The organism is Bartonella queenslandensis AUST/NH15 (assembly GCF_000312585.1).
GTDB lineage: Bacteria > Pseudomonadota > Alphaproteobacteria > Rhizobiales > Rhizobiaceae > Bartonella > Bartonella queenslandensis_A.
The window spans coordinates 1-43817 of record NZ_HE997986.1 but is presented as its reverse complement, the minus strand read 5'-3'; the positions used below and the strand labels follow the sequence as shown (position 1 = coordinate 43817).

The 43817-nt window shown below is 38.6% G+C and carries 30 protein-coding genes, 1 tRNA gene and 1 pseudogene; 9 read left to right on the top strand and 23 right to left on the bottom strand.

What is annotated here, in order from left to right:
• Together purH and BN338_RS11030 are read left to right on the top strand one after the other, a co-directional pair.
• On the top strand, nucleotides 1-1389 hold a 1389-nt coding region (purH, locus tag BN338_RS02725; RefSeq protein WP_039758796.1), incomplete at its 5' end, for a bifunctional phosphoribosylaminoimidazolecarboxamide formyltransferase/IMP cyclohydrolase.
• Nucleotides 1390-1730: 341 nt separating this feature from the next.
• Complete coding sequence (locus BN338_RS11030) at nucleotides 1731-1895, top strand: DUF1127 domain-containing protein (RefSeq protein ID WP_083868427.1); 165 nt, start codon at nucleotides 1731-1733, stop codon at nucleotides 1893-1895.
• Nucleotides 1896-3856: 1961 nt separating this feature from the next.
• On the opposite strand, the gene BN338_RS02715 is transcribed toward BN338_RS11030, so the two are convergent.
• From BN338_RS02715 to htpX, 3 genes are all read right to left on the bottom strand, one after another.
• The gene (locus BN338_RS02715; protein WP_039758793.1) at nucleotides 3857-5581 is read right to left on the bottom strand and encodes a heparinase II/III family protein; all 1725 of its coding nucleotides are present in this window, start codon (nucleotides 5579-5581) and stop codon (nucleotides 3857-3859) included.
• 64 nt (nucleotides 5582-5645) lie between these two features.
• On the bottom strand, nucleotides 5646-7010 hold the full coding sequence (locus tag BN338_RS02710; RefSeq protein ID WP_039758791.1) for an RsmB/NOP family class I SAM-dependent RNA methyltransferase: 1365 nt from the start codon (nucleotides 7008-7010) through the stop codon (nucleotides 5646-5648).
• 60 nt (nucleotides 7011-7070) lie between these two features.
• Nucleotides 7071-8120 (bottom strand): zinc metalloprotease HtpX, encoded by a 1050-nt coding sequence (gene htpX, locus BN338_RS02705; RefSeq protein ID WP_039758789.1) that lies wholly within the window; start codon nucleotides 8118-8120, stop codon nucleotides 7071-7073.
• An 83-nt stretch (nucleotides 8121-8203) separates the two neighbouring features.
• Here htpX and BN338_RS02700 point away from each other — a divergent pair, with 83 nt between their 5' ends.
• Nucleotides 8204-8419: a DUF1674 domain-containing protein gene (locus BN338_RS02700; protein ID WP_039758788.1), complete on the top strand. Its 216-nt coding sequence runs from the start codon at nucleotides 8204-8206 to the stop codon at nucleotides 8417-8419.
• A 162-nt stretch (nucleotides 8420-8581) separates the two neighbouring features.
• Here BN338_RS02700 and rpsP read toward each other — a convergent pair whose 3' ends face one another.
• The 4 genes from rpsP to BN338_RS02680 form a co-directional block, all read right to left on the bottom strand.
• Nucleotides 8582-8956 (bottom strand): 30S ribosomal protein S16, encoded by a 375-nt coding sequence (gene rpsP / locus BN338_RS02695; protein WP_039758786.1) that lies wholly within the window; start codon nucleotides 8954-8956, stop codon nucleotides 8582-8584.
• A gap of 16 nt (nucleotides 8957-8972) precedes the next feature.
• Nucleotides 8973-9302 (bottom strand): chorismate mutase, encoded by a 330-nt coding sequence (locus BN338_RS02690; protein WP_039758845.1) that lies wholly within the window; start codon nucleotides 9300-9302, stop codon nucleotides 8973-8975.
• A gap of 24 nt (nucleotides 9303-9326) precedes the next feature.
• Nucleotides 9327-10889, bottom strand: coding sequence for a signal recognition particle protein (gene ffh / locus BN338_RS02685; protein WP_039758784.1), 1563 nt, complete (start codon nucleotides 10887-10889; stop codon nucleotides 9327-9329).
• Between the two features lie 250 nt (nucleotides 10890-11139).
• Nucleotides 11140-11796 carry a carbonic anhydrase gene (locus BN338_RS02680; RefSeq protein ID WP_039758783.1) on the bottom strand — a complete coding sequence of 219 codons (657 nt, stop codon included), beginning with the start codon at nucleotides 11794-11796 and terminating at the stop codon, nucleotides 11140-11142.
• A gap of 282 nt (nucleotides 11797-12078) precedes the next feature.
• On the opposite strand from BN338_RS02680, the gene BN338_RS02675 reads away from it, so the two are divergent.
• Entirely contained in the window at nucleotides 12079-16788 is a 4710-nt protein-coding gene (locus BN338_RS02675; RefSeq protein ID WP_039758781.1) for an NAD-glutamate dehydrogenase, read from the top strand.
• Nucleotides 16789-18129: 1341 nt separating this feature from the next.
• Here BN338_RS02675 and BN338_RS02660 read toward each other — a convergent pair.
• The 4 genes from BN338_RS02660 to BN338_RS02645 all read right to left on the bottom strand — a co-directional run bounded on the left by BN338_RS02660 (nucleotide 18130) and on the right by BN338_RS02645 (nucleotide 23254).
• Complete coding sequence (locus BN338_RS02660; protein WP_244427596.1) at nucleotides 18130-19104, bottom strand: DUF2125 domain-containing protein; 975 nt, start codon at nucleotides 19102-19104, stop codon at nucleotides 18130-18132.
• 481 nt (nucleotides 19105-19585) lie between these two features.
• Nucleotides 19586-20332, bottom strand: a complete 747-nt coding sequence (locus BN338_RS02655; RefSeq protein WP_039758778.1) for a glutamine amidotransferase — start codon at nucleotides 20330-20332, stop codon at nucleotides 19586-19588.
• 151 nt (nucleotides 20333-20483) lie between these two features.
• Nucleotides 20484-22043, bottom strand: coding sequence for a heme biosynthesis protein HemY (locus BN338_RS02650; RefSeq protein ID WP_039758776.1), 1560 nt, complete (start codon nucleotides 22041-22043; stop codon nucleotides 20484-20486).
• An 11-nt stretch (nucleotides 22044-22054) separates the two neighbouring features.
• Nucleotides 22055-23254 carry a COG4223 family protein gene (locus BN338_RS02645; RefSeq protein WP_039758774.1) on the bottom strand — a complete coding sequence of 400 codons (1200 nt, stop codon included), beginning with the start codon at nucleotides 23252-23254 and terminating at the stop codon, nucleotides 22055-22057.
• Between the two features lie 383 nt (nucleotides 23255-23637).
• Between BN338_RS02645 and tsaD the strand changes: the two genes are divergently transcribed.
• The 3 genes from tsaD (at nucleotide 23638) to BN338_RS02630 (ending at nucleotide 27379) form a co-directional block, all read left to right on the top strand.
• Nucleotides 23638-24732, top strand: coding sequence for a tRNA (adenosine(37)-N6)-threonylcarbamoyltransferase complex transferase subunit TsaD (gene tsaD / locus BN338_RS02640; protein ID WP_039758773.1), 1095 nt, complete (start codon nucleotides 23638-23640; stop codon nucleotides 24730-24732).
• Between the two features lie 674 nt (nucleotides 24733-25406).
• Nucleotides 25407-25841, top strand: coding sequence for an EVE domain-containing protein (locus tag BN338_RS02635; RefSeq protein ID WP_039758771.1), 435 nt, complete (start codon nucleotides 25407-25409; stop codon nucleotides 25839-25841).
• An 857-nt stretch (nucleotides 25842-26698) separates the two neighbouring features.
• The gene (locus BN338_RS02630; RefSeq protein WP_039758769.1) at nucleotides 26699-27379 is read left to right on the top strand and encodes a response regulator transcription factor; all 681 of its coding nucleotides are present in this window, start codon (nucleotides 26699-26701) and stop codon (nucleotides 27377-27379) included.
• A 752-nt stretch (nucleotides 27380-28131) separates the two neighbouring features.
• Here BN338_RS02630 and BN338_RS02625 read toward each other — a convergent pair.
• The 5 genes from BN338_RS02625 to argH form a co-directional block, all read right to left on the bottom strand.
• Nucleotides 28132-28902 (bottom strand): class I SAM-dependent methyltransferase, encoded by a 771-nt coding sequence (locus tag BN338_RS02625; RefSeq protein WP_039758768.1) that lies wholly within the window; start codon nucleotides 28900-28902, stop codon nucleotides 28132-28134.
• A 220-nt stretch (nucleotides 28903-29122) separates the two neighbouring features.
• Nucleotides 29123-31552: a TIGR02302 family protein gene (locus BN338_RS02620; RefSeq protein ID WP_039758842.1), complete on the bottom strand. Its 2430-nt coding sequence runs from the start codon at nucleotides 31550-31552 to the stop codon at nucleotides 29123-29125.
• A gap of 116 nt (nucleotides 31553-31668) precedes the next feature.
• Nucleotides 31669-32943 (bottom strand): diaminopimelate decarboxylase, encoded by a 1275-nt coding sequence (lysA, locus tag BN338_RS02615; protein WP_039758766.1) that lies wholly within the window; start codon nucleotides 32941-32943, stop codon nucleotides 31669-31671.
• 9 nt (nucleotides 32944-32952) lie between these two features.
• Nucleotides 32953-33132, bottom strand: a complete 180-nt coding sequence (locus BN338_RS02610; RefSeq protein ID WP_039758840.1) for a lipoprotein — start codon at nucleotides 33130-33132, stop codon at nucleotides 32953-32955.
• A gap of 52 nt (nucleotides 33133-33184) precedes the next feature.
• Nucleotides 33185-34585, bottom strand: coding sequence for an argininosuccinate lyase (argH, locus tag BN338_RS02605; protein ID WP_039758765.1), 1401 nt, complete (start codon nucleotides 34583-34585; stop codon nucleotides 33185-33187).
• Between the two features lie 33 nt (nucleotides 34586-34618).
• On the opposite strand from argH, the gene BN338_RS02600 reads away from it, so the two are divergent.
• A complete protein-coding gene (locus BN338_RS02600; RefSeq protein WP_039758763.1) occupies nucleotides 34619-35317 on the top strand; it encodes a TlpA family protein disulfide reductase in 699 nt (232 codons plus the stop codon).
• 1 nt (nucleotide 35318) lies between these two features.
• Here BN338_RS02600 and BN338_RS02595 read toward each other — a convergent pair.
• The 7 genes and pseudogenes from BN338_RS02595 to BN338_RS02565 all read right to left on the bottom strand — a co-directional run bounded on the left by BN338_RS02595 (nucleotide 35319) and on the right by BN338_RS02565 (nucleotide 43508).
• Nucleotides 35319-35831 (bottom strand): annotated as a pseudogene (locus BN338_RS02595) (YaiI/YqxD family protein).
• Nucleotides 35832-36683 (bottom strand): YihY/virulence factor BrkB family protein, encoded by an 852-nt coding sequence (locus BN338_RS02590; RefSeq protein WP_039758761.1) that lies wholly within the window; start codon nucleotides 36681-36683, stop codon nucleotides 35832-35834.
• Nucleotides 36684-37847: 1164 nt separating this feature from the next.
• Nucleotides 37848-38780, bottom strand: coding sequence for a prephenate/arogenate dehydrogenase family protein (locus tag BN338_RS02585; protein WP_039758760.1), 933 nt, complete (start codon nucleotides 38778-38780; stop codon nucleotides 37848-37850).
• A 959-nt stretch (nucleotides 38781-39739) separates the two neighbouring features.
• The gene (holA, locus tag BN338_RS02580) at nucleotides 39740-40780 is read right to left on the bottom strand and encodes a DNA polymerase III subunit delta (RefSeq protein WP_039758758.1); all 1041 of its coding nucleotides are present in this window, start codon (nucleotides 40778-40780) and stop codon (nucleotides 39740-39742) included.
• A 4-nt stretch (nucleotides 40781-40784) separates the two neighbouring features.
• Nucleotides 40785-41579: an ABC transporter ATP-binding protein gene (locus BN338_RS02575; protein WP_039758756.1), complete on the bottom strand. Its 795-nt coding sequence runs from the start codon at nucleotides 41577-41579 to the stop codon at nucleotides 40785-40787.
• The gene (locus BN338_RS02570) at nucleotides 41572-42468 is read right to left on the bottom strand and encodes an ABC transporter permease (protein WP_039758754.1); all 897 of its coding nucleotides are present in this window, start codon (nucleotides 42466-42468) and stop codon (nucleotides 41572-41574) included. Before BN338_RS02570 ends, BN338_RS02575 begins: the two co-directional genes overlap by 8 nt.
• Nucleotides 42469-42530: 62 nt before the next feature.
• A complete protein-coding gene (locus BN338_RS02565; RefSeq protein WP_039758753.1) occupies nucleotides 42531-43508 on the bottom strand; it encodes an ABC transporter substrate-binding protein in 978 nt (325 codons plus the stop codon).
• Nucleotides 43509-43694: 186 nt separating this feature from the next.
• On the opposite strand from BN338_RS02565, the gene BN338_RS02560 reads away from it, so the two are divergent.
• Nucleotides 43695-43769: transfer RNA gene (locus BN338_RS02560), tRNA-Gly, on the top strand.
• Nucleotides 43770-43817: the final 48 nt, after the last annotated feature.

The following is a 43817-nucleotide window of genomic DNA, read 5'->3' as shown; positions in this document are numbered from 1 at the left end:
GTAAAAACACTCCATCCTTTGATTCATGGTGCTTTGTTAGGGGTAAGAGAAAATCCTAGCCATAGGGAAGCTATGGAAAAGAACAGCATTCATGGAATTGATCTTTTGGTGGTGAACCTTTATCCTTTTGAAGAAACGATCCAATCGGGAGCTGATGGGCAAACAATTCTTGAAAATATTGATATCGGTGGGCCGGCGATGATTCGTGCTGCAGCAAAAAATTATGCTTATACCGGTGTTGTAACAGCGATAAATGACTATGATTCGATTCTAGCCGAATTAAAACAGAATAATGGATGTTTAAGTTTATCCATGCGTCACCAGTTAGCGATGCGTGCATATGCGCACACCGCAGCTTATGACACAGCAATAGCAGCGTGGTTTGCACAGGATTTAAAAATCGAAACACCATCATGGCAAAGTTTTTCTGGCCATCTTGAAAATGTTATGCGCTATGGAGAAAATCCCCATCAACAGGCAGCATTTTATCGCAATAATGAAAAACGTTTTGGCATCGCAACAGCAAAACTTTTACAAGGCAAAGCACTCTCTTATAACAATCTGAATGATACAGATGCAGCCTTTGAGCTTGTTGCAGAATTTGATCCGCAAAAAACCGCTGCTGTTGCTCTTATTAAACATGCCAATCCTTGTGGTGTTGCGGAAGGAGAAAATTTGAAAGAAGCTTATTTGAAAGCTCTTATGTGTGATAATGTATCGGCTTTTGGTGGAATTGTTGCTTTAAATCAAACCCTTGATGAAGAATGTGCGGAAGAGATTGTTAAAGTTTTTACGGAAGTAATTATTGCTCCTGATGCGACAATGGCGGCACGTGAAATTATTGCCAAGAAAAAAAATCTTCGTTTGCTCATTACAGGTGGTATCCCTGATCCACGTTGTGGAGGACTTCTTGCGAAAACACTTGCAGGAGGCATTTTAGTGCAATCACGTGATAATGTGGTGGTTGATGATCTTAAATTGCAAGTGGTGACAAAGCGCACACCAACTCAAGATGAAATGCGTGATCTTCAATTTGCTTTTCGTGTAGCAAAACACGTTAAATCAAATGCTATTGTTTATGCAAAAAATAGCGCAACAGTTGGAATTGGAGCTGGACAAATGAGCCGTATCGATTCAGCAAAAATTGCTGCAAGTAAAGCAGCAGAAAGTGCGCAAAGAGCAGGCTTAACAGAAACGCTTACAAAAGGATCAGTGGTTGCATCCGATGCATTTTTTCCTTTTGCAGATGGTTTATTAGCAGCAGCTGAAGCAGGAGCAACAGCAATTATTCAACCAGGAGGCTCCATGCGTGATGAAGAAGTGATCACTGCTGCTGATGCGCAGGGGTTAGCGATGGTTTTTACAGGAATACGACATTTCCGTCATTAATATAATTTGGGTGATTTCCTCTTCATATGAGATAACCGTTTCAAGGAATTTTTCATAAATCGTATGCCGATTGATAACCATTGAAATAGAAGCAGTTATTCAATCCAGAGAATCCGCGTGTCATGGAGAAGTGATCACCGCAGAAAATGCACATAATTTAGCCATTGTTTTAAGACTAAAATGCCAATAGCTTTAATGATTGTCCTTTTATAATAAGACAAATGTTAAAGGGAGTTTTATTATGTGTAGATGCATACCTGTTATGACATTATAGCGCAACTTTTTTTAGTGATATGTTCTATTCTTAAACTAAAGAGTGTAACAAAGTTTGAGTACAGGATATGAATATTCTACGTTCTTATAGTAATTGGCGCCGTTATCGTCGGACCGTTAATGCGTTGAGTCGTCTTTCGACGTATGAACTCAATAATCTTGGCATTTGTCGAGGTGATATTGATGCAGTTGCACGACGCTATTCGCGTACATCTTCTAAAAAAGTTGTTTGAAGAATATTTGAGGATTTGAAGAAACGCTTTGCTATAAAGAAACAAACAGTTTGAGGCTTTGTATTATCATTTCAGTGTTGGTATGATAATACAAAGGAGAAAGGGTTTTTCCCTAGACTTTTGTTGCAACGTTATTTAATGTTTTTTCTTGAATTCTCGATGTTTTTGTGATGAGCAATTTTTGATTTATCAAGCGTGTCCATTATTTTGCACCCATTATTTTGCACATTGGATCAGAGGCTCTACTGTATGGTTTCTCTTATTTAAATCTGTTTATATTAAATCAGCGAAAGCCATGTCTTCCGCGCGATAAGCGTGGAGTGCTTGCGTGAAATAGAAACTGTTAAAAAACTAAAAATGCTTATAATGAACCGTCTCAAACACCAAGAGCTATCGCAACATTGGAAGCTGAAAAAGTGTGTGATGAGTCGGAATTTTTGCTCTATACGCAGCAATAATGGGATCAAAATAAAGATTAAGCTAGTTTAATGCTTTCCTCTATCCGCTTTGATATGCGAGATAAGAGCAAGGATATTATAACTTCTAAAATGGAAAACAAACTATTTTAGCAAAAACATGAAGTTTCAAAGATAAAAAGCTACTCACATCTTTACCGTCATTTTTTCATTCGGTTTTACAACTTTCAAAAACATCTATATCTTTTTTAAAATGGGGTACACTACCTCACCTTTTTCTCTCTTCAATAAAATCATATCCCAAACGCAAGGAACATATTGATTTATAAAGATAGTTTACTATTTTGCATGTTGAATGAGAGTCCCAAATATCATACGATTCTCTCACTTCAAACCTGTTTATGTTGAATCAACCAAATTGACTTTCTTGCGCATCACAAGCGGGATGAGTGTGTAAATAAAAATGAGGAAAGCAAGGAGTAAATAGCTCTTATGAATCATCTCAAATGCCAAAGGCTGTCGCAACATTGGGAGCTGGTAAATAGTGCGATGGTACCGACTTGTTGATTTTTCATAAAAAAGAAGACCCAAAACTAAATCACCGGATGGTACACCTTCACATGCTTTTATTTTAAAGAAATATTTCTCAATGCTCATCATCCCCCTCTCATGGTAACACTCATGAAGAGAATCCTCTGAGCATTCTCTCCTTTACGCTTAATGAAGATCTCAACCAAAATGATATACCGCCCAATGTTGTAACAACCTTTGGCGCTTAAAAGTGTCCAGAAGAACTATTTTTATTTCTTTCTTCCTGCAATTTACACACCACCTCTCCCAATAGGGTACAAATATATGCATTGCTTTACCATAAATAAATTCCCAGTGAGAGAACCTTACCACTTTCCAAGTTTCATTTAAGTTTAAAATAATAAATAATATAAATCAATAGGTTAACTTCTTAAAAGTGCAAAATAAAGCATGATTCACATTATTCTTCTAGATACTTTTAAAAGCCATAAACTCAAATAAAAAGAGAAGGGAGGAGGTGAAATAATTCTACACCTATTGGCCGAGAATTTCACACTATACTTTATACAAACACCATTGTGAAATGAGGATAATAAAACATTGAGAAATGTTTTTTTAACAGAAGCATAAATTTACAAGAAAATATTTGATTGTCTTAAACCTGCAGCTCCCTCAGAGCGGAATAGTGATCACAATAGCGCACTCAAAAACTTTTTAAAGATAAGCCAACAGTCTAATCTTCTCTCCACGCCTTTAAAGAAATGAAGATTATCTGTACCGATCTATAAATAATGGTCTGTCAACACCCAATTTCGGCTAAAATCCCCTCATTATCTCACAAGATTTTATAGGCAAACTTTGCCTAAAAATATCCATCCCATAGTCTCACAAAAAATACTTAACGTATAAAAGTTTACATGGTTCTTCAATAAGATATTACCGCAATAAACGATGATATTTTAGAACACAAAGATAAAAATAAAACGCAATAGACTATAGCTTGGAATAATATTCTTATTTTTTATCAAACGCTTGACGGATAAAACGCCAGCGAACTTTTTCCTGAAATGCAGGGCGAAAATATAAAACGATCTGCTGTGTCCGTTGTGGACCTTCTAATGCCGCAAAATCAATCGAATCTTCAAGACAAATATCCGCATCAGGTGATATAAAGTACCATACTTGCTCGTCCTCTATGTGCCCGTCCTTTACCGCTAAACACACACGCTCACCATCATAGTTAACTTCGACTTGTGGATGCAGATGAAACCGAACCGCAACATGATCTTGTTCACTTTGCACCCTCTTATGTCTCTTTCCCCTCTTATTTGGCATAAAAAAGCGATCAAAACCTTCGATCATATCTCCGTTTGTCGCTAAAATAAGACCACGCTCATGAATAAGATTAAAGGGTCGCACATAACCATCATGGCTCGCAATAAAACCTGTTTTTCCTGAATCCTCTATACGGTGCACTTGAACATCCGTTGGTCCATCAAACAAAAAGGAAGCACCATTTTTCTTTTTTTTATAAAAAGTGCCCACCGAACAATCATTAAGTATAGCTGTTGAATGGGCCGCAGTAACACGCCCTAAATGTCGATAATCTTCCGCCCCATCAGGGTTAACACCGGTATTAATAATAAAACGGTGTCCTTGTGAGGACATTTCAAAAGATAAACACCCCGAACAAGCCTGCTGTGCTACAAAGTGTGGTGGAAATTTTCCTGTATCTGCAAGCACTGTTGTTTGATTGGCTTTTAAGCGCTGAAACCCTGAATAACGAGCATAACTAAAAGGATGCCCTCCTGTTTCATCAAGCTCCAAAAGTTTCAATAAGCGTTCCGATACGAGGGGACCAACCCCATTAAAATGCGCCAATGTTTGATCTTCATGGATAAAGAACCGTAAAGCTGGCAACATACGCTCAACAGAATCAATCAAAATACGTGGAGCCGTTTCATTGCTACGCATAAAAAGATAACGTAAAGATAATAAATCTGACAACAAATTAAATAAGATAATAGGACTACGGGAAATATGTCCACCATCAACCAAGATCTGACGCGAAAGCTCTTCTATAAGCGTAATTTGTATCTTTTTCTTCACAGCCGTAGAAACAGGCAAAGCAAGAGATGCAAACGTCAAAGCGACTGCTGCGTGTAAACGTTGATCATTGTGCCCCATACTGCAAATTGTTACGCGCAAATAACGAAATTGCAAACCAAGCGCACGTAAAAAGCATTTTTCAAACCGCTCACTTGCCCCTTCTAACAACATTTTTGAGTGACAAATCCACGAAATCAAACGCCGTGCTACAACAGGAGCACTCCAAGCAAGCCCCTTTACCTTCTTGCCAGCATGGTCAAGCCAATCTTCTAAAAGAGCGCGCGCATGCGCTGCGGCTAAATCACTTTCTGCTGCATCCATATGGCACAACCAATGAAAATCATGAAGAGCCGCCTCCCATTCCAGCGTTGGTGGAGACAATGAAAATGGTGACACAGCACCAGAATGAACAATATGACCAGCAAAAGCAAAACGACCATGATAAAATTCATGCGCCATCATGGGGTCAGCCACGTGCAAATCAATAGGATATGCTAAAATTTTATGAGGACGAAACCCTGAAAACCGCCAACGAAACAAGGGACCAACCCATAAACGCCGCATAACATGCTGTAGCGTATCGATACAGGCTGCCACTTTCACCTGAGGAGCTTTTACTGCAACCGCCAAAATTCCATCTCCATTTATGCTGAATCAGATACAATTTCGACCATTTTTGTAAATGAAACGTTAATTAAGCAATTTTTCGTAAGCGTGCAGCGAAAAAACCATCCATTCCTAAAAATGCAGCTTTCTGAGTATCAAAGTTTTTATGACAAAAATCCACCGGCGTCGTGCGCAACATCCCCTCAAAAAGCAAATGCTCCAATACTCCTATTTCCTCTGGATAAATAGGGTCCAAAACAATGTCATTGCGTGTCGATAAAATTTTCTCGATAAGATCTTCACCTTCTTCTCTTGCCAAAGAACAATTAGAAAAAACAATCCGTCCTCCCTCTTTGACCAAAGCAATTGCAGCAACAAGCAAATCATATTGTAATTCTGCTAATTTAACGACATCATCTCTCGATTTCGTCCATAAAATATCTGGATGACGACGGATCGTTCCTGTAGAAGAACAAGGAGTATCAAGAAGAATCGCATCAAACAGCTGTGTGGGATGAAAATTTCTCACATCTCCCTGCCAAATGTGAACGGAAAAATGAAGCCGTTCCATATTTTCTTTTAAACGCTTTACGCGATTAGCAGAAAGCTCAATTGCTGTCACCCCTGCCCCCTGCAAAGCCAATTGTGCTGTTTTTCCCCCAGGGCTCGCACAAAGATCAGCAACGCGTTTACCCCGAATTTCTCCTACTAAACAAGCAGGCAACGCTGCAGCAAAATCTTGAACCCACCAAGCCCCTTCACGATAGCCTGGTAAATCAGAAACAGAACACTCCAAACGATTCAATCGAACAGAACCATTAGGCAACACCACACCGCCAAGTCTCTCAGCCCATCTAATACTATCAGATTTCACTGTCAAATCGAGAGGGGGCTCCACACTTTGAATTTCTATAATCTGATGTGCTTTTTCTGTTCCATAAGCTGATACTAAAAGCTGGCTAAACCACGCTGGAACACCTTCAAGTGTCGGAACCTGTTGGCGTAAAGAGGCTGCCTCACGCGCAACATTGCGCAAAAGAGCATTCACCACCCCTGAAAAACGGCGCATACGCGGATCAAATTTTGCCACACGCACAGCTAAATCAATAGCTGCATGATCAGGAACATCAAGATAAAGAATTTGCGCTACACTGATATGCAAAAGATGCTGAAGTGAAAGCGCTTGCGAAGGCAAAGGGCGTACCAAAAAGCGTGAAAGAGCCGCCGTAATCTGTCCTCGATGACGCAATGACGTTGTCAAAATAGCCCGACACAATAAACGATCTCGTTGTGAAAGCTTTAAATATTGTGGGTGTCCGTGTTCATTATCCGTCAAACCAGAAAGAGGCGTATACTTATCAACCACCGCCCCTAAAAGGCGCACACACACCTGCCGAACAGCTAATCCTGGAACATCTTTTTCAGACACATGCCCCGCTTTTTTATGTTTCAAAACAACAACCTTTATATCACTGTTTTCTCAAGAAATTCCTCAGAAATCTCCTCGAAGGTTCTATGAACGAGATCTTTTTGAATTGTCATAACGAAGCCAAGAAGGACGTTTTGTCATACGCTGAAAAGTACTGTTTTCTTGCTCTCCTGATGCATAAGCCTGATCACTACGAAAATCTCCATAATTCATCTCATTATTGTTTTTTTTATTCATACTGCTTTCTTCATTCCATCCCCCATTTTCAGCAAGAGTCCTTTTCATCTCTTCTGCTTGCCGATAAAGAGCAGCAATACGATTTACCGTTGCGGGATGTGTCGAAAAAAGACTATCCGCTCCCTCACCACTCAAAGGATTGATAATAAATAGATGTGCTGTTGCTGGATTATGCTCTGCTTCTTCATTGTAAACGCCACGCCCCCCATCAGCAATTTTACGCAATGCCGAAGCTAACCATAAAGGATTACCGCATATTTCAGCCCCTCTCCGATCCGCAGCATATTCACGCGTACGGCTAATTGCCATTTGTACGAGCATTGCAGCAAAAGGTGCCACAAGCAGTGCAATAAATCCTCCAATTGCCCCTGCGCCATGAGAATCTTCTGAAGAGCTGCGCTGTCCCCCCATAAAAAAAGCAAAATTACCAAGCATTGAAATTGCCCCTGCAATTGTTGCTGTTAGAGTCATGGTTAAGGTATCACGATGCTCGATATGTGCGAGCTCATGTGCCATAACGCCAGCAATTTCCTCAGCACTTAACCGCTCCAACAACCCAGTACTCGCGGCAACAGCAGCATTTTGCGGATTACGTCCCGTTGCAAAAGCATTTGGCTGTGCATTATCAATGACATAAATTTTTGGTTGAGGAAGAGAAGCTTTTTTAGCTAAATCGCTTACAATCTTATAATAAACAGGCGAGGAATGCTGATCAACTTCACGCGCCCCGTACATGCGTAAAACAATTTTATCTGAATTCCAATAAGAAAAAAAGTTTAAACCACTTGCCATCAAAAGAGCAATGACCATACCACTGCCCCCTCCAACAAGATAACCAACCCCCATAAAGAGAGCCGTCATAAAAGCCAAAAGCATGGCTGTACGCATTATATTCATTACTCAAAAAACTCCATGATAAAAGTCTACCAATACTATATGATGGGGTTTTCTTTCTGCTTCTTCAATGGAATAGGTGTAAAATGAATAAAAAAGATGAAAAAATAAGCAAAAAAAATTTAACTGTCGTTAAACAGCCATCCCTTTCTCCCGCAGCACAACGCGCTCTCAAAGAAGCCGAAGAAAGACGAAAAGACGAAACAACAAAAGAACAACCGTTGGAAAACGGTGGACGCGGCGGAAAAGATCCATCCCGCTATGGAGACTGGGAAATTAAAGGCCGCGCCATTGATTTTTAAAGTCATACTTTTAAAGCCATAGATTTCTAAAATCGAACTTTAAAAACCAACATTTTTTAAATAAACGCCCCCTTAAAGAAGATCCGTTTTTGCCGATCAAAAACGGATAACATTTATTCTTCTCAAACTTTTAAAGAGGCGTTGATTAAACAATCACATTTCTTATTCTGAAGCAGCTTCTGTTTCAACCGCAGCTGCCGCATCCTCTGCCGCTTGCTTTGCTGCTGCTATACGTTCTTGTGCTTTTTTGCCCGGTTCACCTTTATGAGGATTATTGCGGGTTGGACGCTTTTTTAAGCCAGCTGCATCTAAAAACCGTAAAACGCGATCCGTTGGTTGAGCTCCTTGCCCAAGCCAATATTGGATACGTTCTTCATTAAGTTTTACCCTCGGTCCATCTTTAGGCAACATTGGATCCCATGCACCAACACGTTCAAGAAAACGCCCATCGCGCGGACTACGAACATCTGCAACGACGATATGATAGTAAGGACGTTTTTTTGAACCTCCACGGGACAAACGAATTTTCAATGCCATATTTTATCTCCTATTGTCAGCTCTGGCTTTCGTTTAAATTGACTTTTTTTATTTTTTGCTCTTCAGCAATAATTTCATGATGATGCACAACTTCTTTAATAATAAACTTTAAAAATCTTTCAGCAAAATCAGGATCAAGATGACTATCTATCGCCAATTGCCGTAAACGGGCTATCTGATGTTGCTCACGCAGAGGATCGACTTTAGGCAAATCATAACGCGCTTTTAACTGCCCAATCATTTTCGTACAACGAAAACGCTCTGCTAAAATATGAATCAAAGTTGCATCAAAATTATCAATAGATGCTCGTAAATGTGCCAATTCATTTAATACTGTTTCCTGCATCATATTCCTTTCCCTCTCTACATATTATTTTTTCTTAAGATGCTGAGGAAGTTTTCCCCTATCGGCAATACCATTGGAAAGACCAGGAAATGTAGGGTCACGTCCGGGAAGTCCAGGCAAGAGCTTCCCTCCATTATCATTTTTAATCTGCTTTTGAAGTGTTGAGAGTTGTTTCAAATCCAATCCCGATAAATCAGGCATAGCTGGAGAATCAGCACCTCCCATTCCTCCAAATCCCATTTTGGATCCAAGACCTCCTAACATTTTTCCCATCAAACTACTTTTGCCCTTACCCCCCATGGCTTTCATCATATCAGCCATTTGGCGATACATCTTCAAAAGTTTATTAATATCAGCCGCCGTTGTTCCAGACCCCTTAGCAATTCGTTGTTTGCGGCTATGTTTTAAAAGCTCTGGATTCATACGCTCTTGCGGTGTCATAGATGAAATAATAGCCAATTGACGATTAAACAAACGGTCATCAAGACCGGCTGCCGCAATCTGCTCTTTGACCTTGCCCAATCCTGGCAACATGCCCATAATGCCGCCCATTCCACCCAGTTTTTTCATTTTCTGCAACTGTTCTGCAAGATCATTTAGATCAAATTTGCCGCTCTGCATTTTTTTTGCAAAAGCAGCAGCTTTTTCATGATCCATTGCTTCAGCAGCTTTTTCAACCAAAGAAACAATATCCCCCATCCCGAGAATACGATCAGCAATACGACTGGGATGAAACTCTTCCAAGTCTTCTATTTTTTCACCGGTTCCGATTGCTTTAATCGGCTTGCCTGTAACAGCACGCATAGAAAGAGCAGCACCCCCACGCCCATCACTATCCATCCGTGTTAAAATAATCCCTGTAATCCCTACACGTTCATCAAAAGAACGAGCAAGATGAACGGCGTCTTGCCCCGTTAAACTATCAGCAACCAACATAATCTCATGAGGAAGAGAACATGCTTTAATTTCAGCCAATTCAAGCATCAAAGCTTCATCAATATGATTACGTCCTGCCGTATCAAGAAGAAGCACATCATAACCGCCCAATTTAGCAGCCTGCACAGCACGTGATGCAATATCAACGGGCAGTTGTCCGGCAATAATAGGCAGACTTGCAAGTTTCGCTTGTTCTCCCAATTGGCGCAATTGCTCTTGCGCAGCAGGACGACGTGTATCTAAAGACGCCATGAGAACTTTTTTATTGTGCTTATCAGTGAAACGTTTTGCAAGCTTTGCTGTTGTGGTTGTTTTTCCGGAACCTTGCAAACCAATCATCATGACAACAACTGGCGCTGGTGCATTCAAATCACTCAGAACGCTTTCATTTCCAAGAATACGAACCAATTCGTCATGAACAATTTTAACCACCATTTGGCCTGGTTTAATTGATTTAACAATTTCGGTTCCAACAGCTTTTTCCCGAACCCTATCGGTAAAAGCACGAACAACATCAAGGGCAACATCAGCTTCCAATAAAGCGCGACGAATTTCACGCAGCGCCTCTGCAACATCCTGGTCCGACAAAGCACCACGCCCTGTTAAATGAGACAGGATAGAACCAAGTCGCTCTTGCAAGGATTCAAACATCATTTACCTCATTGTTGCAAATAAAGTTGCATAACGAACAAACCAAAATAGCACCCGAGAACGCATCGCGCCGTCGAATGTTGACCTCTGAGATCTCTTCATACCCTTGCATTGGGGTCTCAGTCGGTGGCTCCAAGTTAATTTTGTCACTGAAAGCTTGCTCCTTCAAACAATAAAACCCCAGCTTTGTCAAGTTTTATCATAAAATGTCTTTTTATACGAAGAAATAAAAACAGCAAATACTACAATACTATCCTTCAAAACTTTCAACTTCAACACGCATAAAACAACCTGTTTCTTGTTCCACATTCCATAATTTCCCACTAGAGATATCAAACCAAACCCCATGCAATGTTAAAATACCTTGATCTTTTCGGAACTTTATCCACGGAAACGTCTCTAAATTTCTCAACGAATGGCGAATAGAAAGCTGCTCTAAAGCCGTCTGTTTTTCTGGCCAAGACAGTGATTTATTACTCAAAACGACTTCTGCTGCTGGTGCTAAAAGACTAATCCATTGGCCAATAAAATCATTTGAAGGTAAAGATTTACACGTCTCCTTAAGAGCAGTATGAATACCTCCACAATGAGCATGACCAAAAACAACAATATGTTTTACCTCAAGCAATTGCACAGCATATTCAAGAGCCGCTGATGTTGCATGATATTTGTTATCAGGAGAAAAAGGCGGAACCACATTTGCCACGTTGCGCAGGGTAAAAATTTCCCCAGGCTTAGCATCAAAAATCATTTCTGGGATCGCACGCGAATCACAGCAAGCAATAACTAAAACTTCAGGTTTTTGCCCCTCGATCGCCAATTGCTGATAATGTTCTGTTTTATATGAAAAATGATTATTTATAAAGTTTTTGTAACCACTTAAAAGTCTTTCTGGTAAACGGGTCATTCTCTCTTTACTTCTAATTCTTTCTTTACTTTCATTTCATATAATTAGAAAAGCAAACTATTAATATACAAAAATACTAAAAAGTCCCTTTCATTGGTGTAAAATATTTCTTTCAAAGTACAAATTATTACTAAAAAATAATAAAAACATTGTCATTCTTTTCAAATAAAGAGCTATTTTCTTTAGGAAGAAAATGTTACAGTGTAGGAAAATATAATGGTCTGCTCTTAACTATGAAAACAAAGCAAGAAAAGACCTGAAGAGCAAAAATGGAGAGCGAATGTGTTGCAACAAACAACAATAGAAACAAAAAACACACCAGATAAAATAGAAAAAATACTTTTTGCTCAAACTGATAAAGAAGATATTGTTTATTACGAAAATACAGAACTTCAAAAAGCCGCAGCCATCGCAGTAAAAGCTTTCCATCTTCATCAGGCAGGAAAAAATACCATCTGCTTTGAACAAGATTTGACCCGCAATAACAGACCTATAACTGTTGTCACGCTTGTCAATGATAACAAACCCTTCCTTCTCGATTCTATTTTAAATGTCTTCAATCAACATAAAAACCATATTTATTTGATTGCACACCCCATTCTTGATTGTTCTTCTGGAAAACGCATCAGTCTGATGCAAATTCACATCGAGTCTTTAAACAAACAACAGATACAAAAACTTGAAAATGAACTCACCTTAGTTCTTGAGCAGGTTAATGCTGCTGTACGAGACTGGAAACCGATGCTTGAAGAAGTTGAAAAGCACATTCATGCCTATCAAACAAGCTTTCCCTCATACTACAAACAAAAAGGCGAAAAGGCTATTGAATTTCTTCACTGGCTTACAGATGATAATTTCATCTTCCTTGGCATGCGCACTTACAACTTCATCAAAGATCAGAAACCTTTAAAATCCTTTACCGCGAGTAACATTGAACTTGGCATACTCGGGGATGCTTCTATTCATATTGTTGATAATGAAAGTATGAAAGAACCTCCTCAGGAAGTCTTATCCTTTATGGAAAGTGATAACCTATTTATTGTGACAAAAGCGAACAGCCGCTCCAAAGTTCACCGTTCTGTTTGGCTCGACTATATTGGTCTTAAAATCTTTGATAAAGAAGGCCAACTCTGCGGAGAATTACGCATTGTAGGGCTTTTTACCTCTTCAGCTTATACACGCTCTATTTTGCAAATTCCTTTCTTAAAAGAAAAAGCCCAAACCATCATTCAACGCCTTGGATACAATCGTTCTGACTATTCAGGAAAAGCACTCATCAGTGTTTTAGAAACCTATCCAAGAGATGAGATGTTTCGTACTGATATTGATACATTAACAGAAAATGCCAAACTTATCCTGCAACTAGATGAGCGTCCGCGTTTGCGGGTGCTTGTTCACACTGATTCTTTTGGGCGCTTTGTTTCTATCCTTGTCTACGTGCCACGTGACCAATACAGCAGCAGCCTCCGTGAAAAAGTTGGTGAACATTTTGTTGGGCTTTATAAAGGCGACTTTTTTGAATCCTATCCGCTATTTTTAGAAAGCACTCTTATCCGTGTTTATTATATTATTCATCGCAAAGTAAGCGAAACGGTTCCACTTCACGAGCGCGCCACACTTGAACAACATGTCCGTTCAATCGCACGAAGTTGGGAAGATAGTGTTCAATCCATCGCTCTTACCCACAAAACAACAGAGCCGCAAACCCGTCTAGCCAGTGAATTTCCCAATAGCTATCGTGATTTATTCTCAGCGGAAGATGCCATTAAAGATTCCAGACACATTCTAAGTCTTCATGATAAAAAACCCCTTTTTGTGACCTTTTATCACGCACACAACAAAGAAAAACAGAACATTTCTCTTCGGCTCTTTCACCGCCATGAGGCCCTTGCTCTTTCCAAACGTGTACCACTGCTTGAAAATATGGGGTTTCGCGTTATTGCGGAACAAACCCTTAAGTTACCAGATGGCAACGGACAATCCGTATATCTTCATGATATGCAACTAGAAAGTACTTTCCAACTCTGTATCGATTTTGAAAAAGAGGGTCAAAAGCTTGCCGAAACCTTTGAAGCCATTTGGGCACAAAATGCTGATAATGACGCTTTTAACGCCCTCACCCAAACTGCTGAGCTTGATTGGCATGAAATTGTTATTTTGCGCCATTACGGGCGTTATCTCCAACAAGCTGGAATTCCTTATTCGCAAGACCGCGTCGCCCAGACTTTAAATACTTATCCTGATATTACTAAAGAGCTTTATGCTTTATTCCATTTAAAATTTCATCAAAGTCATCCAGCAAAAGAACGAGAAAGAAACCAACAGATTATTCAAAAGCGCATTGAAGAAAAACTACAGAAAGTATCTGGTTTAGATGATGATCTTATCTTACGCCGTTATTGCAACCTTATCGATTCGAGTTTACGAACAAATGCCTTTACCCCTCTTAGCGATGGCAGTCCTCGGCGTATTTTAGCCACCAAATTAAATCCGCGCCAAATTGAAGGTTTGCCTGAACCACGACCTTATCGAGAAATTTTTGTTTATGGACCAGAAGTTGAAGGGGTCCATTTGCGTTTTGGACCTATCGCTCGTGGCGGAATTCGTTGGTCTGACCGCGCATTAGATTATCGTACCGAAGTGCTTAGCTTAGTCAAAGCCCAACAAGTTAAAAATGCGGTTATTGTTCCTGCCGGTGCAAAAGGTGGATTTTATCCCCATCGCCTTCCTCAAACAAATGACCGTGCTCTCATCATAGAAGCAGCACGACAGGCTTATACAGACTTTATCACGGCTTTACTCTCCATCACAGACAATCTGGTTAACGGTAAAATCAGTGCGCCCCACAATATCATCTGTCATGATGATCCTGACCCCTATTTTGTTGTCGCAGCAGACAAAGGGACAGCCACCTTTTCTGATACAGCCAACGCTATCAGCCAAGAAAAACGCTTTTGGCTCGATGATGCTTTTGCCTCTGGTGGCTCAGCAGGCTACGACCACAAAGAAATTGGTATTACAGCCAAAGGCGCATGGGAAGCCGTCAAAAGACATTTTCGAGAATCATTTAATCACGATATTCAAACAGCACCCTTCACCTGTATTGGTGTTGGTGATATGTCTGGTGATGTCTTTGGTAATGGAATGCTCCTTTCCAAACAAACAAAATTGATTGCTGCTTTTGATCACCGCGATATCTTTATTGATCCAAATCCAAACATAGAGGAAAGCTATGCAGAGCGCAGGCGTCTCTTCAAACTTCCTCGCTCGAGCTGGCAGGATTACGACCAAAGCAAATTATCAAAGGGTGGTGGTATCTTCTCACGAAAAGAGAAAACCATTACACTCTCACCTGAAGCAGCAAGAGCCATCGGTTTCGACAAACAAACAGGAACCCCCTTTGAAATTATCTCTGCTCTTCTCAAAGCCCCTGTTGATCTTTTATGGTTTGGTGGCATTGGTACTTATATCCGTGCGACAACAGAAAATGATGCCCAAGTAGGAGATCGTGCAAATGATGCAATACGCATTACCGGAGAACAGGTACGTGCAAAAATTATTGGCGAAGGTGCTAATCTTGGTGTTACACAACGTGGACGGATTGAATATGTCTCAAATGGTGGTCGCTGCAATACGGATGCCATTGACAATTCTGCCGGTGTGAATTGTTCAGATATTGAGGTCAATCTCAAAATTGTTCTTGCATCAGCACTTCGTGCTAAAACACTCACCCGCGAAGAACGCAATAAACTCTTAAAAGAAATGACTCCTCAAGTCGAACAACTCGTCCTGCGCAATAATTATCTACAACCCCTTGCCCTTTCTTTAGCAGAAAGCCAAGGCACGGCTGATTTACCCTATCAAATACGCTTCATGCATGATTTGGAACAAAGAAAGCTTCTAGATCGCAGAGTTGAAGTGCTCCCTGATGAGCAAGTTTTACGGCAAAGAACAACCCAAGGCAAAGGTCTTATCCGTCCAGAGCTTGCCGTTATTTTTGCCTATGCTAAATTAACGCTCAAAGAAGAAATTGCCAATAGCCCCATTGTTGATGATCACTATTTCAACGCAGCTTTGCTGAATTATTTTCCAACCCAAATTCAAGAAAATTTTGAGAAGGAAGTCATTAACCATCAATTGCGTCGTAATATTATTGCAACGCTGATTGCTAACGATATTGTCAATCGTGGTGGTCCTACTTTTGTTAATCAACTACGCGATGCAACAGAAAAAAAGGCTGAAAATATTATTCGCGTTTTCATTGCCATCCGTGATGGTTTTGAAATTCCTCAATTGTCTGATCAAATTGATAAACTTGATAACAAAATACCCGGTCTTGTCCAAAACAAATTCTACGCAGCAATAACCTCAATGCTTTTTGAAACAACCAATTGGGGTTTGCACAACATGGATCTCTCAAGTCCATTAGAAGAAATTGTAAAAACACTAAAACAAGCCCGTAGTGTTATTGAAAAAGAGCTTATGCATTCTCATGATAACGATATTAAGCAAAAAATTGAAGAAAAAGCACAACACTACAGTGAAGAAGGAGCACCAAAAGCATTAGCAAAACAATTAGCTCTCTTGGAAGCTGCTCCAACTATCTGTGATATTTCTTTAATTGCAAAACAAAGCAACAGCGATCTTATTAAAACCGCAGGAATCTATTTCTCATTTGCGCAAATCATTCGTATAAACCGAATTAACGAAGCGAGAAGAACAATTCCTATCCTTGATTACTATGATAGTATGGCTTTAAACCAAGCCAAAGAAAATGTTTCCAAAAGCTTACGGAAAATCGTTATGAAAATTCTCAAAAATTATGGAAAAAAAGAGGACCCTTTTGCCACTTGGAAAAAAACAAAAGAAGACGATATTCATAATATCACAAACCGCATTAGCGCTCTTATTGAAAATGATCTTAATATTTCTCGTTTTACTTTTGCAGCAGGATTGATTTCTCAACTTCAAAATATTGGCTTTCAAACTTAAAATGAGTATAAAATAACTCAGTTAAAAACTCCCATTCTATCCTACAACAGCAAACTAGCAAGGTACAGAGTGGGGGGCATTTTGAGATAAAGCACCCAAAATAAAAATCCTGCCCCTTATCACGATAGAATTTCTTGTAAACATTTTCAAAACGTCAACAAGATTGATTTATCAACGTAAAAGCATCAACTTTCAGATTTAAAAGCAGAACAAAACGGCTAAGCTTTTATCCCTGTTCTATCCATCAATGACCAATATCAATGTAATCTGACAATAGATTTTATACCAAGTGGAATTAGAAAGGAATATGTAATAATTTATTGTTTTGGTAACTATTTTTTACCATTCAATGCGCGTTTTGTAAAAATGGATTTTGAACATCTGAATATCGAAAAAATAGTAAAAAATGGCAAAAATCGAAATTTTGTAACAAAAAGGATAACGGGCTTTGAAAGCTCTTTAAAGACCTTTGAGAGCTCCTTATAAATCATTTAAAAATAAAATGAATTGGTACAGACCTTAAATAAAAATATATAAAATCTGCTGACAAGCTACAATCAACAAGGGAAGAACGGAGGCACTATCCCGCATTTTTAAACAGAGCATCAAAAATAAAAAATAATATTTGAAAACTATAGGATTGGCAGCAAATAAATGCTGTAAGGTGTCAAGAATCTCTGCAGATGAACCAAAAAACAAATTCAAATTTTTCTGTCAAATATCTTTCATTATAAAAACATAACGCATTGATTTACAATCATAACTTTATCATTTTGCATATTATAAGGAGAGTCATAGTATCCTAAGTTTCTCTCATTGCGATCTTGTTTATATTGAATCAATCAAAATCCCCTTACCCTTACATATTGTATTCTTTAATAGGGTCATGTCCTTCACGTAAAACAGAGCGCCATTAATTTGCACATTCACCGGATTGTTTTAAAGAAATATCTCTTAAGGCACCCAAGATCATTTCACGACAGCGCCCATGAATAATGAATAGTATAATGGTAAATCCACTGTGCCCCCCTATCTTTACGCTTGTGAGGAAGCAAGATGGCACCGTCATACACTTTGCCAGCCCGTGGATGTTGCGACAGACCTTGATACTTAAGACAATTCATAAGAGCCATTTTACTCCTTTCTTATACAAATTTTATCCACACGCTAATCCCGCTTATAACATGCAAGCGAATGATTTTGATTGCTTCAACATAAACAGATTCGAAATGAGAGAATCTTACGATATCCAAAAATCTCATTAAAATACAAAACAGTGAACACTTTCTATAAATCAATATCTTGCCATACAGACACGCTCTTGAAAATTTCTTCTCAAACTTAAAGTGGAGCAAGTCGACCAAGTTCTAAAAAACCCAGTTTTACCCATCCATGACTAATAGTTAAAGGAAGAACGGGGGCGCCATCTGCGTTTTTAGGAAGTGTACTCAAAATAAAAAATAATGCTTGAAAATTATCCGCTTCTTCAGGAAACAAGTGTTGCAAAGTCTCAAGAAACTTCATGTGCTGTATACAGACAAGTTCAAATGTTGCTGTCAAATATCCTTCATCATCAAAAGAAAAAGGTCCACTGATACGTACCCCACCACCTGTATGAAAAGCCAATTCACCATGCTTTAAGATGCCACTTTTTCCATAGAGATGCTGTCTCCAATTTTCTCCTCCTTTTTCAGATAGAAGAGAAACATCATTTAAAATCCATTTCAAATTGCCATCAATTTTTGGAACTTCAACAAAAGAAGATATAAAAATTGGAGAAACATCAAAGCCATCAAAAGTCATATTTCCTGAGAAATGATTCTTTTCACGTTTAAGATCAAGATGCAAGAATTCTGTCGTTATTTTTTGAGAGACATCTTTTGGCTCTAACTTCTGGACAGCCACATCAGGAATATCTTGCAAAGATGTCCGATCTTCAACATTTTGTTGTGTTGTCTTTTTATCCGCCGTTTTTGATCCCACGACTTCTTGAAGCTTTTGATCCTCAAGAGGAGAAAATTCAAGCCCTTCAGCTATAAGCTTCAATGTCTGACCTGTTTTCCAATAAGGTTCTGTTTCAATCACCAAATTGCGCCAACGAGATACTATGGAAGTTTTTCCAGAAAAAACAATTGATGCAGGAGAATTAACATTAAATTCGACCAAATGAGGCGCATAAATTGGTGCACCAGCCGTTAAACGCCCCGTCGATAAAGAAATCCCATATAAAGGCCAAGAAAATTGAAACTTGTCACAAACAATACCGATACGTAAAGGATAACCACTCTTGCGCACATCCTCACACACCGCCGTCATATTATCGGAAGATGCTTTTGCGGATATATCAGAAACATAGTTTTCTATTTTACGTGAAAAAAAAACCAGAAAGCACTATAAATAAGGATCAGAGCAAGGCAAAACAGCCCACAAAATAAATAGCGCAAAGAAAAACTTTTTTGTGATGATGGTATTTGAGAGGATTTAGACAACTTTAAAACTTTCTTTATCTTTTGATTTTCACCCCACCCTAAAAAGGATAAAGATTCTTAACATTCAACAATCTATCAACAATCCAGCTTTTTAATCTATCGGGTTTTATCCGCTGACCACTTCATGGAATTCATCGTCTCCCGCCCCAAAATACAAAATCTCGTAAACTCAAAAAGCAAGATTCTCTTAAAAAGACCTTTAACAAAAAACACCTTATATGTAAAGGCTTACATGATTTTTCTATCTTTAACCTTAAAAAAACCCACTATTTTACAACACAATAAAAATGTTAACAAACAGCGCATACTCACACAAGTGCGGTCGGTGTACAGAAGATCTGCCGTAATGCACCTTCAAACCATTGGCTTAAAGCTCGATCATAGATTAAACGCCCCTTTAAATGTGCACAAGCAGGTTGAGCACCTTTTTCGGTCAATTTATGTGCTGAACGCACCAATAAACGCCGCATCATAGCGCGTGTAAATTCAGCATGAAACTGTAAACCCCATGCATTGTTTCCATAACGGAAAGCCTGCGTAGGATATGTATCTCCTGTTGCCAAAAGCATTGCCTCTTTTGGTAAATCATAAATACCTTCATCATGAAAATGGTAGACCATTTCTGGCCAATTCATCAATTCCTTCCCTTGTGGGGTTACTTCTAGTGGATACCAGCCCACTTCAACAGTCCCATCACTTCTTGTACCAACGCGCGCACCTAAATTTCGCGCTAACATTTGCGCTCCCAGACAAATACCCAAAAAAGGCTTGTTTTCCTTTAGCGATAACGAAATCCAATCAATTTCCTCACCAATATAAGCTTCACTGTCATTCACACTCATCGGTCCCCCTAAAATAACAACACCAGCGTAATGTTCCAATGTGTCAGGGAGTTTTTGTCCAAAAATAGGATGATAAACATCAAGGACAAAACCATTTTGTTGTAAAAATTTTCCCAAACGACCAGTATAGTTAGACCGCCGATGAATAACGACTGCAATTCTTGGCTTGCTATTTTTTTGTTTTTTACCAAGACATCTCTGATGTAAAAACATTTTCTAACCAATCACCCCTGTAACAAAGCAAAACTTCGTTTTTTTAAAGCATAAGAGAATAATTTTATTGGACAAGATGAATAATAAATTTTTTTCTTCTACATTCATTGCTTCTTCTGAAAAAACACTCAAGTTATCCTATTGATGCAATTTAAAATAAACGAAATTTTTTTCTCGATAAAAACGTCCCTTCTTCTTCTGTTTTAACCCCCGGATCATCAACGTTTAAATGAATTTGGCTGAATGTTTTCTCATCTTGTTTTTTTATATCTTGTTTCTCCACCTGCATATTATACAAAAAAGAATCATCTAAAGGCGTTTTTTCAAAGCTCTTATCTACAACAGCATCACTTTTTCCCACAGCATCCTCTTTATCGTGACTTTTTGGCACAATATTGACTGCCTCTAATGTAAGAGAAGGTACATGGGGAGGCGCTTTCCATTCAAAACAACCCAAACGTCCACTGATTGGAGAAACAGCTGACCAAGAAGAAAAAATGGATCCCTCACACATCCATACTGGATCACGTTCAGCACGAAGTGCCAAGGAAAGCCATTGACGCACAGCGCCTTGATTGTTTCCCTGTGCCTCTTCAATATCTGCCAATAATAAATAAACACTTTCCCGTGGATGATGCTGCAATGCTTTTTGTGCCTGCTCTCTTGCTAATGCTATTTCACCAGCATCCAAAGCAGCTTTGGCAATAAGGAAAGCCGACTCAAATGCATCTTTATTATAAGAAGCAAGTGTCTTAGCCCTTTTCAATCGCCCAATGGCTCCTTCTTCTCTTTCAAGATAAAGCGTCCCCAAATCAGGATGAGGATCCTTCTTCCAAGCCGCTATAATCATTTTATCCGCTTTACGTATTTCATTTAATTTATAAAGAATATCAGCAGCTATAATTGTTATTGGAACAAAATCAGGCGCCAATTTATGGGCTTTCAAAATGGCTTCACGAGCTTTTACAGGATACGTATCAAACAAATGAAGTGCTTGCCCACTTAACAGTAAAACCTGTATATGCTGTCGCTCTTGAGTCGAACGAACAGAACGTGGGAGAGCTTTTTGCGCTTTTTCAAAAACAGTAAGTGCCTTATCCCATTTACCCTCAGCACCCAACCGATCAAGCACTGCCTGATGCGCCCATAAAAGCGCCGGAGATAAAGTGAGTGCCTCTTCTGCATATTGTTGCGCGGCCTCATAAGCCTTACTCTTCATCGCTTCACGAAACAAACCGTAAAGTCCAACCAGTTGTGTTGAATCTTCCTTTCTCATCTCCTCAAAAAGACTGATGGCACGAACAGAGTTATTTTGTAAAGACAAGGTTTGTGCTTTTAAGAGTTTTACCAACGGTTCTTGTTTTCCTGCAAGATATTTAGCAACCCGTTCCTCCATTTTTTGTGCAACCATACTATCACCAGCAAAAGTTGCAAGAATTCCCTTTGAGAGAGCTTCATAACCGCGCTTTCGATGGCGTTTATAAAAATAATTGGAAAGAGCACTCGGCAGGGAAAAAAAGAAAGACAATAACCACCATAAAAGTACCAGCGTTACAAAAAGCAAAGTCAGCACACTTAACATTGTAAGCAATGAAGCAGAAAATCTGAAGTTCAAAAATGTGAAGACAAAAACACCATTGTGATTAGCAACCCACCCAAAAGCTAAGCCGAGGATACAAACAATAAAAGTATAAATAAAAACACGTATCATCTGGATCCTATTTACATCTTTGTTGCCTTAAAAGACCTTTGTTGTACCGACAACAGCAATTGCTGCAACAATTGTTGAACAGTAACATGTCTTTCAAGCTTCTGAACAAAATCCATTGAAACATCTTTTGCATTTTGGGGCAATGATTGCCATTCGCTCAAAGCCTTTTCGTAATCACCAGCTTGGATAGCAACTTCCATGCGCGCAGCAATGGCCCCCAGGGTTGTCCCTTCAACATTTCCAATCGGTCGTGAAACAACGAGCCCTTTTATCCACGCTAAAATTCTGTCAAAAAAACCAGCATCTGACGCAACAATATTTTGCGTACCAACAATTGCATCAGCAACATGAGCAAAATCAACTGAAAGCTGTGCTGAACTTGGAAGCCCTACAGTGGCTGTCTTTTGCAACACATCAAGTCCATCAATCGAGGGTGATAATTGCTGTAACAGCTTTAATTCATTGCTATAAGACCCACCCCGTTCTACAGCATTTTTTAATGAACTGATTGCTGTAAAGAGCGCCGTATCTATTTCTCTTTTCTCACTTTCTCTTTTCTCACTATTTTTAACAGTAATTTCCTCCTGAAATGCTTCCAACTGTTTTTTTAACGCAGCAAGATCATTTGCATTGCTCTGTCCAACAGACAAAGCCATTTCTATCTCTTTTGGCGCCCCAACAAGAGTTTGTACAGCCTCTTCAAGAACTTTTACTTTTTCCTCTAAAATTGCAAAAGCTTGCCTACTTTCTTCTTTCGATAACTCATTATTTGTCGTTGTTTTAAACTGTTGTGATGAAAAAGAAGAAAACTCTGCTTTTAACGCATCAATTTCTTGAAACACCCGCTCCAATTGTTTTCTTGTTTCTTCACCTTGGCTTTTTGCAGCTTTAGCAATCTGCAAAACGTTTTTCTCTCCAACTGAATTTTCCACAAAGGGAGAAGGAAACAAACCCGCCCATTGAAGCACCACAAAAACCCCCAAGGCAATGCTTCCCCCTAGAATCCCTGAAAGAAGCAACAAAAGCCAAGCCGTACGAGAAGTACTTTTATCCTGAGCTTGCATATTCTGTTTTTCTTGTGCATGAGATTCTACAGAATCTTGTATTTTTTTCTCTGAATCATGGGAAACAACTTCATGTTCAATGACGGGCTTCTTACGGCGCGTACCAACATAATGTGATTTAACTTTTGGTTTTGAAGAATCGACCATCTCTGTCACTTTTTGTGCACATTTTCTTTGATGATAAAATAATAAAATGAAAAAAGTTTTAAAGATGAAGCTTTTCTCAAATATCTTTGTTTACTTTACATTCCTTTTACAAAGAGTATAACTTTATAGAAATTTTCTAAATAACATTTTTCTCAGTAATATTTACAATGATAAACTTTAATAGACAAGTTTTTAAAAACACATCTGAATTTTATACTAAAAATACAGCTTCATTTGTTAATCAAGAATGCCATAAAATTCAAAATAAGGATTAAAATGCATTCTCTCATAGAAAAATCAATTCTTAAGAGAAATCCTTTGCATCTTTTTCTGTTCATGATACGCACGTAGGAAAGAAGCTTCAATATAAGGTCCCCTTTAAAATGCGTCTGTTGGGAATAGAAACAAGTTGTGATGAAACGGCTGCGGCTGTCATTGAATACAATAATGAATTAAACAGCCGAATTCTTTCCAATATTGTTTGGAGTCAAATTGATCATCATGCCCCTTACGGCGGTGTTGTTCCTGAAATTGCTGCTCGTGCCCATGTTGAAATTCTTGATCATTTAATTCTTCAAGCCCTCACAGAAGCAAACATAAAATTAAAAGATATTGATGGCATTGCAGCCACCAGTGGACCTGGTTTGATAGGGGGGCTATTGGTAGGCGTTATGAGCGCAAAAGCACTCTCTCTTGCCACTGGAAAACCATTTATTGCTGTAAATCACTTAGAGGGGCATGCTTTAACAGCTGTATTAACGCACAATGTCAAGTTTCCTTATTTATTACTTTTAGTTTCAGGGGGTCATACACAAACAATCCTTGTTCATGGAATAGGCAACTATCAGCGTTTAGGAACCACCATTGATGATGCATTAGGAGAAGCCTTTGATAAAACTGCCAAACTTTTAGGTCTTCCTTATCCTGGTGGACCAGCACTTGAAAAAGCAGCTTTATTGGGTGATAAAAATCGCTTCCCTCTTCCACGACCTTTAAAAGGTGAAAAACGGTTAGATTTTTCCTTTTCAGGACTCAAAACAGCTGTTCGACAAGCCGCAACAGCCATAGCGCCTCTTACAGAAAATGATGTTGCTGACATTGCAGCAAGTTTTCAAGCTGCCGTGACCGATACAGTGCGTGATCGTGTTCATTTGGCTCTACAACACTTTACCAACCAATATCCTCTCTCTCATAATCAAGGAAAGCATTCTCCTGCTTTAGTTGTCGCGGGCGGCGTGGCTGCAAACCGAGCACTTCGCTCTACATTGCAAGAACTTGCTCACCAACATGGTTTTGAATTTATAGCGCCTCCTCTTTCCTTGTGTACCGATAATGCAGCCATGATTGCTTTTGCCGGTGCACACAAGCTCGCACAAGGAGAAACGAGCTCTCTTGATATTGCTCCTCGCTCACGCTGGCCATTAGATGAAAAAGCCATACCCTTGATCGGGATGGGACGCCGTGGGACAAAAGCATAAGAAAATTAATTTTCCTCACCTTTCAAAGAACGAAGATTTTCACTCAATCCGGTCTGTAAACATCCAGATGGTTATTGAATCAATTTTCCACCTGCAAACGATTTTATTTGCGTCTCATTTCACACGATTCACTCAACTCAAAGCGCGATAGGCAAACTTAAATATTCATCATATATTTTAAAAACACTTCATACTTCAAGGAAACTTGCCCTATATCACCACACCTCAAATGACAATATTTTATGGCATAATAAGACGCACCCTACCCCACCAAGTATAATATCAAACTATTCTTTGACACCATAACCTTTGACCATTTATTTTGTTTCACAACCATTGTAGTAACTCTTCAAAACTAATTTTCTTGCTAAATTTTTTCCAATGCACCTCTAGTGAGAACGTTTCAAACCACAGCCGAAAAGATAGTCAAGCCTCCACATAGCTGAGCAATTTTAAGTCTATTTTTTTATGATACATTTTTCTGCTAAAAGATAAGAAAAATACAACATTATTAATTGGAGCGTACTCCTCTATTACAAATTATTTTGAAACCAAAAACAGATAATACCCGTTCTTTACTCCGTTTTAAAAATCATCATTGATGGTGTTACAAAGATGCTTATAAATAATATGCACATGATGAATGCATAGCAATCTATGAAAAAGGAAAACGTATGGCTTATTGGCTTTTTAAATCTGAACCTCATAAATGGTCATGGGAGATGCAAAAGAAAAAAGGAGCGGATGGCGAACAATGGGATGGTGTCCGCAATTATCAAGCCCGTAATAATATGCGTGCCATGAAATATGGTGATAAAGGCTTTTTTTATCACTCAAATAAAGGTTTAGAAATTGTAGGCATTGTCGAAATATGTGCTGAAGCACACCCTGATTCTACAAGCTCTGATCCACGCTGGGAATGTGTGGATATCCGTGCACTTTGTGACATGCCAACACCTGTTTCATTAAAACAAATTAAAGCCAATCCCAAGCTAGCAAATATGGTTCTGGTCAATGCCAGCCGCTTATCAATACAACCGGTGACAGAAGATGAATGGAAAGAAGTGTGTTTAATGGGCAACCTTAAGAAGGAAATGCTTTTATCTTAAAACAATCATTTTTATTCATCTAATCATATGAAAAAATACTTCCTAGTACAGAAGAGCGAGCACAATGCATCCCTTTACGTGTTCTCATGCTAATATATTTTTCCTTGTTATTTTTTTTATTCTACACCCTTTCTCAATACAGCCCGCTAAAATTGCACAAACACTCTGTTCATGATCCATCTTTTCAGCATGACTCAAGGGCAGACTTACTCAACGATTATAATGGACAACACGACGAGCACGACACCGACCATTTCGTATACAAATGCAACGAAAAAACAATAAAAATGACCGTGAAATTCTCCTAAACAGTACTATGTACTAGATATTATACAATTCTCTTCACGCTTAAAAACACATCATACTGATTTATAAGGAGTGTTCATTGCTCGCATGTGAAATGAGAGTCCCTTCATACCGTAAGATTTTTCTCATTCCAAACCCGTTCCATGTTCAATCAATCAAAATCATGTCCTTTGCACATTAAAAGCAGAAAAGTCTTCGTGGATCAAAAACATATCTTTTATAAAGAGTCTCAAATACCAAGGGTCTCAACATTGAGAAGCCCCAAGCATATGATGGTACCGGCTTGTTTCTCTCTAATATAAGCGTAAAGAGGTGGTATCCAATGGCAAAAAACGTTCTAGCTTATAACACAACGCTTTCAATCAATGTATAAATATTCTGCGCACAATGATATATCTTCTTTTTAGCAAACGACCATAAAATCATAAAAGTTTATTTTTTAGAGACTCTCTTTTTAAACTTTCCTCTTTTAATTTTTCTTGCATGAAATCTCATTTTTTATGAAACTACTCTTTACCAATCAGTGCATTAACATGCCGATAAGGAACAACATGAACAACTATACTTTTTTAATCGTTGAAGATGATGATCTACGCCCCATTTTGGTAGAACAATTGCAAATGCATCAAGAGTTTGAAATTTTCCAAGCAAAAACAGCTGAAGGGGGAATGAAAATAGTCCAAGAAGAAAATATTGATCTCGCTATTTTAGGACTTGCACTTCCTGATCTTGAGGGTCGCAAAGCCGTTAAACAATTACGCACCCAAGGATTTCGCGCCCCCATTATCATGATCACGAATAATGATACAGACTGCGATACCATTTTAGATCTTGAAACAGGCGCCAATGATTATGTGACAAAACCCTTTCGCTTTGCGGTGTTATTAGCGCGAATTCGAGCACAGTTGCGCCAATATGACCAAAATGAAGACTCAATCTTTCATATTGGCCCCTATACTTTTAAACTAAGACAAAAACTCCTTCTTGATCAATGCAACAATGAAATCTATCTCACAGAAAAAGAAGCAGCAATTCTCAAATGCCTTTATTATGCTAATGATAAAATTGTCAGCCGTGAAACATTGTTAGAACAAGTGTGGGGGTATAATGAAAACGTTATCACCCATACTTTAGAAACCCATATCTATCGTTTACGACAAAAAATCGAAAATGATCCCTCCAATGCACAAATTCTTATGACAGATCAAAATGGTTATCGTTTAAACCTCTAATTTGATATGGATCGTTTCAAAAATAATTTTAATATTTTCAATCTTTCTTTGCATTAAAACAAAAACAAGGCTGAAAAAAATGCTTACATGCTATTTGAGTAGTGCTGTATAAAACTGCCCTTATCGGCACTCTTATGACAAAATACAGCCCCCATTATGAAAATATTCCAACACGAAAACCCGCAATAAAAATGCCTTTTACGATATACTTGGCAGCTTCTGCTTCATATGTTTTTGCTCTCTTTAAAATTTTAAATATATTTCGCATACAAATAATCGTAAGATCTCGTAGCAACATTGCTTTATCATAACCATTTTCTTTAGCATATCGATATTCATGATTATTTTTTAAAGATGCCGCTTCACGCGCTGCTTTACCTCACACTTACTCACCTAAATTGAGAGATATTTTTTCTCCATCCTTTACTTATCTTCTCTTAAGAAACAGGATAATAGTTATATGATATGTTTATCCTAACGATAAAGAAAGCCATTAAGCAGCCCCATCTTTATGTTGAACAAAAGGGCAGGCTAGCACCATCACATACTTGGGCCTGTTCTAAAATGTTGCGATAATCTTACAACTCTTGAGACAGTCTATAAGAAACATGTTCTTTCTTATCCAATTTTTAGCCACATGGTCTACCCGTTTGTTACCTGAAAGCAAATGATTTTGTTTGATTCAATATGAGGGCAATTTGAGATGAAAGAAGCCTCATAAATTTGCGGTCCTTATACCAATGACAAAATGATTAATGATCTTTATAAATTAAAATATTTCTTGTCTGTGGGGATAAAGCAGGAATAAAAACACGTCGCGACTGACGACGCTGTACAAGCAACCCCTGATAAACACGTTTTTGTGCCTGACAGATTAAGAGTCCACCAAAATAAGGAAAAAGATGGCGTGCAAATGGCTCATAAAAAAATGAGAACAATCGCGAAACATGACCTGTAGAGGGTATATAATGGACAATTTCTTGGATTGCTTCAGAAACAAAATTTGTTTTTTCAAATAAACGCGTAATCTGTTGCCGAGTATAGGGTTCGCCATAACCAAAGGGTGTAGTCGTATTGCGTGCCCAAAAACCAGAGCGATTAGGAACAATGACAATCAAATGACCATTGGGTGCTAAAACACGCCATATTTCATTCAACGTTTCAAATGAATTCTCTGTATATTCTAATGCATGGACCAATAAAATACAATCAACTGATGCATCAGAAAGCGGTAAATCTTCTTCAAAAACAAGCGCTGTAGCAACTTGCTCAACACAAGGCCAAGGCGAAGCTCCTTGCCTAGCTGGCATAAAAGCAAAACATTGTTGGGTACGATCACGTAATGTAGAAAGATAGGGAAGTGTATACCCCAACCCCATAACCCGTTTATCCGTAAGATTAGGCCACCATAAATTCAATTGGTCACACAGCGTCTTTTGTACACGCAGTCCAAGAGCAGAAGCATAAAAATCTTTCAGTGTGACAATATCCAATTCAACATACCATATAGAAACAAATTTCAAATATTACAGATTTTCATATACTAAACCTATATGGACTTCTACTCTTTCTCCACAATAGCGAACATTTTAATATTTCACATTCCAAACCTAAATGGTCAAAAAAGCAGAACAACAGGATGATGATTGCATGATAAGCACCTCATTTTCTTTTGAGCTGAATTCCATAGAGGTTTCTTCTATGCTACTTCTGATATCAATTAAGAAAAAAGCCAACAATTGGTTAATTAAAATGAAGCAACCTTTCGAGATAGTTTTTCTCTACTTCTGGAATATGTTCCTTACCAAGGCGTTTGCGAATTTCATCCAAAATTTGCTGCGTACGCATTTGATCACTTTCTTGTGGAAGAGCCTCACCTTCTTGTCCTTCATTTGTTTTTGAAGAAAGTGGACGCCCTAATGGATCTTTCGGACCAGAATCAGCATTTTTATCATTCCCTGTTTCTTTGAGTGTTTCACGCATTTTTTTCAAAACACTTTGAGCACCCTGCCGCAAAGATTCTAAAGCATCAGACTGATTTTGTATAGATGCCTGATGATTTCCATGATCAAGAGCATCTTCTGCAGAATTCATTTTTTCTTCCGCCTTTTTTAAGGCATCACCTGTTTCAAATCCTTGTTCTGATAATTCTTTTTCTAATGTTGATAATTCAGACTGCAATTCAGCCTGACGTTTTTTTAAAGATTCTTTTTGATTTTCCGGTATATGTTCCCCACGTTTTTGTCCCATCTCTAACTGATGCGTTTCATTGAGAATTTCTTGCTGACGACGCATTAAATCTCCAAGTTGGTCCATCTTTTCTTTCATTTGTGCAGATTGACTTTTTTCTCCTTCATTTTGATTGCCTTTTTGCACCTGCAAATGGTCAAGCGTCTGTTCAATTTCCGCCAAGAGTTGTTCCGCTGCTAAAGAAGAGCCGGTTTTGGCCATTTCCTCAATGAGATTCAGTTTTTCTTGTAATGTCTCTTCAGAAAGATTAGGATTTTTTGAGCTTTTAGACTTTTTAGAAACTTGACTATCTGGTGCTTTTTCAGCCAAAGCTTGAATATACGCATCCATAGCTTGACGTAAATCTGCCATAAGCCGTTCGATTTCTTCTGCTGGAGCACCATACCGTAGTGCATCTCGTAAAGCAGCTTGTGCTTGTTTTAAATTTTTCTGCACGGATTCAAGCTGATTGCCTTCAATACCTAAAGCAATCTGCCATAAATAATCCACCACATCGTACAAATCCTCTTCTGTTTGTGCCAAAGAAAGCCTTGTCCACGCACTTTGTAGAACGAGAAAATGCGCTACATTTTGAAGCCCTTTTTCTGGACGCACCAGCAAAGCAGAAAGCATATCCAATACACGCTCTCTCGCAGAAATATCAAGAGCAAGTAAACGGCGCAATTCACTCACCGCACGCGCAACAGGATTTGAAAAAATACGCTGCGGTAATATCATAACAAAAGTTTTGCTACGCCCTTTCTGCCCTGCGCCATCTTCTGCCACCAAAGTAATTTTGACTTGTGAACCTGCCCATGGATGGGCTGATACATCGTGTACTGTGCGCATTTTACCCTTTCCACCGCGTGGAAGAAGAAGCTTTATTTCCGGTGCCTTATAAAGAGAAGAAGCATTTTTATTCTGAGGAAGGAAAGGCTCTATTTCAACAAAAGCCTTTGTCACACCATAATCATCATCCAATTCATACCGTAGCTCTAATGACCCTGTTAAAATCCGCCCTGGTTTCTCCAGCCAACAAATTGTTGGAAAAGCGTCTTTAATCATCTGTAAATGCCACTGCTGTTTTTTACGACGTGATGATACAAACAAATCCATTGAATGCTTTAAATGTGTTTCAAAATGAATAATTGGATCATTCAAGGCTGTTTTTTCATTTTTCTCTGAAAACGAAATTTCCTGTCCATCTTCTACAGACTTTGCTTTTACCGTAACACCAGCGCCATTGACCACACGCACAACCACATCACTTCCTTCAGGAATTTCCAGTTGTGTCTTCTCATCTTTTGTCAAATAAATAGGGGCAACACCGGTATAAGCAGGGGGTGTTACCCAAGCATCAATCCGCATGAATTTTTCATCAACAACAGGACGAAAATCAAAGGCATCAGCTAAACGCCCCCCTTGTGAACCAAAAGAAAAACTAAAAGCACACACAAAAAGGAGAACACACAAAGCCCTCAAAGCCAAAGGATCATAAGCCGCACTATTAAGCGAGATAAATCCAGTTTTTAAATGGTGTAATTGTTTTGCCATTCGACGTTGATGTTCACGCCAAATAACAGCACTAAAATCTTCCTTATTTTCAGAACAGACATAATCTGTCTGAATATTCAAAGGCTGGTGTTTAAGACCATTAACGCGTTCAAGACGGTGATCCACTTCCCGCATTGTGGGAAACCTAAAACCAATAAGAAAAAATAAACTCGCTCCAGCACAAACAAGCATAACCCCTAGTAAAAGCCAATGAGGCCAATATCCTAAAATACCAAAAAGCCCCAACCAACTAAACGAACAAAAAAGACTGAAAACCACGAAAAATGGCAACAATCGTACCCATATCCGTTCAAATAAAAGAATCCCCCACATCAAAATGCGCACACACAAAAGCTTCATTGTAAAGCTCTTGATGTTTTTATTTTTTATAAACAAGCATTTTTCCCCTTTTACCGTGATGTATTAAGATCATAAAATCCATACAAGACAATTTCCAGAAAATAAATTATTTCATCAAAGTTTAGTAAAAATAAGACCAAAAACATTTAAGAATGTTCAACCCAATCAGGAATACGATCACATTCCATCAATTGCGCATAATCAAGACGTGGACGAATAACCGCATAACGCGTATCTTGAACGAGAACTTCAGGGATCAAAAGTCGACTATTATAAGTACTCGCCATCACGGCACCATAAGCCCCAGCTTGTGTAATAGCCAAAAGATCACCAGGTGCCAAAATTGGCAAGCAACGATCTAATGCTAAATAATCACCAGTCTCACAAACGGAACCCACAATATCTGCACGAATAAGGGAGGCGTCTTTTGCTGCTTGTTTCACAAGGACGACATTCTGCCAAGCATCATAAAGCGTTGGACGCATCAGATCATTCATCGCCGCATCTACAATAACAAAATTCCGCCCTTGCCCCCTTTTTAAATAGAGAACAGAGGTTACCAACACACCAGCTTGACCCACAATGCTCCGCCCAGGCTCCACAATAATATTAATCCCTAAAGGAGCAATATGCTTCTTTACCAGCGCAGCATAATCAAAAGGGGAGGGTACAGTATGTTGTTCACAACCATAGGCAATACCAAGCCCGCCGCCAATATCTATATGCGTTATTGCATAACCATCGTTCCACAATTGACGCACCAAATCTGCGATAAGAGGAAACGCCTCCTCAAACGGCTTTAAATCACAAATTTGACTGCCAATATGCATATCGATACCGCAAACCTGCAATCCAGGTAAAGAGGCCGCCTTTTTGTAAGCTTCTCTTGCCAACAACAATGGAATACCAAACTTATTTTCGGATTTTCCTGTTGTAATTTTCTTATGAGTCTTTGCATCAACATCTGGATTAATGCGCAATGAAACACGCGCTGTTTTTGACAGCGCAACAGCACGTTGTGACAACTGTTCAAGTTCCGGTTCTGATTCAACATTAAAACAATAAATATTCTGAGAAAGAGCAAAATCTATCTCTCTCACAGTTTTACCAACACCAGAATAAACAATACGATGCGCTGGAATACTAACTGCAAGGGCACGCCGTAATTCGCCTTCTGAAACCACATCAGCTCCTGCTCCATTTGCTGATAAAAGCCGTAAAACCGCTTGATTAGAATTAGCTTTAACCGCATAAGCAATCAGACTAGGCATTCCTTGAAATGCCTTTTGATAGTCCTTAAAACGTGTGACTAATGCATGAGCTGAATAACAATAAAAAGGGGTTTCCACCTCCTGTGCAAGAATAGCAAGTGAACAACCCTCAGCATGAAGCATACCTTGATGGTAGGAGAAAAAATCCACACTTTCCTCCTACTTTATCAAACGATCAAGAATAAAAGGTTGATCATCTTTACTTTTAGCAACAGATGTGTCCAGTGTAGACTTTTCCACACGTGTAAGGGGTGCCTCTAATGACCCTTTACGCCCACACCCAACAATACCCAAGCCCCCAAAAAGGACAATCACCAACCCCTTTATTATAATTTTCATTTGTCCTCTTTCTTCATCTTGTTCTCTTTTTTTATCTTTAAAATACAATCACTCAAGCGCTCACAAGACGCTTTTTCCAATACGCAATTTGCCGAAGAACTTCTGAAGAGGCCGTTCCCCCAAAGCTTTTACGACTTTCAACAGATTTTTCAACGGTCAAAACATCAAAAAGTGTCGCATTAATATCAGAACAAATTGCTTGAAGTTCATCTAAGGATAAATCCTGAAGGCGACACTGTTTTTTTTCTGCCAATGCTACAGCACGCCCCGTTATGTGATGCGCTTCACGAAAAGGAATCCCTAATTCGCGTACAAGCCAATCAGCAAAATCGGTTGCTGTTGTATATCCTAAATCCGCTGCTTGTTTCATGACTTTTTTATTTACTTTTAAATCAGCAATCATCCCTGCCATTGCTGCTAGTGATAATTCCAAACTCAAAGCCCCATCAAACACATACTCTTTATCTTCTTGCATATCCTTTGAATAAGCAAGCGGTAATCCTTTCATCACTGTTAACAATCCTATAAGCGCACCATTCAATCGGCCCGCTTTCGCTCGTATTAACTCTGCCGCATCAGGATTTCTCTTTTGTGGCATAATAGATGAACCCGTCGAAAAAGCATCTGACAAACGAATAAAACGAAACTGTTCACTTGACCAAAGAATGATTTCTTCTGCTAAACGCGAAAGATGCATGGCACAAAGAGCACCAGCACTTAAAAACTCCAATGCAAAATCACGATCAGAAACACTATCAATTGAATTGCGTGTAGGTTCCCGAAAACCTAGCGCTTTTGCTGTCATAAAGCGATCAATCGGAAAACTTGTTCCTGCCAAAGCAGCAGCTCCCAGAGGCGATTCATTCATTCGTTCAAAAGCATCACGCATCCGCGATAAATCTCGACCAAACATTTCAACATAAGCCATCATATAATGGCCCAATGTTACGGGTTGAGCTAATTGTAAATGGGTAAAGCCTGGCATATAGGTATGGACATGTTGTTCTGCAAGAACAAGCAGTTGCTTTATCAATTCTTTTAAAGCCTGTGCTATTTTCTGCAATGCCTCACGTACCCACAACCGAAAATCAACAGCTACCTGATCATTGCGTGAACGCGCCGTATGCAAACGCCCAGCAACAGGACCAATCAACGCACTCAATCGCGCTTCAATATTCATATGAATATCTTCAAGTTTTCGTGAAAAAACAAATTTATCCTCTTCAATTTCTTGTAAAATAATTTTTAAACCATAAGAAATTTTTTCATAATCAGACTGTAAAATGATCTTGGTTTGCGCTAACATCGCAGCATGAGAGAGCGAACCTTTAATATCTTGCCGATAGAGTTTCTGATCAACATCAATTGAGGCGTTAATTTCTTCCATAACTGTAGCAGGTCCTTCGATAAACCGCCCTCCCCACATTTGGTTTTTTACCTTCTCATCTGTCATAATCTAAAAACACCCATAAAAAGGATAAAAGTCATGATTCCTCAAATTTTTAATAGCTCAAAGAAGAAAAATAAAAAGTGGCAAATCTTCATAGCATCCTTTTTTATTGCCATTATCTTAGTTTGTATCAGTTTATACGCAATAAAAAATCATCATAACAAGAGCACCTCTTTTTCTACTAACTTTATTTCAAAAGAAAATACCGAAAACAGACAAGACAAAAAAATTATGGCCATCCAAAAAGCAGCAACAGGCTTTTTTGCTCACATGCGATTTATTGATACACCCTTAGATATGAATACTCTCTCTTTTAAGGATATTCAAGGAAAAGACCATAAACTCGTTGAATTTAACGGAAAACTGACACTCATCAATCTATGGGCTATCTGGTGCGCTCCCTGCCGCACAGAAATGCCCGAACTGGCACAATTAAAACGCGAATTGGGGGGAGAAAACTTCGATGTCATAGCGATTAATATCGATAAAGCCGCTTCTCCTGAAAAAATTCAGCAATTTTTGCAAGATATTCATGCTGATAATTTAGTCTACTATCGCGATGAGACCATGAGTATCTTTAATGACATGAGAAAACAAGGACTTGCCTTAGGATTACCCATCACACTTCTCATTGATAAAAATGGTTATCTCATTGCTTCCTATAATGGTGCAGCGCCATGGGCCAATGACGATGCCAAAATACTTATAAAAGCTGTCATAAAAGAAACACAATAACCTAATAGCCGCGCCTTTTTAAACGTTGGATTGTCAAATTCAATGCTGACAAAAAAGCAGAGCGATCTTTACCTCAAAAAGGACGCGGTCCTCCTGTGACATGCCCCTGCTCTCGCAAATTTTCCATCAAATTGCGCATGACTAAAGCTTGACCAATTGAATTGGCATCAAAAATACGCCCCGTTGGCGAAAGACAAAGCCCTCCAAACCGTACAACCCGTGCTGCTAAATGGATATCACTGGTAATAACGATACTCGCCTCATGCACATGTTCTACAATCCAATCATCAGCACTATCAAGCCCACCAGAAACAACGATTCTTTCAATGAGTTCTTCGTGGAGAAGAGAAAGAAAACGATTCGCAACAATAAATGTCTTAAGCTGATAACGATTCATAACACGATAAATTTCAACTTTGACAGGACAGGCATCCGCATCAACCAACAAAGTAATGGCTGGTCTTATTCCTTGCCCTATCTTTTGGCTTTCATACGGATCTACAGATTTTTTCATTCATCTAGGAGAGTGCTCACAATTACGATAAAACATTATTGCGGCGTTTATTTCACCCCCCAAAATAAAAATTGCGCTTAATATGTAAAGAAAAATAATGGCAACCATAATAGATGCTAACCCCGCATAGGTTGAAATATAGTCAAACATCGTTAAATATTGCGCAAAAGCAAGAGAAGCCATAAACCATACAAACATTGTCACCACGATTCCTGGTAAAATATCTATAAATTTCCGCTGCCCTGCCGGAAGCCATTTATGAACAATCAAAAGACTGATAAACAAAATAATGACTGCAATTGTATAACGCCATAAACGAATGACACCAATATATTCAGTCATAAAAAAAGGATGATTTTGCATAATTTTTATCAGCAAAGGCGCTAAAATCAATAAAAAGCTTATCACAACAAGACCAAAAGCGCCAAGGATCACAAAAAACAAACTTTGAAAACGACAAAACAAAAAACTCCGTCGATCAATCACACGGTAAGCTTTATTCAAGGCCGTACGCAAAGCTTCTATTCCATTAGAAGCAAAATAAGCCGTTCCAATGACAGAAAGCGTCAACACACCTCCTTGATGAAGGGTTAAAACATTGACAATTTCCTGAGATAAAGGCTCAGCAATGACATCAGGCAATAACTGTACCAACGCTTTAATTTTTTGCGGTGTATAGGTAAAAGCTCCGAGAAAACGAGCAAAAGATGTCCCAAAAATAAAAAAGGGGAAAAATGCTAAAAGCACTGATAGCGCAACATGGCTTGCAAAAGCACTCCCATTATCACGCCAATAGTGACTTATTGCGTCACCAAAAATACGATAGCTATACCAAAAGATATTTTTCAACAAACCTCAATACTTTCTGGTAATATCCTTTTTTCAGTTATCTCACGCTTAAAAAAACCATCAAGACTTCAAAAACAAACATTTTTCGATATAAAGGGCAGTAATCCATGTGGTCAAGCCTCCTCCTCTCCAAAAACTGAAAAGCCAACAAATTTCACCAATCAAGTGTATTCTGTTGAAGCGTTCCATTTTACATGAGAGCCCCACTCTATTAAAGAGTGCAAAAGAATAAAATATGAAGCAAAGATATTTTTATGAATGTTTTTTCACGTTTTAATGCTTAAATTAAATTAAAATAGAATAGATGGAAATGAGTTCTTACCTTTCCTTCTTTTACATTTATATTGTTCTCAAGTAAAGTTGTTTTATCGCTTCAAAAGATTAATCAAACAGAGAAAATATTCCTACCCCAAACCAGCATAAGAAAGCTAAAAAAAGCGAATACACTGAATCATCTTAATATTTTTCTCAAACATGTTTCTGCATGTGGTTTGAATATTAATTTGCAATTAACAGCAATTGTAGAAACTTTATGAAGAAAACACATCATAAAATGAAAAATATACAGGCTACCGATTGGAGAATACGCCTCTGTTTTTTATAAAACACTTTGTGAGACAACATCCATAATACACCTAGCTTTGCATTGATTTACAGGAACTCATACCCCCCCTCTCCCTGAAAAACCCTTCGCAAATCTCTTAGGTTATATGCATGTTGATGAGAATATGATCCTCGGCTTGATAATGTGAAGAGTAATACTATAGAAGAGTTTTATAGGTCTTTACCATTAGCAATACGAAAGATTATTGAACAAAGCCTTTATCTTTCAAAAAAATGCTTTCATTCTTTTTACAGTCGTGATCCATTTAATAAAAATTGCATGTCCATTGATATGAATAAGTTAAACTTGAAGCATATCTCTTTTCGCTCTCATTTATGCGGAATTTGCTAACCAAAACAACAAACGCCTCTCATAAAGATGCAAAAGCTATTTTAGAGCATAGGATATAGGAGACAAAATCAAGCAGCACCATTTATCGTCGTGCAAACGACTGAGAACGTCGTTGTACCTTTATCATAACGCACAACTTAAAAGAACAGATATCTGAAGGAGCATAATAAGAATAAGCAAAACAACAGCGCAAAATTCAGAAGTCTCTTATTTTACATCCCCTCTTTAGAAACGTTATGACGCCCAAAATCAGGGGCATCAATTTCTTGTCCCGCCGCAATGATATTACGACGCACAGCACGCGTACGCGTAAAAAAATTAAACAATGTTTCACCATCACCCAAACGAATTGCTTGTTCTAAAAAGGCAAGCCCTTCGCTAAAACGACCCAACATCTCTAAAATAGCCTCTTTATTATGCAAACAAATATCGCGCCACATAACAGGATCAGAAGATGCCAAACGTGTAAAATCACGAAAACCAGAAGCGGAATAAGCAATCACTTCTGAATTTGTTACTTTTTCTAAATCACTTGCTGTCCCAACAGTATTATAGGCAATCAAATGCGGTAAATGCGAAACAATTGCCAAAACAAGATCATGATGCTTAGGCTCCATTTTTTCGACACGTGCACCACAAGCTTCCCAAAACGCTGTCAATCGTGCTACAGCCACCGCATCACTCTCCGCAAAAGGTGTTAAAATACACCAGCGATTGATAAACAAATCAGCAAAACCAGCATCTGGCCCTGAATATTCCGTTCCAGCAATAGGATGTCCCGGAATAAAATGAACCGTTTTGGGCAATAAAGGCGCCATTTCTGTAATAACCAACTCTTTTGTAGAACCAACATCACTCACAATCGCCCCCTGCCTTAAATGATCATGAATGTTTTTTGCCACCTCTGCACTCGCCCCAACAGGAACAGAGATAATAACGAGATCTGCGTCTACAACAGCCTCTGCATTATCCGTTGTATAAAAATCTCCAAGTTCCAATTCACGCGCTCTTTCCAGTGTTTCTTGACGACGCGTTGCAATAGAAATCTGAGCTGAAAGTTTTTTCTTTTTAATCACTCTTGCTAAAGAAGATCCAATCAGACCGATCCCGATGAGCGCTATTCTTTCAAATTGAATATGGGACATCTCTTACCTTTAAAGATTTTTTGCAAATGGCAACAAAGACAATTGTAAAAATCATCATTTTCCTGTTTGTTCGTTTAAGAGTTATGCGCAAAATATTAAAAAACTACAACTAGAGAATAACGCAGTTTATCAATCCTCACCTGCGCAAACAAACAACAAATCATTTTTACCTAAAAAATGCAAAAAATAGTGACGAAAAATGTAACACCAAACTTCTAAATTCTCACTTCATTACTTAATCGCATCCAGCGCATTGATCCATAAAGATAATTACATTATTTTACATCTTAATAAGACCCTACTAATACCGAAGAATTATTTCATTTTAAGCCTTCTTATGTTGTGATGTCTTTTGCACCTCACAAAAGGGATAGCATATAGATAAAAACACTTAAAAGAAGAAACAAAAAACCTCACCCTATCTAATTGCCAAGGATTATCGCAACATCAGAGACGAGCAAAGTATGTAATGAGTGCCAGTTTACACTTTTATTAAGCATTAAAGCAGGAGTGCTCAATGAATTGTGTTTACGAGAAACCTTACCGTCATATTATTCATGAGCACCGTCGCAAAATAGATATAACCGCATTGAAAAATGTTTTTAAGAAAGCGCATAATTTTTTAAAACAAATATATTCTGTCACGTTCTTTTTTGCATGAAGAGCGCTACACCTTTAAAACTCTGTGAGCAAGCTTAATACTCCCCCTATATTCTCATAAAAAATACCGAATGCGTAAAATTTTATTTGCCCCCTTATATCATTAATCACACTAATCACTCATGTAATTCACTTCACTAAAAATTCCATGAACAAGTCTTGCTCTAAATATGAGAATGAACTTGAGAAATCACCATAAAAGGCGATTTCCCTTCAACCTCTACTTGATAAAACAAACTGTAATTTCTGAAAATACCTTTATACTGTATTAAATAAAAAACATTATATTTTTAAATATGTTAAGCTGCCATTTGGCGTCGTGCAATAATTGTGAGTCCTAACAAAGCTTGACGAATGATGGCTTCACCCAAAAACGGATTTTTACGACTTTCTAAAACAGCACTCTGAATTCTTTCCATAGCGTAAGAAATCTGTTCTAACTTCCAATATTTTAAAGCTTGTTCAACGGTCTTTTTCCGTTGAAAAAAAATGGGAGGACGCGCTTGAGAAACCACTGTAACAGGTGATTTTCCTTCAACCTCTACCTGATAACGCAAGAGCTGTAATTGCTGAAAATGCCTTTGTGCTACACTTAAAATAAAAAAAAGCGCCCCCTGCACTGCTGCATGTCGGTTAAAATGCGCTTCAAAGCCTGATATATCGCCCAATAAGAGAGCATCAATGACTTCATCTTGAGAAAGAGCACTTACATCGCTTACAACAGCTTTCACATCTTCAAGAGTAATATGAACATTTGAAGCATAAAGACAAAGCTTCTCCAATTCACCGCGTGATACAAGACGATCTACCCCTAAGCTTTCATGCAACCATCTCCGTGCATCCAAAGAAAGAGTCTTCTTAAACTGGCCTAAAACCTCATCAATCAAACTGTCAAGAGAACGAATATCATCGGCAAAACAGGGCAAAGCCATTGCATTTTCTGCCGTTTCAATAGCATTGCGCAACCCTGTTCCTTTTTTTAAATCCCCTGCCTCAATGAGAATAAAACTTTTTTCTGGTGGTTTCTCAATTAAATGCTTCAAGGCTGCAAGAAAACCTTTTTGGTTAGCAGCATTAGAAATCCATATCAAACGATCTCCCCCAAAAAGCGAAAAAGTACGCGCTTCATTTTCCAAACATGCGGGATCTTTATCAATTTCAGCAGCTTCCAAACGAATTGTTGAAAATGGATCTTCTATTGCAACCTTTGTAAGCTTCGCAAAACGTTGAGCACGTTCACAAATAAGACCACGATCTGGCCCATAAATGAGAACAATAGGAAAAGCATGTGAGAAACGCGTTAGAAACTGATCAACCTCATGTGCTTTTTTCTGAGCCACACTATTAATCCATTAACAGTTCATCATCATCAAGAACTTCCCCACGCACTTTCTGAAACATACCAATCAAATCATTAACATCCAAGCCCTTACGTTCTTCATGACAGACATCCAAAATCACTTTTCCACCATGCAACATCAATGTGCGATCGCCATAATCAAGAGCCTGACGCATAGAATGAGTTACCATAATAGTCGTTAATTTTTTCTCTTCAACGATTTTTTCAGTCAACCGCATTACAAAATCAGCCATTCCAGGATCAAGTGCTGAAGTATGTTCATCAAGTAATAAAACATCCGCATGAGCTAACGTTGCCATAACAAGACAAACGGCTTGGCGTTGTCCACCGGACAAACTATCCATAGGATTGTGAATATATGCTTCAAGACCAATGCCTAATTGAGCAATTTTTTCCCGAAAAAATTGCCTTTTTTCATGGTTTAAAGCTGAACGCAAACTACGACGATTTCCCCGAAGAGCAGCAAGAGCCAAATTTTCTTCAATTGTTAAAGAACCACAACTACCTATTAAAGAATCTTGAAAAACACACGCAACCTTTCCAGCACGTTCGCTAACTGATTGCCTAGAAACATTTTGTCCATTGATAACCACTTTTCCTATCGAGGGAAGCGTTACCCCTGCTAAAACACTGAGCAATGTTGATTTACCCGCACCATTTGAACCGATAATCGTAACAAAACTCTCCTGATCAATTTTGAGGTTAATATCAATTAAAGCCTGTTTTTCCAAAGGCGTTTGCGGTTTAAATGTAACCCCAACATGCAAAAACTCAATCATGTTTACGCCTCCTCCAATAGCGTGGCACAATAAGCGTTAACACAACTAACAATGAAGTAATCAATTGAAGATCTGTCGATGTATCAATACCAATTCCATTGGCCTCAAAGGCAAATTGCACCGCCACACGATAAAGTACAGACCCCACAATACAGCTGATTATAATCCAAAAAATATTACGTGTACGAAAGAGAGTTTCACCGATAATCACAGCGGCCAACCCAAAAACAATTGTACCAATTCCACCAGTAATATCCGTTGCGATGGCAGTTTGAATATAAAGAGAACCACCAAGAGCAACACAGGCATTGGAAAGCCCCATGCCAAAATAAATCAATGCTGATGTATGAACACCTTGGGCCGTCGCCATACGTGGATTAGCACCCATTGCGCGCATAGCAAGACCAATTTCACTTTCCAAAAAGCGCCAAATAAAAAATGCCACAACCAGCAATACAGTACCAACGAAAAGAGGACACACAAAAATATCAGACAAGCCAAACAGATTATAAAAGGGGGTTAAAGCTGTATCAGCAAGCGCTAAATTAATATTAGACCCTCCCATAATTCCCATAATACGAAGGTTAACCGTATAAAGCGCTGACATTATTAAAATGGAAGCCAAAAGATTCAAAATGCCAAAACGCAAATTTAGTAGAGCTGTTAGTAAACCAGCCGCCATACCTGCACAAAAAGCGCATGCCATAGCTGTCCATGGGTTAAAGCCTAAAAGAATCAGGACGCCACAAACACAGGATCCAAGAAGAAACGAACCATCAACCGTTAAATCAGGAAAATCCAAAACGCGAAATGAGAGATAAACCCCTATAGCAACAAACGCGTAAATAAGGCCTAACTCTACAGCACCAGAAAACGCAAATATATTCATGTAAAGACAATCCCCATAAAAACTTAACGGTTTTTATTGTATCAACATCCTATCAACAAAAGTCATTGAATCACTTTTGTCGCACGATCAATAACCGCCTGCGGAATAACAATTCCCGCCTTTTCTGCTGCTTTCATATCAATTCGAATGTCATTATTAGCTGCCTGCACAACATCAATATCACCAGGTTTTTCACCCTTTAGAATACGCACGACCAATTTTCCAGCATCACCCCCTACATCATAGAAATTCACACCTTGCGTCATAAAAGGCCCACGTCCAATAGTATTAGCATCAACAGTAAATACAGGCATATTGGCTTCCTCTGAGACCTTTATTGCACCTTCCAAAACAGAAAGGACTGTATTATCAGCGGGAACAAAAATAATATCAACCTTACCGATTAAAGCACGTGTTGCTGCCTGAACATCTGAAGGCTTTGAAGCCGACGAAGGAATAATTTCAATTCCAGCTTTTTTTGCTACATCCTTTAACGTTTTAAGTGTTGAAACAGAATTTGCTTCAGAAGCATTATAAAGATAACCAATTTTTTTCAAATCTGGTTTTACTTCTTGCAAAAGTCTGACACTTTCTGCAACATCTATACGATCAGAACTCCCCGTCATATTACCACCAGGTTTCGTCAGAGAAGAAACGATTTTAGCTCCGATAGGATCAGAAATTGCTGCAAAGACGATAGGAATTGTTTTTGTTGCCGCAAGCATCGTTTGTGCTGAAGGTGTGGTAATTGCTACAATCACATCGGGTTTATCACCAACAAATTTACGTGCAATTTGCGTTGCTGTTGAAATATTACCCTGCGCCGATAAAAAGGTAAGTTGAAAATTTTCACCTTGCTTATAACCATTTTCTGCAAGAACATCTTCCACACCTTTACGAACAGCATCCGCAGCAGGATGGACCATAATTTGCGTTATTGCAACTTTAACGTGTTTAACTTGATCATCCGATTTTGCAACACTGTTCATCATAAAAACAGCAGCAATGACAACTCCTAATATATTTATTCTCTTCAACATTATGTTCCACCCCTCTCCATGCAAAAACTAAAAAAGGAGTAATTTATTACTGAATAATCTTCTAAAATCAATCTTTATTTCATTTTATCGAAACATAGACAAAATAAATCAAACTGAAATGATATTTTTTTGTTGCAATTCGTAGAAGCCTACGCCATACAGGCAAGATATATATCGAATCGATGAGCGGGTGTAGCTCAGGGGTAGAGCACAACCTTGCCAAGGTTGGGGTCGTGGGTTCGAATCCCATCGCCCGCTCCATTGAATTGTGTAGCTGTATGTTTGTTGTATGTAGCTGTAGCTTTGTAG

Bases quoted from the DNA above. Each gene is read 5' to 3' on its own strand.
- tsaD (WP_039758773.1), top strand. From the start codon at position 23,638: ATGCGTCTGTTGGGAATAGAAACAAGTTGTGATGAAACGGCTGCGGCT.
- BN338_RS02680 (WP_039758783.1), bottom strand. From the start codon at position 11,796: ATGACCCGTTTACCAGAAAGACTTTTAAGTGGTTACAAAAACTTTATA.
- BN338_RS02600 (WP_039758763.1), top strand. From the start codon at position 34,619: ATGATTCCTCAAATTTTTAATAGCTCAAAGAAGAAAAATAAAAAGTGG.
- htpX (WP_039758789.1), bottom strand. From the start codon at position 8,120: ATGAATATAATGCGTACAGCCATGCTTTTGGCTTTTATGACGGCTCTC.
- BN338_RS02645 (WP_039758774.1), bottom strand. From the start codon at position 23,254: ATGGTCGATTCTTCAAAACCAAAAGTTAAATCACATTATGTTGGTACG.
- BN338_RS02630 (WP_039758769.1), top strand. From the start codon at position 26,699: ATGAACAACTATACTTTTTTAATCGTTGAAGATGATGATCTACGCCCC.
- BN338_RS02635 (WP_039758771.1), top strand. From the start codon at position 25,407: ATGGCTTATTGGCTTTTTAAATCTGAACCTCATAAATGGTCATGGGAG.
- argH (WP_039758765.1), bottom strand. From the start codon at position 34,585: ATGACAGATGAGAAGGTAAAAAACCAAATGTGGGGAGGGCGGTTTATC.
- BN338_RS02570 (WP_039758754.1), bottom strand. From the start codon at position 42,468: ATGAATATATTTGCGTTTTCTGGTGCTGTAGAGTTAGGCCTTATTTAC.
- BN338_RS02660 (WP_244427596.1), bottom strand. From the start codon at position 19,104: ATGACGGCGGTGTGTGAGGATGTGCGCAAGAGTGGTTATCCTTTACGT.
- BN338_RS02585 (WP_039758760.1), bottom strand. From the start codon at position 38,780: ATGTCCCATATTCAATTTGAAAGAATAGCGCTCATCGGGATCGGTCTG.
- BN338_RS02690 (WP_039758845.1), bottom strand. From the start codon at position 9,302: ATGCAGGAAACAGTATTAAATGAATTGGCACATTTACGAGCATCTATT.
- rpsP (WP_039758786.1), bottom strand. From the start codon at position 8,956: ATGGCATTGAAAATTCGTTTGTCCCGTGGAGGTTCAAAAAAACGTCCT.
- ffh (WP_039758784.1), bottom strand. From the start codon at position 10,889: ATGTTTGAATCCTTGCAAGAGCGACTTGGTTCTATCCTGTCTCATTTA.
- BN338_RS11030 (WP_083868427.1), top strand. From the start codon at position 1,731: ATGAATATTCTACGTTCTTATAGTAATTGGCGCCGTTATCGTCGGACC.
- BN338_RS02610 (WP_039758840.1), bottom strand. From the start codon at position 33,132: ATGAAAATTATAATAAAGGGGTTGGTGATTGTCCTTTTTGGGGGCTTG.
- BN338_RS02650 (WP_039758776.1), bottom strand. From the start codon at position 22,043: ATGATACGTGTTTTTATTTATACTTTTATTGTTTGTATCCTCGGCTTA.
- BN338_RS02575 (WP_039758756.1), bottom strand. From the start codon at position 41,579: ATGATTGAGTTTTTGCATGTTGGGGTTACATTTAAACCGCAAACGCCT.
- BN338_RS02655 (WP_039758778.1), bottom strand. From the start codon at position 20,332: ATGTTTTTACATCAGAGATGTCTTGGTAAAAAACAAAAAAATAGCAAG.
- BN338_RS02700 (WP_039758788.1), top strand. From the start codon at position 8,204: ATGAATAAAAAAGATGAAAAAATAAGCAAAAAAAATTTAACTGTCGTT.
- BN338_RS02565 (WP_039758753.1), bottom strand. From the start codon at position 43,508: ATGTTGAAGAGAATAAATATATTAGGAGTTGTCATTGCTGCTGTTTTT.